This is a genomic window from Oricola sp. (genome assembly GCF_022763245.1).
GTDB lineage: Bacteria > Pseudomonadota > Alphaproteobacteria > Rhizobiales > Rhizobiaceae > Oricola.
Genome location: NZ_JALEGV010000043.1, coordinates 56,800 through 112,288, shown reverse-complemented (window position 1 = coordinate 112,288; position 55,489 = coordinate 56,800). Strand labels below are relative to the sequence as shown.

52 protein-coding genes and 1 tRNA gene (2 of these 53 running past the window's edge) are annotated in these 55,489 nt (G+C 66.0%); 26 read left to right on the top strand and 27 right to left on the bottom strand.

The genetic code is table 11. The features are described from left to right. Window positions 1–882: the 3' portion of a DUF937 domain-containing protein gene (locus MRY80_RS25805; protein ID WP_293294547.1), read on the top strand. It extends 18 nt beyond the left edge of the window; only the last 882 of its 900 coding nucleotides appear in the window; its start codon lies off the left edge, out of view; it ends in the stop codon at window positions 880–882. A 22-nt stretch (window positions 883–904) separates the two neighbouring features. On the opposite strand, the gene MRY80_RS25800 is transcribed toward MRY80_RS25805, so the two are convergent. Continuing rightward, complete coding sequence (locus MRY80_RS25800) at window positions 905–1,279, bottom strand: rhodanese-like domain-containing protein (protein WP_293294545.1); 375 nt, start codon at window positions 1,277–1,279, stop codon at window positions 905–907. A 172-nt stretch (window positions 1,280–1,451) separates the two neighbouring features. On the opposite strand from MRY80_RS25800, the gene xseA reads away from it, so the two are divergent. Continuing rightward, the gene (xseA, locus tag MRY80_RS25795; RefSeq protein WP_293294544.1) at window positions 1,452–3,020 is read left to right on the top strand and encodes an exodeoxyribonuclease VII large subunit; all 1,569 of its coding nucleotides are present in this window, start codon (window positions 1,452–1,454) and stop codon (window positions 3,018–3,020) included. Here the strand turns inward: xseA and MRY80_RS25790 are convergent. The 3 genes from MRY80_RS25790 to MRY80_RS25780 form a co-directional block, all read right to left on the bottom strand. Then, entirely contained in the window at window positions 3,017–3,706 is a 690-nt protein-coding gene (locus MRY80_RS25790) for a cyclic nucleotide-binding domain-containing protein (RefSeq protein WP_293294542.1), read from the bottom strand. The genes xseA and MRY80_RS25790 overlap by 4 nt on opposite strands. Before the next feature lie 189 nt (window positions 3,707–3,895). Next, window positions 3,896–3,972, bottom strand: a tRNA-His gene (locus tag MRY80_RS25785). Window positions 3,973–4,139: 167 nt separating this feature from the next. Then, a complete protein-coding gene (locus tag MRY80_RS25780) occupies window positions 4,140–4,604 on the bottom strand; it encodes a phasin family protein (protein WP_293294541.1) in 465 nt (154 codons plus the stop codon). 249 nt (window positions 4,605–4,853) lie between these two features. On the opposite strand from MRY80_RS25780, the gene MRY80_RS25775 reads away from it, so the two are divergent. Further along, a complete protein-coding gene (locus MRY80_RS25775) occupies window positions 4,854–8,279 on the top strand; it encodes a PAS domain S-box protein (protein WP_293294540.1) in 3,426 nt (1,141 codons plus the stop codon). Window positions 8,280–8,541: 262 nt separating this feature from the next. Here the strand turns inward: MRY80_RS25775 and MRY80_RS25770 are convergent, their stop codons facing one another. Next, entirely contained in the window at window positions 8,542–10,515 is a 1,974-nt protein-coding gene (locus MRY80_RS25770) for an acetoacetate--CoA ligase (protein WP_293294539.1), read from the bottom strand. 163 nt (window positions 10,516–10,678) lie between these two features. Between MRY80_RS25770 and MRY80_RS25765 the strand changes: the two genes are divergently transcribed. Continuing rightward, complete coding sequence (locus MRY80_RS25765; protein ID WP_293294538.1) at window positions 10,679–12,538, top strand: AsmA-like C-terminal region-containing protein; 1,860 nt, start codon at window positions 10,679–10,681, stop codon at window positions 12,536–12,538. An 89-nt stretch (window positions 12,539–12,627) separates the two neighbouring features. Further along, window positions 12,628–12,873, top strand: coding sequence for a DUF6460 domain-containing protein (locus MRY80_RS25760; RefSeq protein ID WP_293294537.1), 246 nt, complete (start codon window positions 12,628–12,630; stop codon window positions 12,871–12,873). 7 nt (window positions 12,874–12,880) lie between these two features. Here MRY80_RS25760 and MRY80_RS25755 read toward each other — a convergent pair whose 3' ends face one another. The 6 genes from MRY80_RS25755 to MRY80_RS25730 all read right to left on the bottom strand — a co-directional run bounded on the left by MRY80_RS25755 (window position 12,881) and on the right by MRY80_RS25730 (window position 18,724). Further along, on the bottom strand, window positions 12,881–13,678 hold the full coding sequence (locus MRY80_RS25755; protein WP_293294536.1) for an ABC transporter permease: 798 nt from the start codon (window positions 13,676–13,678) through the stop codon (window positions 12,881–12,883). Next, on the bottom strand, window positions 13,675–14,577 hold the full coding sequence (locus MRY80_RS25750; protein ID WP_293294534.1) for an ABC transporter permease subunit: 903 nt from the start codon (window positions 14,575–14,577) through the stop codon (window positions 13,675–13,677). Before MRY80_RS25750 ends, MRY80_RS25755 begins: the two co-directional genes overlap by 4 nt. 5 nt (window positions 14,578–14,582) lie before the next feature. Next, window positions 14,583–15,722, bottom strand: a complete 1,140-nt coding sequence (locus MRY80_RS25745; protein ID WP_293294532.1) for an ABC transporter ATP-binding protein — start codon at window positions 15,720–15,722, stop codon at window positions 14,583–14,585. 68 nt (window positions 15,723–15,790) lie between these two features. Beyond that, the gene (locus tag MRY80_RS25740; protein WP_293294530.1) at window positions 15,791–16,888 is read right to left on the bottom strand and encodes a polyamine ABC transporter substrate-binding protein; all 1,098 of its coding nucleotides are present in this window, start codon (window positions 16,886–16,888) and stop codon (window positions 15,791–15,793) included. A gap of 149 nt (window positions 16,889–17,037) precedes the next feature. After that, entirely contained in the window at window positions 17,038–18,351 is a 1,314-nt protein-coding gene (locus MRY80_RS25735) for a glutamine synthetase family protein (RefSeq protein WP_293294528.1), read from the bottom strand. Between the two features lie 169 nt (window positions 18,352–18,520). Further along, window positions 18,521–18,724, bottom strand: a complete 204-nt coding sequence (locus MRY80_RS25730; protein ID WP_293294526.1) for a hypothetical protein — start codon at window positions 18,722–18,724, stop codon at window positions 18,521–18,523. A gap of 94 nt (window positions 18,725–18,818) precedes the next feature. Between MRY80_RS25730 and MRY80_RS25725 the strand changes: the two genes are divergently transcribed. Further along, window positions 18,819–19,709, top strand: a complete 891-nt coding sequence (locus MRY80_RS25725; protein ID WP_293294524.1) for a LysR family transcriptional regulator — start codon at window positions 18,819–18,821, stop codon at window positions 19,707–19,709. On the opposite strand, the gene MRY80_RS25720 is transcribed toward MRY80_RS25725, so the two are convergent. Next, window positions 19,706–21,133, bottom strand: a complete 1,428-nt coding sequence (locus MRY80_RS25720) for a helix-turn-helix transcriptional regulator (protein ID WP_293294522.1) — start codon at window positions 21,131–21,133, stop codon at window positions 19,706–19,708. The genes MRY80_RS25725 and MRY80_RS25720 overlap by 4 nt on opposite strands. Before the next feature lie 299 nt (window positions 21,134–21,432). Here MRY80_RS25720 and MRY80_RS25715 point away from each other — a divergent pair, with 299 nt between their 5' ends. The 4 genes from MRY80_RS25715 to MRY80_RS25700 all read left to right on the top strand — a co-directional run bounded on the left by MRY80_RS25715 (window position 21,433) and on the right by MRY80_RS25700 (window position 24,302). Next, a complete protein-coding gene (locus tag MRY80_RS25715) occupies window positions 21,433–21,681 on the top strand; it encodes a hypothetical protein (protein ID WP_293294520.1) in 249 nt (82 codons plus the stop codon). Window positions 21,682–22,041: 360 nt separating this feature from the next. Continuing rightward, window positions 22,042–22,761 carry a LuxR family transcriptional regulator gene (locus tag MRY80_RS25710; RefSeq protein WP_293294518.1) on the top strand — a complete coding sequence of 240 codons (720 nt, stop codon included), beginning with the start codon at window positions 22,042–22,044 and terminating at the stop codon, window positions 22,759–22,761. A 141-nt stretch (window positions 22,762–22,902) separates the two neighbouring features. Further along, window positions 22,903–23,607 (top strand): acyl-homoserine-lactone synthase, encoded by a 705-nt coding sequence (locus MRY80_RS25705; RefSeq protein ID WP_293294516.1) that lies wholly within the window; start codon window positions 22,903–22,905, stop codon window positions 23,605–23,607. A 17-nt stretch (window positions 23,608–23,624) separates the two neighbouring features. Beyond that, window positions 23,625–24,302 (top strand): helix-turn-helix transcriptional regulator, encoded by a 678-nt coding sequence (locus tag MRY80_RS25700; protein WP_293294514.1) that lies wholly within the window; start codon window positions 23,625–23,627, stop codon window positions 24,300–24,302. A 123-nt stretch (window positions 24,303–24,425) separates the two neighbouring features. Here MRY80_RS25700 and MRY80_RS25695 read toward each other — a convergent pair whose 3' ends face one another. Beyond that, window positions 24,426–25,109, bottom strand: a complete 684-nt coding sequence (locus MRY80_RS25695; RefSeq protein ID WP_293294512.1) for a hypothetical protein — start codon at window positions 25,107–25,109, stop codon at window positions 24,426–24,428. 273 nt (window positions 25,110–25,382) lie between these two features. Between MRY80_RS25695 and MRY80_RS25690 the strand changes: the two genes are divergently transcribed. Beyond that, entirely contained in the window at window positions 25,383–26,828 is a 1,446-nt protein-coding gene (locus tag MRY80_RS25690) for a glycosyltransferase family 39 protein (protein WP_293294510.1), read from the top strand. 11 nt (window positions 26,829–26,839) lie between these two features. Here the strand turns inward: MRY80_RS25690 and MRY80_RS25685 are convergent, their stop codons facing one another. Both MRY80_RS25685 and gntA read right to left on the bottom strand, forming a co-directional pair. Next, entirely contained in the window at window positions 26,840–27,430 is a 591-nt protein-coding gene (locus MRY80_RS25685) for an urea carboxylase-associated family protein (RefSeq protein ID WP_293294508.1), read from the bottom strand. Between the two features lies 1 nt (window position 27,431). Next, a complete protein-coding gene (gntA, locus tag MRY80_RS25680) occupies window positions 27,432–28,097 on the bottom strand; it encodes a guanitoxin biosynthesis heme-dependent pre-guanitoxin N-hydroxylase GntA (protein ID WP_293294506.1) in 666 nt (221 codons plus the stop codon). A 142-nt stretch (window positions 28,098–28,239) separates the two neighbouring features. Between gntA and MRY80_RS25675 the strand changes: the two genes are divergently transcribed. The 8 genes from MRY80_RS25675 (at window position 28,240) to MRY80_RS25640 (ending at window position 37,175) form a co-directional block, all read left to right on the top strand. Continuing rightward, window positions 28,240–28,449: a hypothetical protein gene (locus tag MRY80_RS25675; protein WP_293294504.1), complete on the top strand. Its 210-nt coding sequence runs from the start codon at window positions 28,240–28,242 to the stop codon at window positions 28,447–28,449. Window positions 28,450–28,501: 52 nt separating this feature from the next. Continuing rightward, window positions 28,502–29,584, top strand: a complete 1,083-nt coding sequence (locus MRY80_RS25670) for an endonuclease/exonuclease/phosphatase family protein (protein ID WP_293294923.1) — start codon at window positions 28,502–28,504, stop codon at window positions 29,582–29,584. Between the two features lie 191 nt (window positions 29,585–29,775). Next, window positions 29,776–31,221 carry a glutamine synthetase family protein gene (locus MRY80_RS25665; protein ID WP_293294502.1) on the top strand — a complete coding sequence of 482 codons (1,446 nt, stop codon included), beginning with the start codon at window positions 29,776–29,778 and terminating at the stop codon, window positions 31,219–31,221. Window positions 31,222–31,315: 94 nt separating this feature from the next. Continuing rightward, window positions 31,316–32,611: an FAD-binding oxidoreductase gene (locus MRY80_RS25660; RefSeq protein ID WP_293294500.1), complete on the top strand. Its 1,296-nt coding sequence runs from the start codon at window positions 31,316–31,318 to the stop codon at window positions 32,609–32,611. A 108-nt stretch (window positions 32,612–32,719) separates the two neighbouring features. After that, on the top strand, window positions 32,720–32,944 hold the full coding sequence (locus tag MRY80_RS25655; RefSeq protein WP_293294498.1) for a hypothetical protein: 225 nt from the start codon (window positions 32,720–32,722) through the stop codon (window positions 32,942–32,944). Between the two features lie 118 nt (window positions 32,945–33,062). Continuing rightward, window positions 33,063–34,754, top strand: a complete 1,692-nt coding sequence (locus MRY80_RS25650) for a VWA domain-containing protein (protein ID WP_293294496.1) — start codon at window positions 33,063–33,065, stop codon at window positions 34,752–34,754. A gap of 38 nt (window positions 34,755–34,792) precedes the next feature. Beyond that, window positions 34,793–35,266 (top strand): hypothetical protein, encoded by a 474-nt coding sequence (locus MRY80_RS25645; protein ID WP_293294494.1) that lies wholly within the window; start codon window positions 34,793–34,795, stop codon window positions 35,264–35,266. 43 nt (window positions 35,267–35,309) lie between these two features. Then, the gene (locus tag MRY80_RS25640) at window positions 35,310–37,175 is read left to right on the top strand and encodes a hypothetical protein (protein WP_293294492.1); all 1,866 of its coding nucleotides are present in this window, start codon (window positions 35,310–35,312) and stop codon (window positions 37,173–37,175) included. A gap of 25 nt (window positions 37,176–37,200) precedes the next feature. Here the strand turns inward: MRY80_RS25640 and MRY80_RS25635 are convergent, their stop codons facing one another. After that, window positions 37,201–38,394 (bottom strand): D-alanyl-D-alanine carboxypeptidase, encoded by a 1,194-nt coding sequence (locus MRY80_RS25635; RefSeq protein WP_293294490.1) that lies wholly within the window; start codon window positions 38,392–38,394, stop codon window positions 37,201–37,203. Between the two features lie 227 nt (window positions 38,395–38,621). Here MRY80_RS25635 and MRY80_RS25630 point away from each other — a divergent pair, with 227 nt between their 5' ends. Further along, window positions 38,622–40,136 (top strand): OmpA family protein, encoded by a 1,515-nt coding sequence (locus MRY80_RS25630; RefSeq protein WP_293294488.1) that lies wholly within the window; start codon window positions 38,622–38,624, stop codon window positions 40,134–40,136. A 74-nt stretch (window positions 40,137–40,210) separates the two neighbouring features. Here the strand turns inward: MRY80_RS25630 and MRY80_RS25625 are convergent, their stop codons facing one another. Both MRY80_RS25625 and MRY80_RS25620 read right to left on the bottom strand, forming a co-directional pair. Next, complete coding sequence (locus tag MRY80_RS25625; protein ID WP_293294487.1) at window positions 40,211–40,471, bottom strand: hypothetical protein; 261 nt, start codon at window positions 40,469–40,471, stop codon at window positions 40,211–40,213. A 68-nt stretch (window positions 40,472–40,539) separates the two neighbouring features. Next, on the bottom strand, window positions 40,540–41,217 hold the full coding sequence (locus MRY80_RS25620) for a PspA/IM30 family protein (RefSeq protein WP_293294485.1): 678 nt from the start codon (window positions 41,215–41,217) through the stop codon (window positions 40,540–40,542). A gap of 203 nt (window positions 41,218–41,420) precedes the next feature. On the opposite strand from MRY80_RS25620, the gene MRY80_RS25615 reads away from it, so the two are divergent. Together MRY80_RS25615 and MRY80_RS25610 are read left to right on the top strand one after the other, a co-directional pair. Beyond that, the gene (locus tag MRY80_RS25615; protein WP_293294483.1) at window positions 41,421–42,032 is read left to right on the top strand and encodes a TetR/AcrR family transcriptional regulator; all 612 of its coding nucleotides are present in this window, start codon (window positions 41,421–41,423) and stop codon (window positions 42,030–42,032) included. 172 nt (window positions 42,033–42,204) lie between these two features. Beyond that, entirely contained in the window at window positions 42,205–42,954 is a 750-nt protein-coding gene (locus tag MRY80_RS25610) for a hypothetical protein (RefSeq protein WP_293294481.1), read from the top strand. A 21-nt stretch (window positions 42,955–42,975) separates the two neighbouring features. Here the strand turns inward: MRY80_RS25610 and MRY80_RS25605 are convergent, their stop codons facing one another. The 6 genes from MRY80_RS25605 to MRY80_RS25580 form a co-directional block, all read right to left on the bottom strand. Then, complete coding sequence (locus MRY80_RS25605; RefSeq protein ID WP_293294479.1) at window positions 42,976–44,100, bottom strand: beta-ketoacyl-ACP synthase III; 1,125 nt, start codon at window positions 44,098–44,100, stop codon at window positions 42,976–42,978. Window positions 44,101–44,180: 80 nt separating this feature from the next. Beyond that, a complete protein-coding gene (locus tag MRY80_RS25600) occupies window positions 44,181–44,717 on the bottom strand; it encodes a hypothetical protein (RefSeq protein WP_293294477.1) in 537 nt (178 codons plus the stop codon). Between the two features lie 127 nt (window positions 44,718–44,844). Next, window positions 44,845–45,312 (bottom strand): nucleoside deaminase, encoded by a 468-nt coding sequence (locus MRY80_RS25595; protein ID WP_293294475.1) that lies wholly within the window; start codon window positions 45,310–45,312, stop codon window positions 44,845–44,847. Between the two features lie 99 nt (window positions 45,313–45,411). Beyond that, window positions 45,412–47,187 (bottom strand): SLC13 family permease, encoded by a 1,776-nt coding sequence (locus MRY80_RS25590; protein ID WP_293294474.1) that lies wholly within the window; start codon window positions 47,185–47,187, stop codon window positions 45,412–45,414. Between the two features lie 54 nt (window positions 47,188–47,241). After that, window positions 47,242–47,730, bottom strand: a complete 489-nt coding sequence (locus tag MRY80_RS25585) for a cupin domain-containing protein (protein WP_293294472.1) — start codon at window positions 47,728–47,730, stop codon at window positions 47,242–47,244. A 38-nt stretch (window positions 47,731–47,768) separates the two neighbouring features. After that, the gene (locus tag MRY80_RS25580; RefSeq protein ID WP_293294470.1) at window positions 47,769–49,256 is read right to left on the bottom strand and encodes an aldehyde dehydrogenase family protein; all 1,488 of its coding nucleotides are present in this window, start codon (window positions 49,254–49,256) and stop codon (window positions 47,769–47,771) included. Between the two features lie 262 nt (window positions 49,257–49,518). On the opposite strand from MRY80_RS25580, the gene zwf reads away from it, so the two are divergent. From zwf to MRY80_RS25560, 4 genes are read left to right on the top strand one after another with little or no spacing between them, the layout of a single operon-like run. Beyond that, complete coding sequence (zwf, locus tag MRY80_RS25575; protein WP_293294468.1) at window positions 49,519–50,988, top strand: glucose-6-phosphate dehydrogenase; 1,470 nt, start codon at window positions 49,519–49,521, stop codon at window positions 50,986–50,988. Beyond that, window positions 50,978–51,691: a 6-phosphogluconolactonase gene (gene pgl / locus MRY80_RS25570; protein WP_293294466.1), complete on the top strand. Its 714-nt coding sequence runs from the start codon at window positions 50,978–50,980 to the stop codon at window positions 51,689–51,691. Before zwf ends, pgl begins: the two co-directional genes overlap by 11 nt. A 40-nt stretch (window positions 51,692–51,731) precedes the next feature. Then, entirely contained in the window at window positions 51,732–53,549 is a 1,818-nt protein-coding gene (edd, locus tag MRY80_RS25565) for a phosphogluconate dehydratase (RefSeq protein WP_293294464.1), read from the top strand. Continuing rightward, window positions 53,546–53,794, top strand: a complete 249-nt coding sequence (locus tag MRY80_RS25560; RefSeq protein WP_293294462.1) for a YdeI/OmpD-associated family protein — start codon at window positions 53,546–53,548, stop codon at window positions 53,792–53,794. The genes edd and MRY80_RS25560 overlap by 4 nt, the downstream gene beginning before the upstream one ends. Window positions 53,795–53,798: 4 nt before the next feature. Here MRY80_RS25560 and MRY80_RS25555 read toward each other — a convergent pair whose 3' ends face one another. The 3 genes from MRY80_RS25555 to MRY80_RS25545 form a co-directional block, all read right to left on the bottom strand. Further along, complete coding sequence (locus tag MRY80_RS25555) at window positions 53,799–54,479, bottom strand: GNAT family N-acetyltransferase (RefSeq protein ID WP_293294460.1); 681 nt, start codon at window positions 54,477–54,479, stop codon at window positions 53,799–53,801. Then, entirely contained in the window at window positions 54,472–54,975 is a 504-nt protein-coding gene (locus tag MRY80_RS25550; protein WP_293294458.1) for a MarR family transcriptional regulator, read from the bottom strand. Before MRY80_RS25550 ends, MRY80_RS25555 begins: the two co-directional genes overlap by 8 nt. Before the next feature lie 94 nt (window positions 54,976–55,069). Next, window positions 55,070–55,489 carry the end of a succinylglutamate desuccinylase/aspartoacylase family protein gene (locus tag MRY80_RS25545; RefSeq protein WP_293294457.1) on the bottom strand. Its footprint extends 627 nt past the window's final position, so the window shows 420 of its 1,047 coding nt (coding positions 628–1,047); its start codon lies off the right edge, out of view — the gene reads right to left on this strand; it ends in the stop codon at window positions 55,070–55,072.

The following is a 55,489-nucleotide window of genomic DNA, read 5'->3' as shown; positions in this document are numbered from 1 at the left end:
ATGTTCACCAACGCCCAGAATGGTGACGCGGTCGCCCAGATGGCGCGGCAGTTCGGAATGAACAACGCGCAGATGGAACAGGCGATCGCCGCGCTGATGCCGGCCTTTTCGACCGGGCTGAAACGCAACGCGTCGGACCCGATGGGCGTCGGGAACTTTCTCCAGGCGCTCGCGACTGGCAATCACGCGAAATATTTCGAGGACATGACGAAGGCCTTCACGCCGGCGGGCGTGAGTGAGGGCAACGGCATTCTCGGCCACCTGTTCGGCTCCAAGGAAGTGTCGCGGGCCGTCGCCGCCCAGGCCGCCGCGGCCACCGGCATCGGCCAGGAAATCCTCAAGCAGATGCTGCCGATCATGGCCTCGACCATGATGGGCGGGCTCTACAAGCAGTCGACCGGGCAGATGAACGCCATGCCGGGTTTCGGCGCGGCGCAGGGCAATGTCATCGGCCAAGTGATCGAGGAGATGATGCGCCAGCAGGCGGAAATGGCGCGGAAGATGCAGCCGCGCGCGCCGGAGCCGGAGCCCGAACCGGCGTTCAACCCGTTCGACAATCCGTTCGGCAAGGCGCTGGAGCAGATGTTCGGCGGCGGCGCGTCAACCCGCAAGTCCGCGCCGCAGCGCAGCCCGACGCCCAATCCGCTGAACCCGATGGACAATCCGTTCGGGCGCATCTTCGCCGACATGATGACCGGCGGTTTCGCGCAGCAGACACGGCAGCCTGAACCCGAACCGGAGCCCGAACCGAAAACGTCCAATCCCTATGGCGACCTGTTCGGCGAGATGTTCGAGACCGGGCGCAAGACGCAGGCGCAATATCAGCGCTCCATGGAGCAGATATTCGACACCTATCTGCAGGGCATGAAGCGGCAGCGCTGAGGCCGCCGCTCCCGTCGATCGATCAGCCGCGCGGTTCCGGCGCACCGGTCGCCATGTTGGTGCCGATGAAGGGCAGGCCCGCTGCCTTCCAGCCGCCGAAGCCGCCTTCCATGTGGGCGATGGTGGTGAAGCCGTTTTCCAGGCACATTCCGCTGACGCGCTTCGAGCGCACGCCCGAACCGCAATAGAAGACGACGGGACGCTTCTCGTTGTCGGGGATGTTCTGCGGCTTAAGGAACGACATCGGAGCCAGCATCGCGCCGTCGACATGCTCGAACATGTACTCGGCCGGCGTGCGCACATCGATCAGAATGATCTCGCCCTTGGCGTAGGCGTCGGCCACTTCCTGCGGCGTCCAGGTTTCAAGCGTGCCGTTGGCGATCGTTTCGGTCTGCATATGCGGGTCCTCGTGGTGGGTCTGGGTCGGGGGCGGCGTCAGGGATGCCGCGATTGTTATATTTGCAATCGCTTATATATAGAGACATCACCGCCGTTTCCAGTGCCGGCGGGCAAAATTCCGCAGCCGCGCCTGCCTTGACCCGGCGGGCAGGCTTGGCGTTACTGGCGCCATGACAGATGCCCGCCCAGTCGCCGATTCTCCGCGCTCCAACGTCGCGGAATATTCCGTTTCGGAAATCTCCTTCGCCCTGAAGCGCACCGTCGAGGACGCGTTCGAGCGGGTGCGCATTCGCGGCGAGATTTCCGGCTATCGCGGACCGCATTCCTCCGGCCACGCCTATTTCACGCTGAAGGACGACAAGGCACGCATCGACGCGGTGATCTGGCGCGGCGCCTTCTCCAAGCTCTCCTTCCTGCCGGAGGAAGGGCTGGAGGTCATCGCCACCGGCAAACTGACGACCTATCCCGGCTCGTCCAAATACCAGATCGTCATCGACAATATCGAACCCGCCGGCGCCGGCGCCCTGATGGCGCTGCTGGAGGAGCGGCGCAAGAAGCTCGCCGCCGAGGGTCTTTTCGATCCGGCGCGCAAGCAGCCCCTGCCCTTCCTGCCGCGCGTCATCGGCGTTGTCACCTCGCCCACCGGCGCCGTGATCCGCGACATCATGCACCGGATCAACGACCGCTATCCGCTACATGTGCTGGTCTGGCCGGTGAGGGTTCAGGGCGAGACCTCGGCCGCCGAAGTGGCGAATGCCGTGCGCGGTTTCAACGCGCTCGACGGGACAGGCGCCATCCCGCGCCCGGACGTGCTGATCGTGGCGCGCGGCGGCGGCAGCCTGGAAGATCTCTGGGGGTTCAACGAGGAGGTCGTGGTGCGCGCCGCAGCCGAATCGATGATCCCGCTGATCTCGGCGGTCGGCCACGAGACCGACTGGACCCTCATCGACCACGCGGCCGATGTCCGCGCACCGACGCCGACGGGCGCCGCCGAGATCGCGGTGCCGGTCAGAGCGGAACTTGAGGCGCAGCTCGCCCAGCTCGGCGCGCGGCTTCAGGCCGGCATCGGGCGGCTGGGCGAGCGCAAGCGCGAAAGCCTGCGCGCCGCTTCGCGCGGCCTGCCCGCACCCGACGGCCTGCTCGCCATGCCGCGGCAGAGTTTCGACGCGCTGGAACGCCGGCTGGGCCAGGGGCTCGGCACGAATGTCACCGCCAAGCGCAGCGCCTATGCGCTCGCGGCGGGCCGGCTCAGCCCCAACCGGCTGAGCGGCCTTCTCGACCGCGACCGCCGGACGCTCGACCGTTTCGACCGCGACCTGCCCCGCGCGCTCAGGGACGTCGCCGGCCGCAAGGGCGAAACCCTGAAGGCGATCGCGATGCGCTTGTCGGTTGCCGGCATCGAACGCCAGCATCGCCAGGGCGAGGAAAAGCTGAAGACGCTGTCCACGCGGCTTGCCCGGGCGATCGACCTGCAGGTCAGCGACGCCCAGAACCGGCTTGAGCAGAAGGCGCGGCTGTTGAAGAGCCTGTCCTATGAAGCGGTGCTGGAGCGGGGCTTCGCGCTGGTGCGCGACGAGAAGGGCCAGCCGGTCAAGCACGCCGCGCAGGTCAAGAAGGGCGAAGCGCTGTCGATCGAATTCGCCGGCCGCGAACGCGTCAACGTCGTCGCCACCGACGGCACGGCCAAAGCCAAACCCGCCAAGCCGGCAAAACCGCAGCGCCAGGGCGACCTTTTCTAGACGAGCGCCGGTTCCGAGAAACGCGGATCGGCCGATGCCGCCCCCGGCGCGCCGGCCTGGGCGACCTTCGCCGCCAGGTCCATCGAGATCAGGGCGTCCAGCGCCAGGTTGAAGCGCGGACGGCGGCGGGCCTTACTGCGCAGCGCCGCAACGTCCCATTCCAGCACCTCGCCTCCCGGCGCCAGTTTCGTGGTCGCGGACGCGCCCTTTCCGGACAGATAGGCGACCTCGCCGATGAAGATGCCGGCCGCGAGCGCGAAACTCTCCCCGCGCTTTTGCGCCATGACCTGCCCGCTCAGGACAAAATAGAGCGTGTCGACCGGCGCGTTCTCGCGCGTCATGACCAGTTCGTCCGAAACGACCGTGCGCTTCGACAGGGCCATCAAGGCGCGAAAATCGCCCGGCGGCAGGACCGAAAACATCGGGTAGATGTCGGCATGCTGCTTCGGGATCGCGAAGCGGGAATTGCGCAGCCACAGCATGAGGAGGCCGACGAGATTGGCGCTGCTGATGCCGAGATTGGTGACGATCGCCGCCCAGAGCGGTTCGCCAACCGCGACATAATAGTACCAGACGTAAAACGCTGAACCGAGCAACAGCATCAGGCGCAACGCGACCTGATTGATGATGAGAAGCGCCAGCATGTAGATCGCGCCGGCGGTCAGAACCAGATAATCAGGAGACATCGAAAGCGTCACGCATACCTCTTCGAACCGGACCACCCTGCGGCAAGCGAATCGCCATTCGCAACCATCCGCCGGACGGAGCAGAAGAAACCATTCGACGGCTCAGGGCAAATCGCGCCGACGGCGCCGCACCGCTCGCCTCAAACGATCACTGTCATTGGGGAAGACCAACCGGGAAAAGGTGGCGAATGGTACGAACGGGTGGATTTGAACCACCGACCTCTGGAGCCACAATCCAGCGCTCTAACCAACTGAGCTACGTCCGCACAGGCAAGCGAGTTACCGGCGCGTGAAATACGCGTTCATCGGCCAGAATGCAAGACCGGATCGGCAGCACAATGACCAAGAATGAGAAAAGGAAAAGGCCGGACGGATCCGGCCTTTCCTGTCTGCGTCATGCCGCGGGGAGGAGGACGCGACATCGCAAGGGGTGTCAGGCAGCCTTGACGGACGCCATCGCCTTTTCGGTCGCGGCCTTCACCGGCGCGGACAGGGCGTCGAAAGCAGCCTTGGAAGCGGTCTGCATTTCCTTGGCCTGGTCGACGGCCATCTCGGTCTGCTTGCGCACGAAAGCGCTCTGGATTTCGAAGGCTTCGGCGAGCGTCTTGACGCCGACGAGCTTTTCGAGATGCGCGAAATTGGCTTCGGCATTGGCGCGCATCGCGTTGATGGCGGTCAGCGATAGCTTGGAGCTCTCGGACTGGGCGGTTTCCATCGTGGTTTCGATGGTCTTCTGGGCTTCTTCCATCGAGGATTTCATGTTTTCATATGCTTCCTTCGAGGACGACAGGCCTTGCTCGGCAAAGGTGCGGAGCTGGTCTGCAAACGGTGCAGCATCCATGGAGGGGAATGCAAACACGTCGGCGGCTTCGGTTTTCGGTGCAGCGGCTTTGGCCATCACAAAAACTCCTTCAAGTTGGGGTGTTAGGGATCTGACGCGTATATAGCACAGTTTTTGTGCAATGCAACATTATATTGCGCTGCACAAAATGCAGGGGTGCCATGCGATAAGGCATTAACTAAACATGGAACTCGAAATGGTAGCCCGCGTTGGCCCGCTAGACGCGCCGACAGCGAAATGGCAATTAAACTTTCATTAACCGCCTTGAACAGGCTCGATCCCAAAGCTTTCGCCAAGAGCAATCCCATGGCTGACGCCAGCACACACTATTCCTTCATCGATATTGCCGCTTGGGACGGCGTGCGCGAGAACTTCCTGTCGGGTCGGCCGATCATGGTGTTCTCCGAAGACTTGCAGTCGCTGCTCTGGGCGAACGGTCCCGCGGCGCACTTGTTCGGCTTCGCTTCGATCGGCGAGTTCGAGGCCCACGGCCCGCAAGGCATGCGCACCGCCCTTCGCCAGCTTGGCACCGCGGCGGCGCGGGTTGCCGGGGGCGGCGAAGCGGCGACCCATCTGCGGGTGACCTCGGGCACGGGCAGCAAGCTCATGCCGACGAACATCTGCGGCATTGAAGGCCGTGGCGGCGCGCGGTGCATCCTGGTGGTCATCGACACCGGCGAAACGGAAATGGCGGAAGACATGGCCGCCCGCGCCGCGATCGCCGGCCTTGCGACGGAAGGTGCAGGGGCGGCCATCGTCGATGACAATGGGGGCCTTGTCGCGGCCGATTCCCTGTTCGCCGGGATCTCCTTTCCCGTCGATGCGATCGGCACGCTGGTGCGCGACGTGCGCGATGAAAAGGACCGGCTCGTCAAGCGGCTGGTGACGCCGCAGCCGGCCGTGCCCGTCGCGGTCGCGATCGCCCGCCTGACCGACACGCCGCCGCGGCATCTCGTCATGGCCGTCAAATCCGCAGAACCGGCAGGCCAAGAACCGGCAGGCCAGCCGGAACCTGAGACCGAAGCGGACGAGGTTGCCGACGTCGCAGTGGTCGAGCCCGCCGACGAACAGGTGGCTTCGCCTGCGGCGAGCGCACCGCCGGCCGCATTGGCCCCTGTCGAAGAGCCCGTGATGCCCGACGAACCGACCGCGCGGGAGGAAACGCAGCCCGAACAGTTGGAGCCGGCCGAAGAGACGTCGACGCCGGCGCAGCCCGCCGTGCCGATCACCGACGAACCGCAGGCCGAGACCGTCACCGAGCCGACGACGGAGGCCGAAGCGGCCTTTGTCGCCGATTTCGACAATGCGCAGGGGCCGGTTCGCTTCGTCTGGAAGACCGACGCCGAGGGACTGTTCACCGACATCTCGCCGGAATTCGCCGCCGCGGTCGGGCCGAATGCGGCCGACATCGTCGGCCGGACATTCGACGAGGTCGCGCGTGTGTTCGAACTCGATCCGACAGGCGAGATCAGCGCGTCGCTGAAGCGCCGTGACACCTGGTCCGGCAAGAGCGTCGTTTGGCCGGTCGAGGGAACCGCCTATCGCGTTCCCGTCGATCTTGCCGCCCTGCCCTCCTACAACCGGCAGCGCGATTTCGAGGGCTATCGCGGGTTCGGCATCGTTCGCATGGGCGAGCGCAGCCCCGATCCGGAAGAGATCGGCCTCGCTCTCGTGCGGCCTCCCGCGCAGCAAGTGGTCGAAGAGACCGAGACCCTGTCTGCGGAGCCCGAGCAACCGACCGTCGTTCAGGAGGTCAGCGAGCCGGTGCAGGACAACCAGCCTCCCGAGGAGGATCCGTTCGGCGGAGAAGTGCCGGCGCTTGCCTCCGCATCGCCCTCGCCGATGCGCCGGGAGAGCGACAAGATCATCGAGTTCAACGTCAAGCGCCGGCCGCGTCCGTCCGGCGAAGCCCTCAATCCCAGCGAACAGGCCGCTTTCCGCCAGATCGGCGACGTCCTGGGCTGGGCGCGGGTGAAGAGCGAAAGCGAAGAGCCGAAACAGACCGACCGGGAGATGCCGGCACAGGCCCATGACGAGGTCATTCGCGAGGAGATCCCGCACGAAGAGATTTCGGACGAGGCGCCCACGCCTGAAATGACGGTTTCCGCAGAGCCTGAGGAAGCGCTGGTCGTGGAGGAAGATCGCCCGACGTCGGAACCCGTGCAGCCCGTGATGGAAGACGCGCCGTCGGCCGAAATTCCCGGCACGGATGACGCCATCGCCGACGATGCGGATGAACCGGAAGTCTTCGATGAGGACGACACCGATCTGGACGAGGACGACGCGCGCACGGACGGCGGACTGAACGCGGCGTTTCTCGACGCGCTGCCGCTGCCGATCCTGATCCACCGCGACGACGAAGCGCTCTATGCCAACGAGGCCTTCGTGGAACTGAGCGGCTATTGCGACGCCGACGCGCTGAACGCCGTCGATGGCATCGAGGCGCTGTTCGACGGCGAGACGGCGGAAGACGGTGTTCTCGCGCTGCGCACCATCGACGGGTCGAGCGTTCCTGTGCGCGCCCGCCTGCAGACCGTGCAATGGCACAGCCGCACGGCGCTGATGTTCGCCTTTGAACCGCAGGCCGAGATGGAGGATGAAGCGGACGAGGAACACCCCTCGGAAGCCGCCGAATTGCGTGCCATTCTCGACACGGCGACCGACGGCGTGGTCGTCCTGTCGCGCGACGGGGTCATCCGCTCGCTCAACGCGTCGGCCTCGGCGCTGTTCGGCTACGCCGATGACGACGTGGAAGGCAAGAGCTTCGGCATCCTGTTCGCCCATGAAAGCCAGGCCGCCGCGCTCGACTATCTCGCCGGGCTCGCCAACAACGGCGTGGCGAGCGTGCTGAACGAGGGACTGGAAGTGCTCGGCCGGGAGAAGAATGGCGGGTTCCTGCCATTGTTCATGACCATCGGCCGGCTCGAGACATCGAACGGGTTCTGCGCGGTGGTGCGCGACATCACCTCCTGGAAGCAGACGGAGCAGGCGCTGCGGGACGCGCAACGCAATGCCGAGCGGGCCTCCTCGCACAAGACGGAGTTCCTTGCGAAGATCAGCCACGAGATCCGCACGCCGCTGAATGCGATCATCGGCTTCTCGGAACTGATGGCGGAGGAACGCTTCGGGCCGATCGGCAACGAGCGCTACAAGGACTATCTCGCCGACATCAACAAGAGCGGCAAATATGTGCTCGACCTCGTCAACGACCTGCTCGACATCTCCAAGATCGAGGCCGGCAAGCAGGAACTCGAATTCGAGAGCGTTTCCCTGAACAAGGCGGTCGAGGAAGCGGTCACCATGGTCCAGCCACAGGCCAATCGCAGCCGCATCATCATCCGGTCCTCGCTCGACGAGGACCTGCCGGAGATCGTCGCCGACGCCCGCAGCCTGAAGCAGATCGTGCTGAACCTTCTGTCCAACTCGGTGCGCTTCACCCATTCCGGCGGGCAGGTGATCGTCAGTTCGAGCTACAATGCGCGCGGCGAGGTCGTCCTGCGCATCAAGGACACCGGCATCGGCATGTCCGCCAAGGAAATCGAGACGGCGCTGCAGCCATTCCAGCAGGTCGCCTCGCTGGGGCGCGCCCGTGGCGACGGAACGGGTCTGGGATTGCCGCTGACCAAGGCGCTGGTGGAAGCGAACCGGGCCGAGTTCGCGATACAGTCCGAGCCGGGACGAGGCACGGCGGTCGAAATCGTCTTCCCGCCGTCGCGCGTGCTGGCCAGCTGACGCGCCTTCGCGTGGCGAGGGCGCAACCGCCCGCCACGCGAACCGGACACAATCCCTGCGGACAAAAGAAAAGGCGCCATGAGGCGCCTTGGAGATGTTTTGCTGGGACTTACGAGGGGCTCGAAACGTAAAATGTTGCCATTTAAAAACCTGTTACGAGTTGATTAACGGCCGCCCCTTAACAAGACCTTAACGCGGCCCCGCGCTGTCATGATCCGACACGCAAAAGTTACGATTGGTTAACACCCGCGCGGGGCGTCGCTCACCCCTGCAGCTCAGGCAAGTCGCGAAACAGCTCCAGCGCCTGCGGATTGGCCAGCGCCTCCTTGTTCTTCACCGGCCGTCCATGCACGACCTCGCGCACGGCCAGTTCGACAATCTTTCCCGATTTGGTGCGCGGAATGTCGGTGACCGCGACGATGCGCGCCGGCACGTGACGGGGCGAGGCGCCGGTCCGGACCTTGGTGCGGATGGCCTTTTGCAGATCGTCATCCAGCGACACGCCGTCGGCGAGGCGCACGAACAGGACGACGCGGACGTCGTTGTCCCATTCCTGGCCGATGCACAGCGCTTCCAGCACTTCCGGCATCTGCTCGACCTGATTGTAGATCTCCGCCGTGCCGATGCGCACGCCACCCGGATTGAGCGTCGCGTCGGAGCGGCCATGGATGATCATGCCGCCGCGCGGCGTCCATTCGGCGAAATCGCCATGGCACCAGACATTGTCGAAACGCTCGAAATAGGCCGCGCGGTACTTGGCGCCGTCCGGGTCGTTCCAGAAACCGATCGGCATGGAGGGAAACGCCTTCGCGCATACGAGCTCGCCCTTTTCGCCGGTGACCGGATGGCCTTCGTCGTTCCACACCTCGACCGCCATGCCGAGCCCTGCCCCCTGGATCTCTCCGGAAAAGACCGGAAGGATCGGGACGCCCAGCACGAAGCAGGACACGATGTCGGTGCCGCCAGAGATCGAGGCGAGATGGACGTCCTGCTTGATGGCGTCATAGACATAAGAGAAGCACTCCGGCGACAGGGGCGAGCCGGTCGACGAGATGACGCGGACCTTCGACAGGTCGTGCGTCTCCATCGGTTTCAGGCCCTCCTTGCGCACGGCGTCGATATATTTCGCCGAGGTGCCGAAATAAGTCATCCCCTCCGCCTGGGCGTAATCGAACAGCACCGTCGGACCCGGCGCGAAGGGCGATCCGTCGAAGAGCAGCAAGGTGGCTTCGCTGGCCAGCGCCGAGACCAGCCAGTTCCACATCATCCAGCCACAGGTCGTGAAGTAGAAGACCCGGTCGCCGGCCTCGATGCCGGCGTGATAGCGATGCTCCTTCACGTGTTGCAGCAAGGTGCCGCCGGCCGAATGGACGATGCATTTCGGGATGCCGGTCGTACCGGAAGAAAACAGGATGTAGAGCGGGTGCGAGAACGGCAGCCGGGTGAACGCGATCGCGCGCGGCTCGATGTGGCGGACCGCAGCGTCCAGGGTCACCGCGCGGTCGATGCCGGCGGCAACCGCGTCGGCCGTTCCCAGATAATCGACGACCAACGCCGCCTTGACCGAAGGCAGGCTTTCCAGCACGGCGTCGATCTTGTCGCCGACCTCGATGCGCTTTCCATTGTACCAGTAGCCGTCGACGGCAACGAAGATGGTCGGTTCGATCTGGCCGAAACGATCGAGCACGCCCTGGGCGCCGAAATCCGGCGAGCAGGAGGACCAGACCGCGCCGATCGACGTGGCCGCCAGCATCGCGGCGATGGTCTCGGGCATGTTCGGCATCATGGCCGCGACACGGTCGCCCGGCTTCAGGCCGACATCGACGAAATATTGCTGCAAGCGCGAAACCAGGGCGTGGAGTTCATCCCAGGAGAGCCGCCGTTCGACCTTGTCCTCGCCGCGAAAGACGATCGCGTCGCCCTCGCCGGTGCGCCGCAGCAGGTTCTCGGCGAAATTCAATCGCGCGTCGGGAAAGAAGGAGGCGCCCGGCATCCGGTCGCCATCGACGAGACCGCGCTCGCCCCTCGTCCCCACGATGCCGCAATCGTCCCAGACGAGCGACCAGAAATCCTCGCGGTTCTCCACGCTCCATCGATGGAAGGACGCATAGTCGGCCGCGGACGCGCCATATTGATCAGCCGCCTTGCGCATGAGTTGCGCGATGCCGGATTGCGTCGCCGCCGTCTCGGCAGGTGTCCACAAGGGTTTCGGCATTGTCGGTTCTGGCGTCGTCATTCTCGTCCCTTCTCGACGTGCTGCGGCGCTCAATTGGCGCGTCATTTTGGTAAAGCGCGGCTCGGCAGGCGGCAAGCCTTGAATTGACCGCACTTCCGTATAGGCTCGCGCCAAAAACCGGGGCAACCGGGCGTTGAAGCGTCTGGGGAAGAGTACGAACGACATGACGGCACGTGTGACACGTATCGGGGCATCGCTTGTTGTGCTCGCTGTCGTCGCGATCCTCGCGCTCTGGGCATTGATGCCCGCCTTCGTGTCGAGCGACCTGGTGCGCACGGCGATCGAGAAAGAATTCGAGGACATCGCCGGCCAGCAGGTCCGCATCGAAGGAAGGGTGGACATCGACCTCTTCCCGACGCCCGTCGCGCGCCTCTACGACCTGCGGTTGCCCGGCGCGACGCCCCTCGAAGGCGAGAAGCCGAACGACCTGCTCTTCGTCGAAAGCGCCGTGGTCTCCATTCCCTTCTCCAGCCTGCTCGCCCGCCAGCCGGAATTCTCGCAATTCCGTCTCATCCGGCCCGCGATGCGCGTGCTCGTCGACGACAAGGGCCGGATCGACATCGCCGCGATCGGCGGCCGTCTCGGGCGCGAGATCGCCCGCGAGAAGCAGACCGGCGAGGCCTCAAGCGCCGATCCGGCCGCGGAGGAAACGGCTGTCGAACCCGGCCGCGCGCGGTTCGGAACCGTCACGATCGAGAACGGGACGGTCGATTTCGTCGGCCCGGACGGACAGGCGCGCGAGCGCATCACGGCGCTCAACGGCGCGATTTCCTGGCCGCGGCTCGACGAGAAGCTGAGCGCCTCGCTCAAAGGGATCTGGCGCGGCACGGCGTTCGAACAGAAGACCGAGATCGACCGGGCACTGCAGTTCCTCACCGGCCAGACCGTCACGGTGCGGCAGGATTTTACGAGCGATGTCCTGACCTACGCCTTCAATGGCCAGCTCGGCGTGGGCGAGACGCAGTTCGCCGAGGGGCGCATTTCGCTGAGCACGCCGACCGTGCGCCAGGCGCTCGACTGGCTTGGGACCGGCATTCGGACCGGCGGCGCGGCCGGCAAGCTGAGCCTGAGCGCGAATGTGCGTGGCGACATGAAGAAACTGCGGTTCGACAACCTGAACGTCGCCTTGCAGGACAGCGCCGGAACCGGTGTCCTCGAACTCGCCTTCCGCGACGATTTCAAGCCGTCGGTGACCGCCACGCTGGATTTCCAGGCGATGGACATCTCGGCGTTCCTCTCCGCCTTCACCGGCATGCCTCGCACGCGGGAGGCCCTCGCCGAACCGGCTTCCGCCGACATTCTCAACCAGATGGATGTCGATCTGCGGCTTTCCGCCGCGACGGCGTCGTTCGGCGCCCTGCGCTTCACGGACATCGCCGCGGTCGCGCAGATACGCGGCGGCGACGCCCTGTTCGAGCTGGCCGACGCGACCGCTTACGGCGGACGCTGGCAGGCGCATCTGAAACTGACGCCGCAGGCCGGGACGATCTCCGGCGCGGCGCGTCTCGCGATCACCGACGTCAATGGCGGCGCGGTCGCCGACGCGCTGCAGGTGACCGGGCTCATGCCGCGGGGCACGACCACCGGCACGCTGGACGTCAGCGCGCCGATCGGGCGATGGCGCGACCTGTTCGAGCGCGGCGACGGCAGGATGCAGATGAGCGTCACCGCCGGCGCATTCGACGGCGTCGCCTTCAGCAGTTTCGGAAGCGACGCCGGAACCCAGTCGTTCTTCCGCCTGCGCGACGCCACGCGCACGAGCGAAGTCTTCGACCGTCTCGACGTCACCGCCATGATCCGCGACGGCGTGATCGTCATCGAGGACGGCTCGCTGCGCTATCCGACGGGCACCGTTCAGTTGAGCGGCATCATCCCCTACGGCACGGCCAGCCTTGCGTTGACGACGATGGCGGCGCCGACGCTGGAGACCGTCGGACCGGCGCCTGCCGTACAGCATTTCATCGGCGGTTCGTGGGACAATCCCTATGCCGTCCCCGTCTTGCCGGCGGGCGAAGACCGTTAATGGGCGGTTAACAACAAAGTGCGGGTTTTAAAGAGTTTTTAGGCGTTTCGACCCTAGATTGCCGGCATCGTTTGCTGGGTCCGGGTTTCGTGTTTCACTTTTTGTCGATGATCGTGAAGATTGCGCTGGCGTCGCTTCTGTGCGGCGCGCTGCTTTCGGCCTTCGACATGTCGGCGGCGGAAGTGCTGGCGAAAGTGGGGATGACGCCTGAGCACGTGCTGGAACTCATGCAAAAGGCGCTTGCCTGGGCGCTGCCCAACATGGTGCTCGGCGCGATGATCATCGTGCCGCTCTGGATCATCGCCTACATGCTGCGGCCGCCTCGGCGCAGCTAGGCCTGCCTCACACCCTGTCGTCTTGCATGGCGCGGCGCTTGTTCAGGAGCGCCGCAATGATGACCCCGGTCGTCACGATGCCGATCAGGATGGTGCAGACCGCGTTGATCTCCGGCGTGACGCCGAGCCGCACCTGGCTGTAGATCTTCATCGGCAGCGTCGTCGCGCCCGGCCCGGAGGTGAAGGAAGCGATGACGAGGTCGTCCAGCGACAGGGTGAAGGCGAGCATCCAGCCGGAGATCACGGCCGGGAAGATCACCGGCAGCGTCACCTTCATGAAGGCCTGGAAGGGCGGACAGCCGAGATCCTGCGCGGCTTCCTCCAGCGACTTGTCGAAGCTGACGAGCCGCGACTGGACGACGACCGCGACGAAGCACAGCGAGAAGGTGATGTGCGCGAGCGTCACGGTCCAGAATCCGCGCGCGAAGTCGATCGCCACGAAGAGCAGCAGCAGCGACAGGCCGGTGATCACCTCGGGCATGACCAGCGGCGCATAGACCATGCCGGTGAACAGGGTTCGGCCGCGAAACCGCGTGAAACGGACGAGCGAGACGGCGGCGAGCGTGCCCAGCACCGTCGCGACGCTGGCAGAGATGAAGGCGACACGCACCGTCACCCAGGCCGCGTCGAGAATGCTCTCGTTGCGGAACAGTTCGCCATACCACTTGGTCGAGAAGCCGGCCCAGACCGTGACCAGACGCGATTCGTTGAAGGAATAGATGACCAGAAGGACGATCGGCAGGTAGAGGAACGCGAAGCCGAAGACGACCGAGGTGATGTTGAACCAGGACCAGCGCCCACTCATCGGCCGGCCTCCGTCGCCCGCGCCTGGGCGTTCTGGAACCAGACGATGGGCACGACCAGCACGATCAGGAGGATCATCGCGATCGCCGAAGCGACGGTCCAGTCACTGTTGTTGAAGAACTCGATCCACAAGGTCTTGCCGATCATCAGCGTGCCCGAACCGCCGAGCAGGTCGGGAATGACGAACTCGCCGACGGCCGGAATGAAGACGAGCAGGCAGCCCGCGAGGACGCCCGGGACCGCAAGGCGCGCGGTGACCTTCCAGAAGGCGGCGATGCGCGTGCAGCCGAGGTCGCGCGCGGCCTCGACGAGGGATTCGTCCATCTTCTCCAGCGTCGAATAGATCGGCAGCACCATGAAGGGCAGGTAGGAATAGACGATGCCGATGAAGACCGCCTTGTTGGTCGACAGGATCTCCAGCGGCGCGTCGATCACGCCCAGCCAGAGCAGGAACTGGTTGAGCAGCCCCTCCCGCTTGAGGATGCCGATCCAGGCGTAGACGCGGATCAGGAACGACGTCCAGAAGGGCAGGATGACCATCATCAGCAGGATCGGACGCAGGTTTTCCGGCGCGCGCGCCATGCCATAGGCCAAGGGAAAGCCGATCAGGAGCGTCAGGATGGTCGAGACGAAGGCGATGTAGAGGCTGGAGAGGTAGGAATTGATGTAGAGCTTGTCGCCGGCCAGGAACGCGAAGTTCTCGAAATCGAGCCGGGACAGTTTCTCGCTGATCACCTCCCAGCCATCTGAAAAGCTGAATTGTGGCGCATAGGGCGGCTGGCCGTATTCGAGATCGGAGAGCGCGATGCGCAGGACGATCAGGAAGGGCAGCAGGAAGAAGAACAGCAGCCAGAAATAGGGGATCAGGATGACGAGGCGGTTGGTGACGGCGCGCAGCATGGTCCTCACCGATCCAGGACGACGCCGGCATCGGCGGAAAACGACAGCCAGATGCGTTCCTCGTAGCCGATCGGATCATCGACCAGGCGCGAGTGATTGATCATCGCCGCCTGGACGACGCTGCCGGAATCGAGGCGGACGTTGATGATGGTCATGTCGCCGAGATAGGCGACGTCCCAGACCTCGCCCTGCACGGCGTTTTCGGTGTCGGTCGGCTTCTCGCGGCTGACGCGCATCTTTTCCGGACGGATCGCGAACCAGACCGTCTTGCCCTGCGCCGGGCCCTGGCCGCGGACGGCTCCGGTGAAGCGGCCGTCGCGGCCCTCGATGGTGACATGGCCGTCGTCGGACGCCACGACCTGGCCTTCCAGCACGTTCACCGAACCGATGAAATCGGCGACATAGCGCGAATTGGGCGCCTCGTAGATTTCGGCCGGCGTGCCGGTCTGGGCGATGATACCCTTGTCCATCACGGCAATGCGATCCGACATCGTCATCGCCTCTTCCTGGTCGTGGGTCACGATCATGAAGGTGAGGCCGAGTTCCTGCTGCAGGTCCATCAGTTCGAACTGGGTTTCCTCGCGCAGCTTCTTGTCGAGCGCGCCGAGCGGTTCGTCGAGGATCAGGAGCTTCGGCCGCTTGGCGACGGCGCGGGCGAGCGCGACGCGCTGGCGCTGGCCGCCCGAAAGCTGGTGCGGCTTGCGCTTGGCGAATTCCTCCAGCTTCACGAGCTTGAGCATTTGGGCGACGCGTTCGTCGCGCGCGCTCTTTTCCATCCCGTCCTGCTTGAGGCCGAACGCGATGTTGTCGGCGACGCTCATATGCGGGAACAGCGCGTAGGACTGGAACATCATGTTGACCGGCCGCTTGTGCGGCGGCACGCCCTTCAGCGGCTGGCCATCGAGATAGAGTTCGCCCTCGGTCGGCTCCTCGAAGCCGGCAAGCATGCGCAGCAGCGTGGTCTTGCCGCAGCCGGACGGGCCGAGCAGAGAGAAGAATTCGCGCTCGTAGACATCGAGCGAGAGATTGTCGACGGCGGTGAAATCGCCGAAACGCTTGGTGACGTTCCTGAAGGAAATATAGGGCTTGGCGTCGGGGTCGCTCCACGGCGCGAAGGAACGTCGGATGCTTCCAAGCGATGGCATGAGTGTCCCCTACCCTTCCCCGAATGTGAAACGACCCCGGCGCTCGAAGCGTCGGGGTCGATCGTGTCCTACTGGCCCGATTTCACCGCCGTCCATGCGCGGTTGAGGATCCGCTTCTGACGGGCATCGTCGGGCGAGACCGTGTAGAGGCGCGAAACGGTGTCGTCATCCGGATAGATCGCCGGATCGCCGATCACGTCCTCCTCGAGGAATTCCTTCGAGGCGCCGTTTCCGTTGGCGTAATAGACGTAGTTCGACGCCTTCGCCATGACCTCGGGACGCATGATGTAATCGAGGAATTCATGCGCTTCCTCGACATGCTGGGCGTCAGACGGGATCGCCATATTGTCGAACCACATCAGCGCGCCTTCCTTGGGGATGATGTATTCGACCGTCACGCCGGCATCGGCTTCCGCCGCGCGATCGCGCGCCTGCAGGATGTCGCCCGACCAGCCGACGGCCAGACAGATGTCGCCATTGGCGAGCGCGTTGATGTATTCCGACGAGTGGTATTTGCGCACATTGGGCCGGACCGCCAGCAGCAGGTCCTTCGCCTTGTCGATCGATTCCTGATCCTTCAGGTCCGGATCCATGCCCAGGTAGTTGAGCGCGGCCGGGACCATCTCGGTCGGCGCGTCGAGCATGAAGATGCCGCAATCCTCGAGCTTCGACACGGTGTCGAGGTCGAAGACGAGATCCCAGGTGTTGAGTTCGGCGTCCTCGCCGAGGCGTTCCTTGACCATGTCGACATTGATGCCGATGCCGGTGGTGCCCCACATGTAGTTGATCGCGTATTCATTGCCCGGATCGTATTTTTCCAGGCGCTCGGAGATGGCCGGATCCATGTTTGCCAGGTTCGGCAGCTTGGACTTGTCCAGCTTCTGGAAGACGCCGGCCTTGATCTGGTTGGCGAGGAAGGTGCCGGTCGGGACGACGATGTCGTAGCCGGTGGAGCCAGCCAGAAGCTTGGTCTCCAGAACCTCGTTGGAATCGAACACGTCGTAGACGACCTTGATGCCGGTCTCCGCCGTGAACTCCTCGAGGATGGATTCGTCGATATAGTCGGACCAGTTGTAGATGTTGACGACGCGATCCTGCGCGGCGGCCGACACGGTCAGTGTGGCCAGGGCCGCGGCAGTCGCGAAGAGCCGTTTCGTGAACTTCATTTGGCATACTCCCTGAGGCTTGGTTATCGGGCGAAACACAGCGTTCCGTCCTGCAAGTCCGGCCCGAAGACTATTGACGATTTTGCGGACGCACAAGGATTTTCCAATCTCGCGACCTGCCGAAAATAGTGGCAATCCGTTGCCGCCGATCAAAGGTATGTGGTGCGTTCGAGCGGCGTGATTTCCGCCCAGAACGCTAGGATTTCCGCGCGTTTGAGATCCTTGTAGATCTTCGCCAGCTCGGGCCCGAGGGCACGGTCGCAGAACTGGCCGGACTGGGTGAGCTGCAGCGCCTCGTCCATGTCGTCGGGCAGCATCTTGGCTCCGCTGTCGTCATAGGCGTTGCCCGTCACCGGGGGCGGCGGCGTGTCCAGTTTCTCCAGCCCCTCCATCATCGCCTGCAATATGGCGCAGAGCACGATATAGGGGTTGGCGTCGGCGCCGGCGATGCGGTGTTCGATGCGGCGGTTGGCGTCCGTGGAAGCCGGAATGCGCAGCGCCACGGAGCGGTTGTTTTCCGCCCAGACCGCCCGGGTCGGGGCGTAGGAGCCGGGCTGGATGCGGCGAAAACCGTTCCAGCTGTTGATGAACAGCAGCAGCCCCTGCGGCATTGTGCGGATGAGTTCGGCGATGGCGCCGCCGAGATTGGTCTGGCCCGCCTCGCCCGCGAAGATGTTGGCGCCGCTCTCGTCGAGGATCGAGGCGTGCACATGCATGCCGTTGCCGGCATATTCGATGAAGGGCTTGGCCATGAAGGTGGCCTGCAGGCGGTGCTTGCGGGCGCAGCCGAAAACGATGCGGCGCAGCATGATCACGTCGTCGGCGGCGCGCAGCGGATCGCAGCGATGCTTCAGATTGACCTCGAACTGGCCGGGGGCCGCTTCCTTGACGATCGTGTCGATCGGCAGGCCCTGGGCGTCGGCCGCGTTGCGGATGTCATCGAAGAGGCCGCCATATTCGGCGAGATCGTCGAGGCCGTACATGCGCTGGCGGTCGGGACCGGAGGAGGCGCCGACCGGCGCCGGCATGCCGTCGTCCCAGTCGGTGCCGGGTTCCAGCAGGTAGAATTCGAGTTCGAAGGCCGTCACCGGATAGAGGCCGCGCTTGGCCAGCGCCTTGGTGATGCGGGCCAGCGCGTTGCGGCAATCGAAGCGCAGCGGCTCGCCTTCCGGCGTGAAGCCGCGCAGCAGCACCTGCGCCGTCGGGCGGTTGGCCCAGGGCACGCGGCTGAGCGTGCCCGGCACGGCACGGAAATAACCGTCGCGATCGCCCGTCTCGATGTGCAATCCGGTCTCGGCGACCTCGCGCCCCCAGATGTCGAGGCCGTGGATCGACATCGGGAAATTGACGCCTTCCTGGAACGCCTTCTTCAGGCTGTCGGCCGGGGCCCATTTGCCGCGCATCACGCCGTTCGGATCGACCAGCAGGAACTCCACCGCCTGCAAATCGGGATTTGCGGCCATGAAGGCTTCATATTCTTCAATTGTCGGGAGAGCGTCGAAGGTCGCTTGTTCAGCGGGAGAGGCAGAGGACAAATTTGCACCAAAGTGCTGTTGGCGTTGCAGGCAGATTGGCGCGCGCCGTCTTCGATTGTCAACTCACGCGGCATCTTGCTTCTGCAAGCCGGCAGGCTCATTCGGCTGGGCATGGGTGGTGGTGCCGCCCGCTTCCGCTCCCTAGGCGGGGCAAGCGGATGCGGCCGACCAGCCTGAAGGGCGCCAGGATCCAGGACGGAACCGGACGGGCGTGCCGCTCGTAATAGGCGTCCTCCTCCTGGCGGCTCATGGATCGGACGGGGCGGGGCGGCACGATCATCACGGGAAGCGGATAGGTCATTTCACGGCTCTCGGGCTGTTTTCATTTCACGAATGAAATATACTGAGCGCCGATCGCCTTGTTTACGCCGAAGAATGCAGCACGACTTTCAGAAATGAAAAACGTCAACTGGGACGACCTTCACATCTTCGCCCATGTGGCGCGCAGCGGCGGGCTGTCCGGCGCGGCGTCCGCTCTTGCGATGAGCGCGCCGACGGTGGGGCGGCGGATGCTGGCGCTGGAACAGGCCGTGGGCAAAGCCCTGTTCAACCGGTCACGCAGCGGCTACGCGCTGACCGATGACGGGCGCACGCTGCTGCGCAAGGTTCAGGCGATGGAAGCCAGCGCCCGGCCGATCGAGGAATGGCTGTCCCTCGGCCAGGAGCGGCCCGGCATCAGGATTTCGGCGGGAACCTGGACGGCCAATTTCATGGCCGAGAACTTTTCGCGGCTGTGGACGCCGAACGACCCGTTCCGCATCTGCTTCAAGACCACCGAGGCGCGCCTCGACATCACCCACCGGGAGATCGAGATCGGCATCCGCAACCGGCCGGCCGAGAGCGGCAATCTCGCCTCGCGACCGACCGTCGAGGTGGCGTTCGCGCCCTATGTCGCCCGAAACCATCCGGATCCGCAGGGTTGCGAGTGGATTTCCATCGGGTCGGACGAGGCGATCACCCGGTCGGCGCGCTGGCTGATCGCGCAGCCCGACATCGAGATCTGCGCCTGGGCGAACACGCCCTCCACGCTGCGAGACCTGGTGCGCGCCGGCGCGGGCAAGGGCGTGATGCCGTGTTTCGCCGGCGACCGCGATCCGCGTCTGCAGCGCGCCGGACCGCCGATCGACGAACTGGCGGAAACGCAGCATTTGGTGATGCATAATGACGACCGGCACCGGCCGGAAGTCCGCACGGTCATCGAGCGCATTCATGCGCTCTTCCGCGACCATGCCCCGCTCTGCCGCGGAGACCGGCCGATCGGCGCGACGGAAGATCCGAACGGCTAACCGAAATCGAAGGCGCTGAGGCCGGCGACCATCTCGTCGAGACCGAGCGGCCTGGTGATCGGCGGTTCGGCGCGCGCAAGGCAGCCGGCACGTTCGCAGACACGGCAGGCCGGACCGACCGGCAGCGTGACCGGCTGCTCCTTCGGACCGGACAGGGCGGTTCCGTAGATCACCCGGTCGCGATAGGCGAGGTCGCAACCGAGCAACAGCGCGGTGCGCCGCGGCTGCTCGTGGAATGCGCCCTGCGGCCCCTCCAGCGTGCGCGCCATCACCAGGAACTGGGCGCCGTCCGGCATTTCCACGGCATCGACCGCGATGTAGCCAGGCTGCGAGAACACAGAATGGACGGCCAGCTTGGGGCAACCGCCGCCGAAACGCGCCTGCGGATAGCCGGTCGCGCCGGCGCGGCGGAAGCGGTTGCCCGCGTGATCCACCTCCAGCATGAAGAACGGAATGCCCGAGGCGCCCGGCCGCTGCAGCATGGTGAGGCGATTGGCCGCCTGCTCGAAGGAGACCCCGAAGCGGGAGCGAAGGACGTCGACGTCATATTGGGTGCGCTCGCAGGCCGTCAGGAAGGGCTGATAGGGCATCATCAGCGCATGTGCGGCGTAGCGCGCCAGCTCGAAACGGGCGATGCGCCGCGCCTCGTCGCCGGAGAGCTTCAGGGCCGCGATTTCCGCGTCGATCGCGACGCGCATGCGCAGAAGCACCGCCTCCATGGCGACCTCGCGCAGCTGGTCATGCGAGGACAGGCGCTCGGAAATGAAGAGCCGGTTGGAATGGCGGTCGTAGCGGCGGCGCCATTGCGGCATCGTGGCCACGGGCAGCACCTTCACGGCGATCCCGTGATCGGTGCGCAACCAGGTCTTCAGGGCGCCGAGCAGGTCGTCGCCCGGCGCCAGGAGCTTGATGAAGGCTTCCGCCTCTTCCTCGATGTTCGGATAGTGGTTGGCGCGCTTCTCGAACGCTTCCCTCGCCTCGTCGACGGGCAGCCGCGCGCCGGAAAGGCGGGTTTCGTGTCCTTCGCGGGCCAGAAGGTCGGACAGGTCGGTGAGGCGCTCCTGGCTCTCGCGATAGGCGCGGTGCAATTTCAGCATCGCGGCCGCGACGTTGGGCGCGGCGTCGGCGACCTCGACCAGTTCCTGGTCGCCCGGCAATTCGCCGACGAGCAGCGGGTCCGCGAACATCTCTTTCAATTGGGGCAGATGCGAATCGCCGCCGGCCTGCAGGTCCTCCAGATCGATCTTGTAGACCGATGCGAGCTTCAACAGCAGTTGCACGGTGAGCGGACGCTGGTTGCGCTCGATCAGGTTCAGATAGGACGGCGAGATGCCGAGCTCGGCCGCCATTGCGGTCTGGGTCAGGCCCGCCTGGTTGCGGATCCGGCGCACGCGTGGGCCCGCGAATATCTTCTGCTCGCTCATGATGTTTGTCGCAATCTTCACAAAACCGCGGAACGGCGGCGCGCGGCACTCTTTTACAGTTTTTACAAATTCACAAGCCGAAATTGTCGTTCCCATGACAAGGCAACGCGAATTTTCGGGCCTTCAGACGCGATTTCCGTGCGAATTGCGCGGCGCAATGTCAAGTTATTCACAAGCGCTTCGCTACTCATCCGACGAGCGGCGGCTGCGAGAGAAGAAAGAAAAGCCCAACCGGGCAAGAGTGACAGACATTTACAAAACCCCGGGTGCGCGTCACCCGAACGATCGAGGAGACCATGATGACCGCGCATGAACGCCCCAGGACCCACGTCAAGGAACGGGCCGAGGAACAGTCCTCCACCATGAACACCGACCAGCAGGCGGCGATCCGCATGCTGGCCAACGACCTGCACAGGCTGAACCAGTCCGTCATGCGCGCGGTCGAGGCGGGCGTGTCCGTCGAACTGATCCGTTCGGCGCGCCATCACGGCGGCGACGGCACCTGGGGCGACCTGCTGATCCCGGTGATCGTCACCAGGAGCGAGTAGCCGCTGCTCCAGCGCTGCCATGACGCATCCCCCGGCGACGCCAATCGCCGGGGGATTTTGCCATCTGCGACAATGCCGCGCGGCCCGTCTCAGCCAGCCCGGTTCGCATCCCTGCTGACGTAGGGGCGTTTCCTGATGCGTTACCGAAAACGCTAAGATTTTCAGGAAATTGCTAAATGGAAACAAACCGCCGGCGTACCATTTCTGCGTGTGGCGGCATTCCGATTCGCTTGGGGCTTCCAAATAGTCAGCCAAACGTTACAATCCCCTCATATGAGGGGGTCGGACGGTTATCGCTCGCTTGCGCATGACGTTCGACATCGCCACCGAAGACACAACACAACGACTATCCGAACCTCGATGGACGAAAAAGACGATCTGCTTAAGGACGCCTATGCGGCCGTAGAAGAAGCCGAGGATGTGCAAGAGGTCTTGAACAAGATCCGGGCCATCTTCGGTCTGCATCACATCGTCTTCCATCTCGGACAGACGCAGGTCGACACCCTCGACCGCCCGTTCGTGAGAACCACTTATCCCGATTCGTGGGTGTCGCGTTACCTGCTCAAAGGTTACGTAGATGTCGATCCGGTCGCGCGGGAAGGCTTCCTTCGCCTCCTGCCGTTCGACTGGCACGATCTGGAGATCGACGAATCCGCCATGGAGATGATGGCGGACGCGGCGAAGCACGACATCGGCGACAGCGGCTACTCCATTCCGGTCATCGACCGGCAGGCGCGCCGCTCGCTTTTTTCCGTCACCTCTAAACTCACCGGTCAGGATTGGAAGAACTTCATGGAAGAGCAGGGTCCGCGACTTCAGGAAGTGGCGCATCGCACTCACCGGCGCGCATTGCACGAGATCTTCGGGGAGGTCGATCCGATGCCGCCGCTCGGCCCGCGCGAGATCGAATGCCTGACATGGACCGCGCGCGGCAAGGACTACGCGGTCATCGCCGACATTCTCGGCCTCTCCGGCCACACCGTGCGCGGCTATCTGAAGAGCGCCCGCTTCAAGCTGGAATGCGCGACGCTGCCGCAGGCCGTCGCCAAGGCCGTGTCGCTCAAGATCATTACCCCATGATCTTGGGCACTCCGCTAACCATTTGATAACCTTGACGGTCCCGACCCCCTCAGATGGGCCGGCCCAGATGGCGGAATTGTTCGCGGAAGCCCCACGCTCATACTGGATCGTACCCAGAAACCACCCAGCGGGGGCGATCCAATGTTCTTCATCGTACAAGCGTCTGACTACGGTCAGCACCGAAAGCTTCTTGACCGCATGTTCCGGCTGCGCAAGCAGGTGTTCCATGACGAATTGCAGTGGGACGTCCCGGTCATCGGGGATATCGAGCGCGACGCCTACGACGATCTGAGCCCGGCCTATCTGCTGTGGACCGACGAGGCCAAGCGGACGCTCTACGGTTCGCTGCGGCTGATGCCGACGACCGGACCGACGCTCCTCAACGACGTCTTCCGCAAGACCTATCCGCGCAATCTCGACCTGTGCCACCCGACCATCTGGGAAGGGACGCGCATGTGCATCGACGCCGAGGAAATCGCGCTGTCCATGCCGGAGATCGAACCGCAGCAGGCGATGTGCATGCTGCTGCTCGCGCTCGGCGAATGCGCGCTGGATCACGGCATCCAGACGCTGATCTCCAATTACGAGCCGCACATGAAGCGGATCTACAATCGCGCCGGCGCGCCGCTGACGGAAGTCGGCAAGGCCGACGGCTTCGGCAAGCGGCCGGTCTGCTGCGGCCTGTTCGAGGTCAACACCAAGACGATCAACGGGATGCGCGAGAAGACCGGCATGTCCGGCCTGCATGTGAAGGATGGTGCCAAACGCCCTATCGGGATGGGCGACGCGGCCTGGATGTCTAGCGCCAGCGCCGCTCATCGGGCAACATGGGCCGGTGCGGCATGACTTTCGCGGTAAAACCCATGTCCAGTCCCATCACCATGCGGGAACTCGCCCCGCAATGGAACGTCGCCTCGGGCGATGACGGCGAACCGTCCGCGCTCCTGGGAGAACTGTGCCGGCGATTTGGTGGCGAAGGCGCGCTCCTGTTCCGGATCCGCGTCGGCGAAACGCCGCCGCGCACCACCGTCCTCGTCAATAGCGGGATCGAGGAAAGCTTCCGCGACTCGGTCGTCGAGCGGGCCACCGGCGCGATCGTCAACCGCGAACGCAACGAAGTCCTGCCGATGATGATCCCGGCCTGGCGGGTCGGCGGCGCCTCGGCCTTCATCTACGCCTTTCCGGGCTGCGCCCGCACCCACGGGCAGCTGGTGACCGCGATCCTGGCCGTCGAGCAGATGAGTTTCGCCGCCATCGCCGAAGCCTATCTGGCCGGGCGCTGCATGATGGAGGCCTTCGACGAAACGCCGATCGGCCGCGCCGCGGGCCCCGACCATCCGCGCATCACGGTGCGCGAGCAGTCCTGCCTGGCATGGACGGCGGAAGGCAAGACCTCGGAGGAGATCGGCATCATTCTCGATCTCTCGCCGCATACGGTGAACCACTATCTCGGCAGCGCCGCGCGCAAGCTCGGCGCAACCAACCGGATGCACGCCGTCGCCAAGGCGCTGCGCCTCGGGCTGATCGAACGGCCGGTGTGACAACCGGCCGGCGGTCCACTCCGCCGGTCCGGTCGCATCGTCAAAGACACGGATTTTCGGCCGGCGGGAGACATGTCCCTCGCCGGCATTCGGCCGTCGCCAAAGCCGCATTCTTGTTCGAAGTCACGACGTGTCGAACGTCGCTCGCGCATGCAGCGCGAGCGCATGGCATTCCCGCAGGATCTCGTCGATGGTGCGGGTCGGCCGCTTGCGATGGCCGGGCGGGCGGCCGGGCCGCATGGGCGAGAACCGGCCGCGACGGCGACCGGCGAGACGGCGCGCATGCCAGCGGGCGAGGCGACGGCCATGGGCCGGCAGGTCGTCCAGCGCGCGCTTGAGCGCTCGCAGGCGGCGGCAGAGGCCCGTCGCTTTGACGGGATCGCCGGGCCTCGGGATCCAGCCGTCCGGGATGGGGCGCGGTTCGGACAGGCCGAGAACGGTGATGCGCGGATAGCTGAGCGGGCGCAACCGCGGCGGCGCGGAATTGAAATTCGGCAGCGGGTCGATGATCGCAAAGGCGAGTAGCGTTGGGGCGGAACCGGGATTGCGCTTGGGCTTGCCTCTCGCTTGAACCTTCGCGGCGCGCGCGGGTCCGGGCAGAGGCACCGGCTCCAGCTCGGCCAGGACGACGATCAGACGCCGGACGGCGGCCTCGGTGGGCCGCGCCAGGCGGATGAGCGCGGCGCGCAAATGGCGCGGCAGGTGCGTGATGGTTTCGGCCTCGTCGAGCCCGGCCATGGCGAACAGCCGCGCGACGACGCGCAGAAGCGCCTCGCGGTTGCGGTCTATCGCCAGAGCCCAATCCATTGCCGTCCTCTCATCCTCGCCGGACACACACCGCAAAGACTAGGGACGCCGGGCGGGCGGTGGACAGAATTCGTGGCCGATGGGCGCTTTTGCGCTAGGCTTCACCCCGGAGGGATGACGGGCGATGCGCGAATTCAGCCGTGAAACCAGGGACAAGCGCCGGACGCCGACCGCCTGGGTCGTGGCGTTTCGCGATCTCGGACCGGCCCGGCTCGGAAATCCTGTCCAACGCATGCGGCCCGCCCTGCCCCGCGCGCCCAAGGAAAAGCGCGCATGCGCATGACGCGACAGGACGAGGCCAACCGCCTGGGTCGCGGGACAATCCTCACTCTCGCCGGCGTCCTCGTGCTCGCCGCCGCCCTGCGCGTGCCCGAGCTCGGCCGCGACAGCGTCTGGATGGACGAGGCGGTCTCGTGGTTCCAGGCCCGCGACGGCTTTTTCGAGATGCTGCGGCGGACGGCGCAGGACAATTACCCGCCGCTGCACAACGTCGTCCTGTGGCTGACGATCAAGCTGTTCGGCGATGGCGAGGCTGCGCTGCGGGCGCCGTCGGCGCTGTTCGGGCTGGCGACCATCCTCGCCGTCTTCGCGCTCGGCCGCGAACTGGGCGGCACGCGGGCGGGCCTGATCGCCGCATTCGCGCTGGCGCTGGCGCCAATCGAGATCGTCCAGTCGCGCAACGCGCGCATGTACACGCTGTTCTCGCTGACGGCGACGCTGTTCCTCTGGGCCGCCGCGCGGCATCTGCGCCGGCCGTCCTCGGCAAATGCTGTTGCGGGCGGGATCGCGGCGCTGGCGATGCTGCATGCGCATCTCTATGGCAGTTTCGTTTTCGCCAGCGCGATCGCGGCCGTGCTCGCGCTGCATCTGGCAACCGGCGCGCCCGACCGCCGTGCCGTGATCGGCTGGGTGTCGGCGCAGGGTGTCGCCCTCCTCCTGTTCCTGCCCTGGCTTGCGATCCTGTTCGGCCGCGCCCGGGCGCTGAGCGGCAGCGGCTTCTGGATCCGTGAACCGACGGCGGAGCGCATCGGCGTCATGGTCACGCAGGTGCTGCCCCTGCCCGCACTTCTCCTGTGTGGCGTCGTATTGGCGGCGGGCGTCGCGCTCATCTTCCGAGCACGCCAGGGCGGCCAGCGGGCGAAGAGCGTCGCTTTCGTCGCGATCACCGTCACCGGGGCGATCGCGCTCTCCTACGGGATTTCGCTGATGGTCATGCCGGTGATGTCGCCGCGCTATTTCATCTTCGCCGTGCCGGCGGTGCTCGCCGTCACGGGAGCGGTGCTGGCGATACCGTCCGTTCCGGCGGTCGCACGATGGGGCGCAACTGCGCTGCTGGCGATATCCCTCGCCGCCCCGGCATGGCGCGCGATTTCAGAACCCGGCTTTCATCGCGACTGGCGGGCGCTTGCGGCCAAGCACGCCGAGTTGGCATGGCCGGACGAACCGATCGTCATCTATCCGCGCCATGCTCAACTCGCCTTCCTCTATTACGGCGGCGGCGGCAATCCGCCGCCGAGGCTGCTGACCGGCTCAACCGGGGAGCTGGCATCCGAACCGGGCCACCGGGTCTGGTTCGCGCTGCGGGCGACCGGCCCGGAGGAATCCCGCTGGCTGACGGAAATCAATGCCCGCACGGGCCGCGTGGCCGAGCATCGCTTCGATTTCCATTGGCTGCAGCTTCATTCCTTCGTGTCGGAAGGCGACGCCCAGTCTCAATGACCGGGGGCCGTTCAGGCGCCGGCCTCGACCGAATAGTCGATCGGCTTGTAGCGGAAATTGTTGGACTGGCCGGCGGAACAGGCCGTCATCGCGACGATCAGGTCCATTTCCGCGCGGAAGACGGTCTTCTGGCCCGGCTTGCTCTTGGGCGGCAGCACGGCGATCTCGCCGGTCTCGCCATCGACCGAGACGTGCATGAACACGTTGAAGGCGATCGGGATGTTGTCGGGGCCGATGCCGTAGGGCGCCAGCGCGGCCTCCAGGTTTCCCTGGCAGCCGTGGTGCGAATCGCTGTCGCCATAGATGATGCGGAACGTGTCGCGCGAACAGGGCGTCAGCGTGAAATCGTGCCGGCCGACCTCGTCCTCGACGATGGTGAGCATCGGATTGGACCGGTTGGAATAGAGGATGTCGCCCGTCGTCAGGAACAGGCGGCTGGCATAGTCGATCGAGCGGCCCGACGAGATGTATTCCGCCCGGTCCGCGGCGTTGAAGGCGACGAGGTCGGAGACCTGCTCGCCTTCCGGATCGATGACGGTCAGCAGATCGCCTGTCTTCAGTTCGAACGCGGTGCCGCTGCGCGGCGCGATCCTTTTCGCCATGTCAGGCGATCTCCTTGTGTGCGAAGGGGCATTTCCACGCGTCTCCGACGACGCGGCCGCTATATTGGCGCGCTTCCGAGGCCTCGCCATAGTCGCTCAGCATCGGGTTGACGTCGCCGGCGAGTTCGGCGTCGCGCTTGCGGATGATGGCCTTCATCTTGTCGAACCGGCCGTCGGCGCGCAGCTTCTCGAACTGCCTGTGCGAATTGAACACCAGGGCCGGCTTGTCGAAGCGGCGGGCCGGGCGCGAGGCGCGCGGATGAAGGCCGATGACGAAGAAGGGCTCGCTGCCAACCGACAGCGAGAAATGCGGCGAGTCCGGATCGGCCGCGACGCCGTCGCTCCAGGGCGTGCCCGAGACGACGTCGAGATTGTGCAGGCATTGCAGCCGGTTCCACAGCGCCTTTTCGAACTCCTCCTCGTCCAGATCGCCGGGGCCTTCGAAGACCACGACGAAGGATTTCACGATGGGGCTTTCGTGATCGAGCTGGGCGCTGAATTCGCGCAGCGCGCGATGGATGTCGACGTCGTCGCAGGCGCGGTCGATGTCGCCCGCGACGAAGACGGTCAGCGCGTCGCGCGCCAGCGCGGACTTGGCGCCGACGCAGGGAAATTCGGCGCTTTGAATGAAATCCGTGAATGAGCGGCAAGCAACTGTGTTCGGCATGTCCTCAACCTCCTTGGCCTGACGCGGCTCGCCGGTTTCAACGTGGACGTGCGCAAGTGGTTCCCGCCTTAAATCCATGGGGTGTGCGGAACGATGCGGCCGCGCGCGCGTTTGACGAGGGAATCACGAAGGAGGCGAGGCAATGCATGATCCGCTTTTCGAGATCGAGACCTGGCGAGGCCGCTGGTTCTTCAAATATGGCAGCCACTACACCGGACCCTTCGGTTCCCGCGAGGCCGCCCTGTTGGCGGCACGGCGCGAGGCCGCCAAGCTGGCGCCGCGCTGGCGGCGGAGCGTGCCGACATCCAAGGCCGGGAACCGTTCCGGCACGACCGCGTCGCGCGCCAGTTGATCGCACCGCGGCGGCAGTCGCCGACAATGCCATGGAGGCGTGATTGACACGTGTGGTCCTCGATGCGGCCGCGGCGGTCTGCCTGGTGGTCACCCTGCTTCCGCTCGTGCCCGTGGCACACGGGGCGGTGCGGGTGTTCGATTTCGCCCGGCTGCAGGTCATCGCGCTGTCCACCGCTGTTCTGATCTGCGCCGGCATCGCGAGCCTCGTTTCGCCGGCGACCGCAACGTTTGCGGCCGTGGCGATGGCGGCCGGCGCGCTGGCCATCCAGGCGGGCTATGTCCTGCCGTTCACCCCGCTCTGGCGCAGGCAGACCGCCGATTGCGCGACCGAGCCGGAGGACGGCGCCTCGCTTTCGCTGCTCGTCTGCAACGTGAAGCAGGGCAATGACGACTACGCGCGCGTGACGACGCTGGTTGACGAGCGCCGGCCCGACATCGCGATCTTCATGGAGACGAACGCGGCATGGGCGGAGGCGCTGCGGCCCTGCCTCTCCGATTTCGAGGAGGTCGTCGCCTATCCGCAATCCAACAGCTACGGAATGATCCTGGCGAGCCGCCTGCCGCTGAAGGAACGCGACATCCAGTTCCTGCTGAACGAGGAGGTGCCGAGCATCTCCTGCGTCGTCGCCCTGCCCGGCGGCGAGGCGGTGCGGATCGTCGCGCTTCATCCCGAGCCGCCGCTGCCGAGCCGCGACACGATGGGCCGCGACGCCGAAATCCTGCTGGTCGGCGAGATGGCACGCGACGAAGAACTGCCGATGATCGTGACCGGCGACCTCAACGACGTCGCGTGGTCGCGCACGACCCGGCGCTTCATGCGGATTTCGCGCCTGCTCGACCCGCGCCAGGGGCGTGGCGTCTACAACACGTTCGACGCCCGCCGCTGGTATCTGCGCTGGCCGCTCGACCACATTTTCCACTCCAGCGATTTCGAACTGCTCGACATCGAGCGCATGCCTTTCGTCGGGTCGGACCATTTCCCGATGTATTGCCGCTTCGCGCTCAGCAAGGCGCCCGACAACGAGCCGCCCGAAGACGCGACCGAAGCGGATCTGGAGGAGGCCTCGGAGGTGGTGCGCGTCGAGAAGAACCGCGACCGGCCTCCTGCGGGGACGGATTGGGAGAGCGAGTGACGGCGAGGCAGGTCTGAGCGCATCGGCACCGGCGCGGTCCGCTGCGGCCCTCCGCCATGGCTTCGGGCGTTCGTCGCTCGAAAAGCCAAATCGTTGGCTTTTCGTCCGCTCGCGCGGACCGCTCCTCACCCCCCTTCCCCGGGTGTGTCCGGGGGCGTATAAGCCTCCTATCCGAAACCAACCGGTGACTGATGGCCAAGGAAGACAGCAAGACCAGCGGCGCAAAGCGTGCCGCGGCGAAGACGCCGCGCAAGAAGCCGCCGAAATTTCTCGACAACAAATACGGCGTCGCCGACTGGAAACAGGTCGAGGAATGGCTCGCCTGGCGCTCCATCGAGGACATCGAATGCATCACGCCCGACCTCGCCGGCGTGCCCCGCGGCAAGATGATGCCGTCGAGCAAGTTCACCTCGCAGACCTCGCTGGCGCTGCCCTCGGCGCTGTTCCGCCAGACGATCTCCGGCGAATATCCCGAAGAGACCGGGGACTTCCGCTACGACCCGCATGACGGCGACCTGAAGCTGATGCCGGACCTGTCGACGCTGTCCGCCGTGCCGTGGGAGAGCGACCCGACGGCGCAGGTGATCTGCGATCTCGTCGGCGCGGACGGCAAGGAAATCGCCTACACGCCGCGCAACGTGCTGAAGCGCGTCGTGGCGGCCTATGAGAAGAAGGGCTGGCGGCCGGTCGTCGCGCCGGAAATCGAGTTCTATCTCGTTGCGCGCAACACCGACCCGGACTACCAGCTGCAGCCGCCGGTGGGCCGCTCCGGCCGGCCGATCGCCGGCGGTCAGGCCTATTCGATCGCGGGCGTCAACGAGTTCGACGACCTGATCGACGACATCTACCATTTCTGCGAGGCCCAGGGCCTGGAAATCGACACGCTGATCCACGAGGAAGGCCCCTCGCAGCTGGAGATCAACCTGCGCCACGGCGACCCGGTGCAGCTTGCCGACCAGGTGTTCCTGATGAAGCGCACGATCCGCGAGGCGGCGCTGAAGCAGGACATGTTCGCCACCTTCATGGCCAAGCCGATGCAAGGCGAGGCCGGCAGCGCGATGCATATCCACCAGTCGGTGGTGGACAGCAAGACGGGGCAGAACATCTTCTCCGCCGAGGACGGCTCGGAGACGGAACTGTTCCGGGCCTTCATCGGCGGGATGCAGCTCTACATCCCCAAGGCGCTGGTGATGATGGCGCCCTATGTGAACTCCTATCGCCGGCTGACGCCGGAAATGGCCGCGCCGGTCAACACGGCCTGGGGCTACGACAACCGCACCACGGCCTTCCGCATCCCGACCTCGAACGCGGCCGGACGGCGCGTCGAAAACCGGCTGCCGTCGTCGGACGCCAACCCTTACCTCGCGATCGCGGCGTCGCTCGCCTGCGGCTATCTCGGCATGGTCAACGGGCTCGTGCCGACCAGCCCGACGGCGGAGACGGCCAATGAAGGCTCCATCGACCTGCCGCGCGGCCTGCTCGAGGCCGTGTCGCTGATGGAAAGCGAACGCGGCTTCGACGACGTGCTGGGACGGGAATTCACGGCGACGCTCGCCGGCGTCAAGCGCGGCGAGTTCGAGACCTTCATGCGGGTGATCAGCCCGTGGGAGCGGGAATTCCTGTTGCTCAATGTCTGAGAGTCGGTCGTGTTGGTCGGCAGTCGGTCGCCATGCGCTTACCGGCTGCAGACGAATGACGACCGACTGACCACCAACGACGACCGACGCGGCCATGCCCTACCAATCTCCCATTTCTCCCGGCTATTCCTGGTACGAGGCGACGGCCGGCGAGCGGCCCGAATACCCCGTGCTCGACGGCGACCGCGTATGCGACGTCGTGGTGATCGGCGGGGGCTTCACCGGCCTGTCGGCCGCGGCGCACCTGGCGAAGGCCGGGGTGAATGTCGTGCTTATCGAGCAGGCCCGCTTCGGCGACGGCGCGTCGGGGCGCAATGGCGGCCAGATGGGCACCGGCCAGCGCGCCTGGCCCGAGGACCAGGAAGAGGAGATCGGGCGCGAACGGGCGCAGGCGCTGTTTTCCATCGCCGAGGACGCCAAGCGCCACATGCACGATTTCGCCGAGACGCACGGGATCGACATCGGCTACAGGCCGGGCCAGCTCTCGGTGGTGCACAAGAAGCGCTACCTGAAGGACTATCGCAAGCATGCCGAGGTGATGGCGGAGCGCTACGGCTATCCGCATATCAGCTTCATGGATCGCGCCGAGACCGCGCAAAGGGTCGGATCGAGCTTCTTTCACGGCGGCGTCCGCGACACCGGCACGGGGCACATCAACCCGCTGAAGCTGGTGATCGGAACGGCGCGGGTGGCCGCCGAAAACGGCGCGCAGATCTTCGAGAACACCAAGGCGACGCGCATCCACAAGGTCGGCGACCGGGTCGTGGTCGCCACCGAGAAGGGCGTGATCAACGCCGACCGGGCGCTTGTCGCGGTCAACGCCTATGGCGACGCGAAGCTGGAGCCCGTGTCGGCGGCGCATGTGATGCCGATCCGCTCCTTCATCGGCGCGACCGAGCCGCTGACCGGCGCCATGAAAGACAAACTCATCCCCGGCGGCGAGTCGATCGACGATTCGCGCTTCGTGGTGCGCTATTTCCGCAAATATGGGGACGACCGGCTGCTGTTCGGCGGGCGCGAGGCCTATACGGCGGACAATCCGCGCGACATCGCCAGGCATATCCGCAAGCAGATCGCGGAGATCTATCCGGAATTGTCCGACGTCGAGATTTCACACGCCTGGGGCGGCTCGGTCGGCATCACCATGCCGCGCGAGCCCTTCGCGCGAGAGGTCATGCCCGGCGTCACCTCGCTGGGCGGCTTTTCCGGCCATGGCGTGATGCTGTCGCATTTCACCGGCCGGCTCTATGCCGAGGCGGTGACAGGCGACAACGCGCGGCTGCAGCATCTGCGCGATCTCAAGGTGCCGGCCTTTCCCGGCGGACGCAGCTTCCGCAAGCCGATGCTGACACTGGCGCTGACCTGGTACGCCATGCTCGACCGGCTCTGAGGCCGACTTCCGATCCGGCAGGCTCCGTCTCCGTGTGACGCTTCGCACATCGGGGGTCTTCTTCGCGTGCAAGCCTGCGCTGCGACGAAGAAACTTCGGAGACGCGACATGTATTCCCGTTCATCGACCGCGATCGTGCTGGCCGCAGCCCTGACGGCGCCGCTCCCCCCGCTTGCGCTGGCGCAGGAGCTTCACCCTGCCCCGCAGGTCGAAAAGCTCTGCCCGCCGAAATCGGAGGAAAGGAAGAGCAAGCCCTGTCCCAAACCCGCCTCGCCACGCTTCGACAAGGAAGAGGTGAAGCTGAAGCCGATCCGGCTTGAACTCAACGCCTGAACGCGGCACGCGAAACAAATCGGCCAATTCTTTCGTCAGTAACGGCAGGGATGACTTTAGGTAATCTCGCGGTTAACATCCGTTCGAGGGACGGAATTGGACAGACAGGGGGAATTTCATGCGCTGCTTGACGCGTCTTGCAACCACGATGCTGGTCCTTGTCGGATCGTGCCTTGCGGCACTGGCGCAGGCGGCCGATGAAACCCCGAAGGCGAGAGCGATGCTCGTTCTCGACGCGTCCGGCAGCATGTGGGGCCAGATCAACGGCACGCCGAAGATCGTCATCGCCCGGCAGACCATCGCTAACCTCGTCGGCACGCTCGACCCCGCCATCTCGCTCGGCCTGAGCGCCTACGGCCACCGCCGCGAGGGCGACTGCAACGACATCGAGACGCTCAGGCCCGTCGGAAGCGCCTCGCCCGAGGCCATTGTCTCGGCGGTCAACAGCCTGAATCCCAAAGGAAAAACGCCACTGTCGGAATCCGTGCGCCGGGCCGCGCAGGAATTGAACTTCAGCCGCGCGCCGGCGACGGTGATCCTTGTCAGCGACGGGCTGGAGAATTGCGCCGCCGACCCTTGCGCGGTCGCCGCGGAACTGGAGGCGCAAGGCATCGACTTCACCGCCCATGTGATCGGCTTCGACCTGAAGGACGAGGAACAGCAGGCGCTGCGCTGCGTCGCGGAAAACACCGGCGGGATGTTCCTGTCGGCATCCGACGCCGGATCTCTCGCCAGTGCGCTCGGCACGGTGGTGGCGGCGACCAGCCAGACGGCGACGGCCGTGGCCGCACCGCCGCCGCCGGCCGAAGAGGGCATCGAATTCGAGGCGTTCTATTCGGAAGGCGGAGAGAAGGTCGACATCGACCTGACATGGGAGATCTTCGAACCGGCGGAGAACGAAGACCTGAGCCCGCTTCGCATCGATTTCGCCTTTGACGACAACCCGAAATTCGACCTCGAGCCCGGCCAGTACCTGGTGCGCGCGACGGTCGGCGGGGTGACCGGCGAGGCGATCGTGCAGATCGAGCCGGACACAGAGGACGTCGACCTGGTCCTCGATGCCGGGATCGTGACATTCGGCGTGACCCGGACGGAAGGCGGGGAACTGATCGGAAACGGCGTCAACTGGATCATCTACGCGGTCGATCCCGACGACGAAACGAAGCGCAGCCGCGTCGCCAACGCCTATGAGGGCCAGCCGGTCTTCACGCTGAAGGCCGGCGCCTATGTGGCCACAGCCCGCATCGACGCGGCGGCCGCCGAGGCCCGCTTCACCGTCGCGCCCGGCGAAAGGAAGACCGTCACGCTGCGGCTCGCCTCGGGCGTCGTCGGCCTGCGCGCGGTGCTGGCGGAGGGCGGAGACCCGCTGGTCGGCGATCTGAGCTGGAGCGTCCGCGAGGCCGAACCGGACGCCGACGGCGTACGCAAGGAAATCGCCCGATCGTCGGACAGCCGCGCCGAGATCGAACTGCCGGTCGGCCAGTATCTCGTCACGGTGAGCCGCATCACGATGCAATCCGAACTGCCGGTGGTCGTGGAGGCGGACCAGCGCACCGATTACACCGCCGTGCTCAATGCCGGCATCCTGACGACGCGGATCGTCAGCGGGTTCCCGCTGTGGCGCGTCTATGCCACCGACGCCGACGGCAACCGGACGTTCTCGACGACGGGATCGGGCGTATCGCCCAATTTCACCGTGCCGGCCGGCACCTACACCGTCGAGGCCGTCGACGGCACGATCGTGGTGTCGACCGAAGTCACGATCCAGGCGGGCGAGATGAAGACGGTGGAGCTGGCGTTCGAGCAATAGGGGCGCCGGGCCGCCCTGCGAAAGAGGAGACTGGACGCATGACCGCACAACGCGCAATCCGGTTCCCGGCGGCTGCCGCCGCCTTGCTGATCGCGGTGTTCGTTTCACCGGCGGCCAGCGCGCAGGAGCCATTCGGCCTGCTTCACGATTCCGTCTGGAAGGTGATGCCGCGGCAGGGGCCGGACATCATCGTCAGCCTCTTCGATCGGCGCGTCCTGAAGAAGGCGAAGATCTCCTGCGAGCAGATCCTCTCGAAGAAGAGATACAAGCGGCTGTCCTATCCGGAGGCCCGGTCCATGGTGGTCGGGTCGATCTGGAGCCGGCCGACCGCTCCGAAATATCAGCCGGACTACATGAATTTCCAGCGCTCGGACGTGGAGGCGCGGGCGGGCCGCCGGTTCCTCGCCAACGGCGCCGCGACCGCGCAGAAGGGGTCGGGCGACCTCTGCATGAAGGGCAAGACAACCGCCGCCGTCTGCTACTGCGTCGGCTGGACCCCGCAAAAGAAGTGAAAGAGGCGCAGGGACGAGCGCTCGCATCAGGGAGAAGCCAACGATGAAATTCCGTCCTCTTGCCCTCGTCGCCGGTCTCGGCGCGCTCGTCGCGCTGGCGCCCGCCTCCGTCTCGGCGCAGGAACGATACGTCCTGCCGGGAAGCCTCGCCGACCGGATCATGCGGCTTGCCGACGTGTTCGATCCGCTTCTCGGGGCGGCGATGCGAGGCGGGGTCTTCATACCCGAGAACGCGCAAGCGCAGACCCTCGCCGACGTCCTGGTCGTGGCGAAGATGCTCGAAGCGGAAAACTACCGACGCAAGACGGCAGGACTGCCTCCGCTGACTACTCCGGCCGGGGCGGATGCCAGGCCGCCGGCCAACGTGCCGGGATACGATCCCTACAATGACGACGATCCCGACGGCGATCTGGGCGATTTCGGCGGCCATGAGGCGCTGGAGGCCGGCCCAGAGGGGCAGGACCAGTTGCAGAACGTCTCGGGGCCGAGCCTGGGCGAATTCTCCGACGAAACGCTGGAGGACGACGTGGACGGCGATCTCGGCGACCTTGGCCCCGCCGAGGTCTACAAGGAGCCGGGCGAAAGCCGGACCGGCTGGGAGGTCATCGAGGAGCTGGAGCGCGAGATGGAACTGGAACGGCTCGGCCTGTCCTTCGCCCAGCTGTCGGAGCTGCAATACCAGGCCCGCAAGGCCGAGGAAGCCTATGCGATGTCGCTCGCCGAGCGGCTGCTGGAGCAGCGCAGGTTCTATCTGGCCGGGGACCCGAACAACTATGCCGACCTGTTCGCCGAGATCCTGGCCGAACGCAACTCGAAGGATCTGGGCGCCGGGGAAGCCATCGTCGGCCGGTTGACCAGCGGTCTCCTGGGTCGCGATTTCGAGTTTGACGACGACGGCAAGCCTGTGCCGCACCCACGCCAGGAGCTGGACGCGAACCTGCCGCCCGAACTGCAATTGCTGGACCCGGAATATCGCGCCAAGCTGGAGGCGCTCGAGGGCTCCAACAGCGCCGGAACCGCCAATGTGAAACCGCCGCCTTCCATCGAGGAACTTGAACGGCGGGCGATCGTCGAGGGGGTTGTGGACGGCTACTGGGACGACGACCCGGACGGGACCGACGGCGAGATCACCGAGGTCCAGCCGTCGCGTTACGAACAAGCCGAACGCTGGCGCCGGGCGCAGGAGGCGCTGCAGGCGGCACGCGAGCGCGCGGCGGCCGAAGAAGCGGCCAGGGCCGACGCCGAGGAGATGGCGGAAAGCGAGCCCGAATACGACACGTCGGGCCAGTTGCCGGACGCCACGATCGACTATGAGGAGGTCGAACTCGACACGAGCGGCGTGGCGCTGCCCGACGCGGTGAACGCGGCGATCGCCAAGGCCAGCTGCGCGGCGGTGCCCACGGCGGGCCTCTGCCGCAACATCGCCGACCCGTACCAATCCTCCTGCTTGCAGGCGCAGGCGGAAGCGACGGCGCAGAGCTGCACGGTCTTGGCGGCGCAGGGCGAAAGCTGCATCGACAGCTGCCGGCGCAACGCGGCGGGCATGCGGCGCGACGAAAAGCTGATCGGGTTTGCGCGCGCCACGGTGGAGACCAACTACCGGAAGATGCGCGACCTCTACTCGGCCTATCCGAATTTCGGGCAGGCGCAGGGCACGCTCGACACGTGGCGCGACACCGCCTTGGCGCGCTGGCAGGTCGGCGCAGCCGACTTGCCGCCCGGACAATATTGCACGGGCGCCGCGATCGACGACTGGGAGGCACAGTGCCAGTCGGCCTGCTCGACCAATGGGCGGGACCCGCAGACGTCGCTTTGCCGCAACGGCACCGGCGCCGCGGCGCTCGCCATGCCGACGAGCGGCGTGCACCTGATCCCGCCGGGCTACCTGCAGGACGTCGCGCAGAAATAGGACGCGTGAGGGTGCGCCCCTCCCCTTACAATCCGGTCTCGATCGCCCGTAGAAGCTGGAAGCGCAGATTGCCGGTGCCGCCGGGCAGCGAGATCACGAAGCGCACGTCGCCATGGCTCGTGGTCTTGGCGTAGCCGGCCAGCGTGCTGACCGTGGAGAGCGTGCCCGTCTTGTAGCGCGAACCGCTCTTGGACTTGCGCAGCAGACCTTGATTCGGGGCGAACTGGTCGAGGAGACGGGCGAGCCCCCTCGCCGTGAAATGGTTGCCGCGGCTGATGCCCGAACCCTCCTCCAGATGGATGGCCTCGACGAGCTTGTGGCGGGCGAGGACGCCGTTGGCGACACGTACCGATTTCTCCAGGCTCACCGGCCCGCCGAGAAGGTCTGTGCCGATCTCCAGGAAGACCTGGTTGGCGATGTAATTGTTCGACGCATAGAGCATCCCCCGCAGGATCTCCGACAGCGGTCGCGACTGGCGGTGCACATAGACGGGCTTCAGGCCGTCTGGCACCCTGCCGATCGTCATCTCGCCCTCGATCTTTCCGCCGGCCTTCTCGATGAAGGCGGTGAGAAGTTCGCCGGCATAGCGCACGCAGACGCTCGGGTCCTGCTGGGCGAGGCTGATGCGGCTCTTGCCGTTGGGCGCACGCGCCAGGAACTGGCTGATCGCCAGCGGCGTGATCGGGGTCTGCTCTTCCGCCGTCTTGACGCTCTTGCCGTTGCGGATCGCGTTGATCGTGTTGAAGTTGACCGCGAGCGCCGAATTGAGCGCGTCATAGGGCTCGTCTGAATCCACGACGCCGGGAATGCGCAGGTCGGCGGGGAAATAGCTGGCGTCGAGCACGAGGCCCGTGAACGGCTCCTTGCCGGTCTTGGCCAGCAATTCGGGCGCGAGCAGCGCCAGTTCCTCCGAAATCAGGAACGGATCGCCGCCGCCGCGCACATAGAGCACGCGCTTGTCGTCCATGAAGAAACGGGTTTCGAACCGGTAGTCGGCGCCCAGGACTTCCAGCGCCAGCCACGCGGTGACGATCTTGGTGACGGAGGCGGGGATGAAGGGTTCGTCGGCGTTCTGCGCGACGAGCTCCTTGCCCTCGGCGTCGAGCACGAGAACAAGCCCCGAAGGTGCAAGGGCCGCGACCTTCTCCTTGACGCCGGCCGCCGCCGAAGCGGAAAGCAGGGCAAGGACGCAGGCTAGGGCGAGCAGGCGAGACCACATGGGCGGCTCCGGCAGGGACATGGCGATTGCGATCAAACTAGCGGGGCGCGCCGGTTAAGCAAGCCGGGTCGCGCGTTCGGCGCCTGCGGAGGCCCAGATTGCGGGCGCCGCGCGCGGTTTTTCGGGTTTCGGTGCAACAAAAGCCACGATCGGGCGTTCTATTGCCTCACACCCGGCGGTGCGCGCCTCCGGGAGCGGAAGGGACTTCGCACCAAAGGACACCATACATGACCCGTTTCAACCTCTTGAAAAGTTCGACCGCGCTGGCGGTTCTCTTGACGCTCGGCCTTTCCGCACCGGCGGCCCGCGCGCAGGACAACGACAACAGGCGCGTCAACTGCCTCTCCAATCCCGACGATCCGGCCTGCGTCGAGCGCCGCAAGCAGCGCCCGAACGGCGAGCGCGGTGAGCGCCGCCGCGACGAGCAGGGACGCGAGAACGGCGAACGCCGCCGGAAGCCGGACGAGGGCGCCGCCGAGCCCGCGCCGCAGGAGCAGCCCGCTCCCCAGCCGGAGGCGCAGCAGGAGCCCCAGCCCGAACCTCAACCGGAACCGCAGCCGAAGCCTGAGCCCGCGCCGCAGGCCGAGCAGGCGCCGCCGCAGCCGGCCCAGACCGAGGAGACCCAGCAGCAGCCCGCGCCGCAGGCCGAGGAAGGCCGGCCGCGCAAGCAAGAGGGCGACAGGCCGCGCCGCAAGCGCGACCAGAACGAGGACGGCGGCCAGGCCAGCGCTCCGCCCCCCGCGCCCGAGCCGACGGTCATTCCCGACGACGCCAGCCAGGCCGAACGCGAGCAGGCCCGCCAGGCCGAGCGCGACCGTCGCGAGGAAGCTCGCCGCAACCGTGCCGAGACCATCGGCGCCGCAGCCGTCGGCGCGATCATCGGCGCGATCGTTCCGGAACTGGGCGGCCGCGTCATCGAGGACGAGGGCGACCGCATCATCGTCGAGCGCGACGGCGAGTATTACGTCCGCAAGGACGAAAGCAGCCTGCTGCGCGACCGCGATTCCGAGGTGACGGTGAAGCGCCTGCGCGGCGGACGGACGCTCGAAACCATCACGCGGCGCAACGGCGTGCGCATCGAGACCATCCGCGACGAAGGCGGCTATGTCCTCAAGCGCACGCGCATCCAGCCGAACGGCCGCGAGATCGTGCTGATCGACAATCTGAACATGGACGACAAGCGCCGCGTCGATTACGACCGCCGCTTGCCGCCGGTGCGCGTCGACATCCCGCGCGACCGCTACATCGTGCCGGCGCGGCGTGCGAGCCGCCAGGAGATCTACGACACCATCGCCGCCCAGCCGGTCGAACAGGTCGAGGAGGTCTACACGCTGCGCGAGGTGCGCGAGAGCGAGCGGCTGCGCGCCAAGGTGCGTCGCGTCGATCTCGACACGATCACCTTCGAAAGCGGCTCGGCGATCGTTCGCGAAAGCCAGGTTCCGCTGCTCGAAGACATGGCGCGTGCCGTGCTGGCGCTGATCGACCAGGACCCGTCGACCGTGATCCTCGTCGAGGGCCACACCGACGCCGTCGGTTCGGACATCTACAACCTGGCGCTGTCGGACCGGCGCGCCGAGACGGTGGCCCGGATCTTCATCGACTATTACGGCGTGCCGGCCGAGAACCTGATCGTCCAGGGCTATGGCGAGCAGTTCCTCAAGGTGAACACCGAGGCGGCCGAGCCGGCCAACCGCCGCGCCACGATCCGCAACATCACCTCGCTGCTGGCATCCAACCAGTAGTCGGGCGATCGCCGGACACCAGACAAGCAAAGGCCCGCCTCGATCGAGGCGGGCCTTTTCGTTTGCGCCGGCGATCAGTCGCGCGCGACGTATTCGCTGAGAATCTTCTCGTTCTTCGCCTGTTCGATGCGCGACACCGTGTCGTCGGCGATGTGCTGGTCCATGCGGAACTTGACGAGGTTCACCAGGCTGGCGGTGAGGAGCAGGACGCCCATCGCCCAGTAGCCCTTGGTGGCGATGTTGATCGGCGCGAGCCACAGCGACAGGCCGAGCATGACGTAAGCGGCGGCGACGGCGGCGGCGTTGAAGGTGATGTAGATGGAGTTGTTGCGCATTTGGAAGTCTCCCTTTGGATTTTCGGATGTGACTTGATCGTCTGTGGTTCGGTGTCTGGCCGGGATCGTCAGGACCCGGCTCTCAGGCGCTGCAGAATGTCTTCGGCGTTGTGACGGGTTCGCGCGCCATGGCCGGCCTCGGCCAGTCGGTCGCGGACCGTGCGATGGGCCAGGTCGTCGTCGATCTCGTCGAGGACTCGGCCCTCCTCGAACGGGTCGTCGCGGTCGAGGATGCGGTCGAGGAGCGCCTGCGCCTCGCGGATGGAGCTGCTGTCGCCGAGCGAGCGGTTGAGCTTCTTCTGGGCGCGCTGTTCGGCGTCGATCGCGCGGGCCTGGATCATGCCCTGGCGCAGATCGGTGACGCGGCGATGGGTGCGCTCGACCGAGAGGCGCATGCGCGCCGCCTTCTGCGACAGGCGCTCGACCGTCTTCTCGCGGGTCTCGCGCTCGTTTTCCAGTTCGGCGAGCGCACGGGCCGCCTCGCCGGCCAGGTTCTCGTCGCCGGCGGCCAGAGCGCTGCGGGTGCGCGTCTCGAGATCGGCGATCGACGCGCGGACCTTCTCCAGGCCGCTGCGCTCGTTGCGCTCACGCAGGATCAGGGCCGCGAGCGTTTCCTTGGCGGCCGCCAGGGCGGCCTCGGATTCGCGGATCTTCTGTTCGAGCAGGTCGACCGCGTAGCGATCCCTGATGGTCTCCTCGGTGCGGGCGCCAGCGCCCTCGATAAGTGTCCTCAAAACAGCGAACATGATGCTCTCCCGTGTTTCGCCGGTGGTGTGAACCGGATTTGAACCGTGTTCAAAAGTGACCATACCGATTTTTGAACATGGTTCAAGAAGTTTTTTGAACATTGTTCATTCCGGGCGTCTTATGGTAAATGCCATTGCGCAAACGCGGCCGCGCGGGGATGTGGCGCAGCCACGGACGCAGGCAGGACGAGGAGGAACGGAATTTGGCCCTGGACAAGGACGCGGTGAAACGCCGGGCGATCGAGATCGCCGGCCGGCTGATCGACGAAGGCGGCGCCGAGGCGTTGCAGATGCGCGCCATCGCGCGCGAGCTCGGCGTGTCGGTGGGCTCGGTCTACAACATCGTCGGCGACATCGACGCGCTGCACCGGCTGGTCAATGTCGACCTTCTGGACGAACTGGGCATGGCCGGCTCGGAAACGACCGAGAGGCTGCGCCGCGACGGCGTGCGCGACGTGCGCACGCGGCTGATCGCGCTGGCGGAGACGTATCTCGATTTCGTCGAGCGCAACCATGTCAAATGGGCCGCGCTGCTGGCCTTCAACCGCAGCCGGCCGAGCGTGGCGATGCCGGAGTCCTACATGCTGCGCCAGGAAATGTTGTTCGACATCATCGCCGACGTGCTCGCCGACACCCCCCTCCGCAACGACGACACCCGCCGCCAGACGGCGGCACGGGCGCTGTGGTCGGCGGTGCACGGCATCGTCACCAACAATTTCGTCGGCCGCGGCGACGCCTCGCTTGCCGTGGAAAGCCGCGTCCAGATCGACCTCTTGGTGACGGTCTTCGTCAGGGGACTCCTGGTGGAAATCTGACGCAGTGGTAGGTAAGCGGTTACCACTATTTCTCCTGCAAGATGCGCCAAAATGCGACAGTTCGCAGTAATTTGCGCCTAAAGTAGTGGATTTTGACTGGAATCTCTCTCGCCAATCGCGATGCGATGTATATAAACACATCTGCATCTATGTGAGTGAAGCCTCGGAAATCATGCAGCTTTCGTCTCTCGTCGACGACTACCGTTCATGTGAAGCAGCGCTCGCCAGGGCCATCGAAAACGAATGCGATGACGTGGTGCGCGAACTCGACGTCAAGATGGCCTGGCTGCGCAAGGTCATTCGCGCCTTTCCCGCGACCCGCCCCGATGAAAAGCGGCTGCAGATCGATTTCTTCATGGATGTCGTGTCGCAGGCCACCGACGCCGACCGCGACGTCCCCGCGCTCGTCGATCTCGAATGGATCGTCCAGCGCAATCTCGGCCCGGACGTCGAGACGCATGTGGCCGCGCCGGAGGGCGAGGTCGCGCTGGACGGCGAGACCGGGCGTGCTCTGCTCGACAATCACCAGCCGCGCGCGGACGTTCTGGCGATGATCGAGCGCACCAATCTGCGCATGGCGCTGATCGGCCGCGACTGGCGGTATCGCTACACCTCCCCGGCCAATGGGCAATTTCACAGCATGCCGGTGGAGGCCTTCAGGGAGAAGCATCTCGCGGACCTTATCGGCGACAGGCGCTTCAACGGGCGTGCGCGGGCCTATCTGCAGCGCTGCTTCAAGGGCGAAGACGTCACCTATTGCTACTTCCTGGAAACGAAGTCCCGCGGGCGGTTGCTACTCGAATGCAGGATGCTGTCACAGCGCGCCAGCGACGAAAGCGAATCCGGCGCGATCATCGTCGTGCGGGATCTGACCAACGGCTATCGCGACCCCGTGCAGTCGGCCGTGGAAAACCACCTGTAGGCCGGGCCGAAAGCGGCGACCTCAGGCCTTGCGCAGGATGACGCTGCCGGCGGAATAGCCCGCGCCGAAGGAGCAGACGACGCCGAGATCGCCCGGCTTCAGGTCGTCGGAGAACTTCGAAAACGCGATGATCGAGCCCGCCGACGAGGTGTTGGCGTAGTCCTGCAGGATGTTGGGCTGCTCGCCCTCCTCAGGCGTGCGGCCAAGCACGCGGGCGCCGATGAGATCGTTCATGCCCTTGTTGGCCTGATGCAGCCAGAGCCGCGAAAGATCCTTCGGTTCAAGGCCGTTGTCGGCGAGGTGGCCGAGGATCAGTTCGGAGACGATCGGCACGACCTGCTTGAAGACCTTGCGGCCCTCCTGGCGAAACAACATGTCGCGCCGGTCGGCCATGTGACCTTCGCGGGTGCGGCGCAGGAAGCCGTTATTGTTGCGAATATTGTTGGAGAACTGCGTCAGGCAGCGCGTCGAGAGGATGTCGTAGCGGCCCGGCGCCTCGGCGCGGTCGGCGCGTTCCAGCACCACGGCGGTACAGACGTCGCCGAAGATGAAGTGGCAGTCGCGGTCGCGCCATTCCAGATGCGCCGAGCAGATCTCCGGATTGACCATCAGGATGGCGCGGGCGGAACCCGAGCGGATCATGTCGGCGGCAGCCTGGATGCCGAAGGTGGCGGACGAGCAGGCGACGTTCATGTCGAAGGCGAAGCCCTCGATGCCAAGCGCCTGCTGCACCTCGATAGCGATGGCCGGATAGGCGCGCTCGTGGTTCGACGCGGCGCAGATGACGGCGTCGATGTCGGCCGGCGTGCGGCCCGCCTGCTCAAGCGCGACCGTTGCCGCCTTCAGCGCCATCTCGGCCATGACGGAGAGTTCGTCGTCGGCGCGTTCCGGCAATACCGGATGCATGATGTCGGGATCGAGCACGCCGGTCTTGTCGAGGACGAAGCGGCTCTCGATCCCCGAGGCCTTGACGATGAAGCCCTCGTTGGACTGCGGCAGCGGCTCGCGCTCGCCGGCGGCGATCGCCTCGGCATGCAGCGCGTTCTGCCTGTCCGCATAGGCGTTGAAGGCAACGACGAGTTCGGCGTTGGAAATCTTTTCAGCCGGCGTGAAGACGCCGGTGCCGGAGATGGATACGGAATGCATGGGCACTCGCAACGAAATTCGTGGTGGAGGGCGGCATAGGCGCTCCACCACGGCAATTCAATTCAAAAGCGCCTTTGCGGTCAGAACGGGTTGACCGCGTCGGCGACGCGGCGGACCCCGACGATGACGGCGCCGCCGACCGTCGCCGCCCCGTCGGCGGCGAGATCGATCGGCTTGGTGAGCGTTTCGCGGTCGGGCGTAAGCGCGCCGATCGCCCGGCCGACACGGGCGAGCAGGCCCGGTGCCTTTTCCTCCTCGGCCGGCATTTCGGCGGGCGTCTCGGCGGGGATCTGCGCTTCGCCCTCGGGCGGAAGGGGCGCCTCCCCCTCGAAGGGCGATTCCGGCGGAAGCGCCGCGGCCGCGACCTCGGCGCCCGTGGCATCGGGCTGGTCGCCCTCGACGGCCGACGCCATCGGCAAGGCGCTTTCCGGCGAGCAGACCGCGACGACCGTCGGGTAGTCGGCCTCCAGCGTCGCCGCCAGCAGCGGCTCGGACGCCGCGCGACATGCCTCGACCGTCTCGTAACGCTCCGTTCCGACGCGCACGAAATCGCATTGCGCGCCGGAATCGTCGCAGCCGAGCAGGCTCAACACGATAAGGGCTTCAGCGGCAGCCATGGTGAATTCTCCTTTTTCGCGTCGGAATAGGCGGCGATTGTAACAGCCTCGCGGCGGCATTCCGACGACTTTGCGGCAATTTTCCCGTCAGGCGGGCGGGATCGCGGCGGATCGACAGAGGCCCGCTCTAAAGCCAGAAGTCGCGATGCGGGGCGACGAGCTTGTCCTCGATCTCCGGGAAGGGCCCGTGAACGTCTATCTTCTTCTGGCCCGTGGCGAGCACCTCGCGGCAGGACAGGCTCATGGTCGGGTTCTCTTCATGGTCGCCGGTCAGCGCGAGGAGCTTCGTCTCCTCCACGCCATAGACCAGCCGGCCGATATTCGCCCAATAGAGGGTGCCGGCGCACATCGCACACGGCTCGAAGGTGGAGACCAGCGTGCAGGTCCACAGGAACTCCGGCGAATAGGCCGCGCCGGCGCGCCGCGCGAGCTCGGTTTCGGCGTGATGCAACGTGTCGATGTTGCCCTGGCGCATGAGGATCTCGTCGTCGGGGCCGACAAGCACCGCGCCGAACGGATGGTGGCCGTGCTGTCCCGCGCCGCGCGCGACCGCGTCTGCGGCTAGAAGGTGCGAGATCATCTGGTCACGGGTCATGTCGTCAAGCCTGCCGTTTGCGGAATTGGCCGGCATCGAACGGATGCCGGCCGGAGGGGCCCATATTTCAGGAGCCCCGCATGATTGGCAAGCGCCGGCCTAGAGCGGCCAGACCAGGAGGATCGTCGGGATCGCGACGGCCAGCACGATGAGTTCCAGAAAGATGCCCATGCGCCAGTAGTCGCCGAAGGCGTAGCCGCCGGGGCCCATGATGATGGTGTTGTTCTTGTGGCCGATCGGCGTGAGGAAGGCGCAGGAGGCGGCGACCGCGACGCCGATCAGGAACGGATCGGGATTGACCTCGAAGGCGTTGGCGACGCCGACGCCGATCGGCGCGGCGATCAGGGTCGTGGCGACGTTGTTGAGGAAATCCGACAGCGTCATGGTGACGACCATCAGCACGGCGAGCACCACCCAGGCGGGCGCGCCCTGTGTCGCCGAGACGATCGCCTCCGCGATCAGTTGCGTGCCGCCCGAATCCTCCAATGCCAGACCGAGCGGGATCAGCGAACCGAGCAGGACGATGACGCGCCAATCGACCGCCTCGTAGACTTCCGATCCGCCGAGCAGACCGGCGAGCACATAGGCCACGACGACCATGCCGAGTGCGATGTCGAGCGAAACGAGGCCGAACACGGCCGCCGCGATCGCGGCGACGAAGGCGCCGATGGCGAAGCCCGCCTTGCTGCGCTGGAGCATCTGCGTGCGCCCCTCGGCGAGCGGCAGGACGTTCAGCCAGGCGGCGATCTCGACGATGCGGTCTTCCGCGCCCAGCAGCAGCAGCACGTCGCCCGGCATGATCTTCAGCTTGCGCACCCGCTCGCGAAAGCGGCGGCCGCCGCGCGACACGCCGAGCAGCGTGACGCCGTGGCGATATTGCAGGCGCAAATCGGTCGCCGAGCGGCCGACGACGCGCGCGCCGTCCGGCACGATGGCCTCGATCAGCGTCAGCGACGGGCCGGCCGCGCCGCCGTCATGTTTCTCGGAGCCGGAGAAATCCAGCTCGGCCGCGCCCATGAAGGTCTCGATCGATTTCGGGTCGCCTTCCAGCACGAGGAAATCGGCCTTGGCGAGAGTCTCGTTGCGCGAGAAGCCCGGCAGGCGCTTGCCGCGCCGGATGAGGCCGATGACGGCGATGTCGTGCACATTGGCGAGCGGATAGAGCTCGTGGAGCTGCTTGCCCTCCGATTTCGAGCCCTCCTGCACGCGCGCCTCGGCGACGTAGAGGCCGGCGTCGCCGCCGCTCTTGAGCGTCGCCGGACGGTCGCGCGACGGAATGAGACGCCAGCCGACCAGCGCGACAAAGGCGATGCCGGCGACCGACACGGCGAGCCCGACGGGCGCGAAATCGAACATGGAGAAGGGTTCGCCGAGCGCCCGGTCGCGATACTGGGCGATGACGATGTTGGGCGGCGTGCCGATCAGCGTGATCATGCCGCCGAGGATCGTGGCGAAGGAGAGCGGCATCAGCGTCAGCGCGGCGGCGCGCTTGGCCTTGGCGGCGGCCTCGAGATCAAGCGGCATCAGGAGAGCGAGCGCGGCGACGTTGTTGATGACGGCCGACAGCGCGGCGCCGACCACCGCCATGACGCCGATATGGCCGGGGACGGCACGATCCGGCGCGACAACGAGGCGCGCGATGCGCTCCACCGCACCGGAATTGACCAGTCCGCGCGAGACGATCAGCACCAGCGCAATGATGATGACGGCGGGATGACCGAAGCCCTCGAAGGCCGATTCCGGCTCGATATGGCCGGCGGCGACCGCGATCAGCAGCGCGGAGAAGGCGACGAGGTCGTAACGCACCCTGCCCCAGACGAAGAAGGCGAAGGTCGCCCCGAACAGGGCGAAGAGGAAGATCTGCTCACCGGTCATGGGGCCTCCCTAGCAGACGAATGAGGCCCGACAACAGCGCGGCCCGCGCCGCGCCTATTTCTTCGCGCCGGCGACCGGTTCGTCAATGTTCTCGTGATCGACAAGGTTCCACGCGAGACCGGCATTTCGGTAGATTCGTTTCTTGAGCTTCGGGTAGTCGCCGACATCGTGGGCAAGCCGCTCCCCGACCACGATGCAGCGCAACGTGGTCGTGCCGGTATTCGTGATCGAATGGGCCAGACCGCCCTTGCGATAGCCGATGAAGTCGCCCGCCCGGATGATCACGGTGTCGTCGCCGATATGGGCCGTCGCCTCTCCGGCGAGGACATAGACGCATTCATCCTCGTAATGGTGGACATGGTGCTCGGTCGTGTCGTGGCCCGGCTCGACCTCGATGATGTGAAAGCCGAGGCCGGTCAGCCCGGTCTCGTCGCCAAGCGACTTGTTGATCCGCACGGCATCGGGGTTGAGGAAATGGGTCTTCCTCAGACCCGGCATCGCCTCGATCTCGGCGGCGGTCAGCAGATATTTCTCGTCCGGCATCGAACACTCTCCGAAGGGGTTGCGCGACGGCCGAGGGATCAGCCGTGGTTGAAGACGATCGTCTTGGTCGCCGACATGTCCATCAGCGCCTCGAAGCCCTTTTCGCGGCCATGGCCGGACTTGCCGAAGCCGCCGAAGGGCAGTTCGACCCCGCCGCCCGCGCCATAGGCGTTGACATAGACCTGGCCGGCGCGAATGCGCTTGGCGACGCGGTGCTGGCGGCCGCCGTCGCGTGTCCAGACCCCAGCGACAAGGCCGTATTGGGTGCCGTTGGCGAGCCGGACGGCCTCCTCCTCGCTGTCGAAGGCAAAGGCGGCGAGGACCGGACCAAAGACCTCTTCCTGGGCTAGGACGGAGAGCGGATCGACACCGCCGAACAGGACGGGCGCCTGGTAATGGCCGCCGGCGGGCGCGTCGTCGGCGACGGCGCCGCGGGCCAGCAATTCAGTGCCGCCGGCCTCGGCCTCGGCGATCATCGCGGCGACGCGGTGGGCCTGCCTGGCATTGATCAGCGGCCCGAGATCGCCGTCGCGATCATGCGGCTCGGCGACGAGGGCGCAAAAGCGGCGCGCCAGTTCGGCCGTGACGGCGTCGTAGACCGGCCTTTCGATCAGGACCCGACTTCCCGCCGAACAGGTCTGGCCGCCATTCTGGATAATGGCGTTGACGACAACCGGCAGCGCCGCTTCCAGATCGGCGTCAGCGAAGATCACCTGCGGGGACTTGCCGCCGAGTTCCATCGTCACGCCGCGATTGTTGCATGCGGCGGCCTGCTGGATGGCGGTGCCCGTGGCCGGCGAGCCGGTGAAGGTGACGTAATCGACGCCGGGATGGCCCGACAATGCGACGCCGGCTTCGGCGCCGTAGCCGGTCAGGACGTTGAAGACGCCGGGCGGGCAACCGGCCTCGAGCGCCAGTTCGGCGATGCGCAGGCTGGTGAGCGAGGCATCCTCGGCCGGCTTGACGACGAGCGTGTTGCCCATCGCCAGCGCCGCGCCGGCGACGCGGGCGAGGATCTGCAGAGGATAGTTCCACGGAATGATGCCGGCGACGACGCCGTGCGGCTCGCGCGTGGTGAAGGCCGTATAGCCCTGCAGGAAGGGGATCTGGTCGCCGTGGGCCTTGTCGGCCGCACCGCCGTAGAATTCATAGTAGCGGATCGCCGCATTGACGTCGGCAACGCCCTGGCGCGCCGGCTTGCCGGTGTCGCGCGATTCCAGCGCCGCCAGCTCGTCGCGATTGGCGGCGACCAGGTCGCCCAGCCGCGTCAGGACGCGGCCGCGCTCGGTGGCCGTCATACGGCTCCACGCGCCGGTCTCGAAGGCCTGACGCGCGGCGCGCACGGCGGCATCGACATCGGCCGCGTCGCTTCGCGGGATCGAGGCGAAGACGTGACCGTCGGAGGGACAGGCGACCTCGATGCGCGCGCCGGATTGCGCGCCGACAGTCTTGCCGCCGATGACGTTGAGCGCGGCGCGCTCCTCGGCGACGGTTCGCAGCAATGCGGTGTCTGGCGTGTCGAGCATGTCCTCGCCTCCCTTCGGCGGCCGGCCCTCTGGCCGAAGCCGTATCCGGGCGCCATCATGCCTGCCGGGGATGCGGATTGCACGGCCTGAAACGCCAGCTCCTCGCGCCATGGCGACATGCGCCCTGTTCGCACGAATGTAACATGACGCGATGTAACATGGCGCCTGTGTGCAGTGCGAAAAAAATCGGAATCCGATCTGGCCTTTTTAAATCGATTAGATTATAGGTCGGGCGTCTCCTCTGGAAAGACAGGAAGCCTCCATGTCCGCTCAGATCATTCCCGTCGACCCCTTCGACTACATCGTGTTCGGAGGGACGGGCGACCTTGCCGAGCGCAAGCTTCTGCCCGCGCTCTATCACCGCCAGGTGGACGGCCAGATCATCGACACGTCCTGCATCATCGGCGCCTCGCGCACCGAGATGAGCGACGACGACTACCGCAATTTCGCGCATGAGGCGCTGAAGCGCTTCGTCAAGGAACCTCTGGACGACGAGGAGGTCGGCAAGTTCCTGGAGAAGCTGCGCTATGTCGCCGTCGATGCGAAGTCCGACAAGGGCTGGGACGAGTTGAAGTCCAGGCTGAGCGACGATCCGCTGCGCAAGCGCGCCTGCTACCTCGCCGTCGGCCCGTCGCTCTTCGGCGATTTCGCCACCAGGCTGCGCGACCACGGGCTTATCACGCCGGAAACGCGGATCGTCGTGGAAAAGCCGATCGGCCGCGACCTGGCGTCGGCGCGGACCCTCAACGACACGCTGGGCGAGGTGTTCACGGAAGACCAGATCTTCCGCATCGACCATTATCTCGGCAAGGAGACGGTGCAGAACCTGATGGCGCTGCGCTTCGCCAACACGCTCTACGAGCCGCTTTGGAACTCCGCCCATATCGACCACGTGCAGATCACGGTCGCCGAATCCGTCGGGCTGGAAGGCCGGGCAGGCTATTACGACAAGGCCGGCGCGCTGCGCGACATGGTGCAGAACCATCTCTTGCAGTTGCTCTGCCTGGTCGCGATGGAGCCGCCCTCCTCCATGGACGCCAACGCGGTGCGCGACGAGAAGCTGAAAGTGCTGCGTTCGCTGGCGCCGATCGACGGCTCCAATGTCGAACAGATGACCGTGCGCGGCCAGTATGCGTCCGGCGCGTCCAATGGCGGCCCGGTCAAGGGCTATCTGGAAGAGCTGGAAGGCGGCGCGAGCAACACGGAAACCTTCGTCGCCCTGAAGGCGGAGATCGGCAACTGGCGCTGGGCGGGCGTGCCCTTCTACATGCGCACCGGCAAGAGGCTGGCGAAACGCGTCTCGGAGATCGTCATCTCCTTCAAGCCGGTGCCGCACTCGATCTTCGGCAGCCCCGCCGGGCGGATGATCGCGAACCAGCTCGTCATCCGGCTGCAGCCCGACGAGGGCGTGAAGCAATGGATGATGATCAAGGACCCCGGTCCGGGCGGCATGCGGCTGCGCCACGTGCCGCTGGACATGAGCTTTGCGGAATCCTTCGGGGTGCGCAATCCGGACGCCTATGAGCGGCTGATCCTCGACGTGATCCGCGGCAACCAGACGCTGTTCCAGCGCCGCGACGAGGTGGAAGCCGCCTGGAAATGGGTCGATCCGATCCTGAAGGCGTGGGAAGAGGTCGACCAGCCGGTGCGTCAGTACACGTCCGGCACCTGGGGACCGTCGGCCTCCATCGCCCTGATCGAACGCGACGGACGGACCTGGTATGAAAGCTGACAACGGCACCCTTCACCGCCACGACTATCCCGACCGCGAGGCGCTGGCGACGGGGCTTGCGGCCGGCATCGCGGCCAAGCTGGCCGGCGCGATCAGCGAGCACGGCCAGGCCTCGATCGCCGTCTCCGGCGGATCGACGCCGAAGCGGCTTTTCGCCGTCCTGTCGCAGGCCGACATCGCGTGGGACCGGGTGACCGTGCTGCTGGTGGACGAGCGCATCTGTCCGCCGGATTCCGACCGCGCCAACCAGAGGCTGGTGCGCGAGACGCTGCTTAAGGGGCCTGCGACGGCGGCGCATTTCGCACCGTTCGAGACCGGTCTTGCGACGCCCGACGAGAATGCGGCGCGCAGCGCGGAGCTCTTCGCCGGCGTTCCCTTGCCGCTCGACGTCGCCGTCCTGGGCATGGGAACCGACGGCCACACGGCCTCGTTCTTTCCGCATGGCGACAAACTGTCAGAGGCTCTCGACATGGAAGGTCAGCGCAAGGTGGTGGCGATGAAGGCCGACGGGGCGGGCGAACCGCGCCTGACGCTGACGCTGCCCGTGTTGCTGGACGCCCGCTTCCTCGCGCTCCATATCGAGGGTGAAGAGAAGCGCGGCGTGTTCGACACGGCCTGCGCCGGCGCCGACACCCATGCCATGCCGGTACGCGCCGTGCTCAACCAGAGCGGCACGCCGGTGCATGTCTTCTGGGCGCCCTGACGCCCGCCGACCCGATCCACATCACAGGGAGTCCTGACCCATGAGTGACGTGCAGAAACAGATCGCCGAGGTCACCGACCGCATCCGCGAACGTTCCAAGCCGACGCGCGAAACCTATCTTGAGCGGCTGCGCGCCCGCGCCGAACAGGGGCCGAAACGGTCAAAGCTTTCCTGCGGCAACCTCGCCCACGGCTTCGCCGCCTGCGGACCGGCCGACAAGGCCGACCTGATGGGCGACACAGTGCCCAATCTCGGCATCATCACCGCCTATAACGACATGCTGTCGGCGCATCAGCCCTTCGAGACCTTCCCCGCCCTGATCAAGCAGGCGGCGCGCGAGGCCGGCGGCGTCGCGCAGGTGGCCGGCGGCGTTCCGGCGATGTGCGACGGCGTCACCCAGGGCCAGGCCGGCATGGAATTGTCGCTGTTCTCGCGTGACGTGATCGCCATGGCCGCCGGCATCGGCCTGTCGCACGACATGTTCGACGCCGCCGTCTATCTGGGCGTCTGCGACAAGATCGTGCCGGGCCTGCTGATCGCGGCGCTCACCTTCGGGCATCTTCCGGCGATCTTCGTTCCGGCCGGCCCGATGACCACCGGCATCTCGAATGACGAGAAGGCGAAGACCCGGCAGCTCTATGCGGAGGGCAAGGTCGGCCGCGCCGAATTGCTGGCGTCCGAAAGCGCCTCCTATCACGGACCGGGTACCTGCACCTTCTACGGCACGGCCAATTCCAACCAGATGCTGATGGAGATCATGGGCCTGCACATGCCGGGCGCGAGCTTCGTCAATCCGGGCACGCCGCTGCGCGACGCGCTCACCAAGGAGGCGGCGAAGCGCGCGCTCGCCATCACGGCGCTCGGCAATGAGTTCACGCCGGTCGGCGAGATGATCGACGAGCGCTCGGTCGTCAACGGCGTCGTCGGCCTGCATGCCACCGGCGGTTCGACCAACCACACGATCCACCTGATCGCGATGGCGGCAGCGGCCGGCATCAAGCTGACATGGCAGGACATTTCCGACCTGTCCGACGCGACACCGCTTCTCGCCCGCGTCTATCCGAACGGGCTTGCCGACGTGAACCACTTCCAGGCGGCCGGCGGGCTCGGCTTCATGATCCGAGAACTCGCCAAGGGCGGCCTTTTGCACCGCGACGTGCGCACCGTCTTCGGCGAGGGGCTGGAGCCCTACATGGTCGAGGCGAAGCTCGACGGCGAAACCGTGGTGCGCGAGCCCGCGCCGGAGATCTCCGGCGACGAGAACGTGCTGGCCCCGATCGAGACGCCGTTCCAGACCAATGGCGGGCTGAAGATGCTGACCGGCAATCTCGGCAAGGCGGTGATCAAGATCTCCGCGGTGAAGCCGGAGCGGCATGTGATCGAGGCGCCCGCGGTGGTGTTCCATTCGCAGGACGCGCTGCAGGAGGCCTTCCGCAAGGGCGAACTGGAGAAGGATTTCGTCGCCGTGATCCGCTTCCAGGGGCCGAAGGCCAATGGCATGCCGGAACTGCACAAGCTGACGCCGTCGCTCGGCGTGCTGCAGGATCGCGGATACAAGGTGGCGCTGGTGACCGACGGCCGCATGTCGGGCGCGTCGGGCAAGGTGCCGGCGGCAATCCATGTGACACCAGAAGCGCTCGACGGCGGGCCTATCGCCAAGGTGCGGGACGGCGACGTGGTGCGCGTCGATGCGACGGCCGGGACGCTGGAAGTGCTCGTCCCGTCGGCGGAGTTCGCGGCACGCACAGCGGCCACCGAGGATCTGGCCGACAACGGCTTCGGCACCGGTCGCGAGCTGTTCGAGACCTTCCGCCGCGTGGCGGGCCGGGCCGACGAGGGCGCGAGCGTGTTCGCATGAACGGACTGAAGCGCCCGATCCAGCCGATGCCGGATTTCGTCACGGACGCCCTCACCCGCAGCGGGCTGCGGCCGGCCTATGACGCGCGGCCGGATTACCAGCGCAACGACTATCTCGGCTGGATCAACAAGGCCAAGCGCGACGCGACCAAGCACAAGCGGCTCGCCCAGATGCTGGACGAATTGCGCGAGGGCGACGTCTATATGGACATGCCCTGGCGCGGCGCGTCGGCGGCGCGCTGCTGAGGCTTCAAGGGCGTCTGAGCGCCTGCAAGGTCAGGACGCGCCGGCGCGAGAAGCCGAGTTTCTCGTAAAGGCGGATCGCGGTTTCGTTGGCCGCGTAGGCGTGCAGGAACGGCGTTTCGCCGCGTTCGAGGATTCGCGTGGCGACGATCCGCGTCAGAAGTCCGGCATAGCCGTGACCGCGACAATCGGGATGCGTGCAGACGCCGCTCACCTCGCAATAGCCGGCCGGATGCATGCGCTCGCCTGCCATCGCGACCAGCCGGCCGCCCTTTCGCATGCCGATGAAATCGCCCAGCGTGTGGGTGCGGGCGAGGAACGGGCCGGGCTTCGTCATCGTCGCCAGTTCCAGCATCTCGGGCGCGTCGGCGTCGCCCAGCGGCAGGATGTCGTCGGTCGCCTCTGCGGTCACAAGGTGCGTGGCGATCATCTGGGTGAGGTCACCGCGACTATCCTCCACAAGACCGGGCGGGACCGGGCTCGGCCGGTCTCGCGCCAGGATGACGGTCTCGCCCGGGCCGACGAGTGCGGCCAGATCGCGGAGGCTGTCCTCGCTGTCGTCGCGAAGGGCCGACAAGGGCGAGATGTCGGCGGGAAAGCGCAGCGCGTTGGGGCCTCCGACCGCAAGGCCGGACTGGCCGGTGCTGAGCGCGGCCCAGATCGGCCGGTCGAGAACATGGTCAGCCATCGTCACGCTCGCTTTCACGCAGTTCGTCCGCGCGACGGTCGAGCGACATGCGGTCGAGCTCGTCCTCAATGCGATCGAGTTGGCTCAGGATCGGACCGTCGAGACCGGCGCACATCGCACGCACCGCTGCCTCGACATGCGGCCACAACTCGGTTTGCGCGCGGTGCAGAAGTGCGGCCCCCTTCGGCGTGATCGCCACCGGCTTGCGCCGCTGGTCGCCCTTGACGCGCACCGCCTCGACGATCCCCGCCGCTTCGAGCTGTCGAACGCTGCGGGTGACGCCGGGCTGCGAGACGCCGAGCGCGGAAGCGAGTTCGCCGATGGTCAGCGGTCCGTCATCGCTCAACGTCACCAGAAGCGGCCAGACGCCTGGCGGCATGTCGACGCCCGCCTGCTGCAGAAACCGCGCGGTCTCGCCCTGCAGGCGCTCGCCGACGCGCTTCAACCGGCTGCCGAGCGGCAGGTAGCCGAGTTCGCGGGTGACGTCCCGAACCATGTCGCACTCCATCATATACCACGTTATATAACGTGTTATATTTCTTGCGACGGGTCAAGCCCGTGGATCGTGATTTCGCCGATCGAAGGCGGGGTCAGATGATTTCGTCTTCGTCGAACAGCGGATCGGACTGCAGTTGCGCCTCGATCCGGCCGATGCGGGTTTCGGCCGGCAATCCGGCCTCATCGACGGAGGCGATGTGGAACAGGGCCTCGCCCTCGTTGACGACCGGCAGGTTGGTGCGCCCGATGACGAGCCCGGCGGTCGCGGCGCGCACCTCGGTCTCGTTGACGCCGAAGGGATCGCTGACGATGCCAAGCAGGTCGCCGCCGGTGACCCATTCGCCGGTTCCCTTGTAGGCGCGCAGGATGCCGCCGGCCGGCGCGCGCACCCATTTGCTGGAATGCGAGAACAGCGGCTGCGTGCGGGCGCTGCGAACGGCCTTCGGGCCCAGCATTCCGAGCGACTGCATGACGCGCAATATGCCGGTGACGCCGGCGCGAATGGCCAGTTC

Bases quoted from the DNA above. Each gene is read 5' to 3' on its own strand.
- MRY80_RS25800 (WP_293294545.1), bottom strand. From the start codon at position 1,279: ATGCAGACCGAAACGATCGCCAACGGCACGCTTGAAACCTGGACGCCG.
- xseA (WP_293294544.1), top strand. From the start codon at position 1,452: ATGACAGATGCCCGCCCAGTCGCCGATTCTCCGCGCTCCAACGTCGCG.
- MRY80_RS25790 (WP_293294542.1), bottom strand. From the start codon at position 3,706: ATGTCTCCTGATTATCTGGTTCTGACCGCCGGCGCGATCTACATGCTG.
- MRY80_RS25780 (WP_293294541.1), bottom strand. From the start codon at position 4,604: ATGGCCAAAGCCGCTGCACCGAAAACCGAAGCCGCCGACGTGTTTGCA.
- MRY80_RS25775 (WP_293294540.1), top strand. From the start codon at position 4,854: ATGGCTGACGCCAGCACACACTATTCCTTCATCGATATTGCCGCTTGG.
- MRY80_RS25770 (WP_293294539.1), bottom strand. From the start codon at position 10,515: ATGACGACGCCAGAACCGACAATGCCGAAACCCTTGTGGACACCTGCC.
- MRY80_RS25765 (WP_293294538.1), top strand. From the start codon at position 10,679: ATGACGGCACGTGTGACACGTATCGGGGCATCGCTTGTTGTGCTCGCT.
- MRY80_RS25755 (WP_293294536.1), bottom strand. From the start codon at position 13,678: ATGAGTGGGCGCTGGTCCTGGTTCAACATCACCTCGGTCGTCTTCGGC.
- MRY80_RS25750 (WP_293294534.1), bottom strand. From the start codon at position 14,577: ATGCTGCGCGCCGTCACCAACCGCCTCGTCATCCTGATCCCCTATTTC.
- MRY80_RS25745 (WP_293294532.1), bottom strand. From the start codon at position 15,722: ATGCCATCGCTTGGAAGCATCCGACGTTCCTTCGCGCCGTGGAGCGAC.
- MRY80_RS25740 (WP_293294530.1), bottom strand. From the start codon at position 16,888: ATGAAGTTCACGAAACGGCTCTTCGCGACTGCCGCGGCCCTGGCCACA.
- MRY80_RS25735 (WP_293294528.1), bottom strand. From the start codon at position 18,351: ATGGCCGCAAATCCCGATTTGCAGGCGGTGGAGTTCCTGCTGGTCGAT.
- MRY80_RS25730 (WP_293294526.1), bottom strand. From the start codon at position 18,724: ATGACCTATCCGCTTCCCGTGATGATCGTGCCGCCCCGCCCCGTCCGA.
- MRY80_RS25725 (WP_293294524.1), top strand. From the start codon at position 18,819: ATGAAAAACGTCAACTGGGACGACCTTCACATCTTCGCCCATGTGGCG.
- MRY80_RS25720 (WP_293294522.1), bottom strand. From the start codon at position 21,133: ATGAGCGAGCAGAAGATATTCGCGGGCCCACGCGTGCGCCGGATCCGC.
- MRY80_RS25715 (WP_293294520.1), top strand. From the start codon at position 21,433: ATGACCGCGCATGAACGCCCCAGGACCCACGTCAAGGAACGGGCCGAG.
- MRY80_RS25710 (WP_293294518.1), top strand. From the start codon at position 22,042: ATGGACGAAAAAGACGATCTGCTTAAGGACGCCTATGCGGCCGTAGAA.
- MRY80_RS25705 (WP_293294516.1), top strand. From the start codon at position 22,903: ATGTTCTTCATCGTACAAGCGTCTGACTACGGTCAGCACCGAAAGCTT.
- MRY80_RS25700 (WP_293294514.1), top strand. From the start codon at position 23,625: ATGTCCAGTCCCATCACCATGCGGGAACTCGCCCCGCAATGGAACGTC.
- MRY80_RS25695 (WP_293294512.1), bottom strand. From the start codon at position 25,109: ATGGATTGGGCTCTGGCGATAGACCGCAACCGCGAGGCGCTTCTGCGC.
- MRY80_RS25690 (WP_293294510.1), top strand. From the start codon at position 25,383: ATGCGCATGACGCGACAGGACGAGGCCAACCGCCTGGGTCGCGGGACA.
- MRY80_RS25685 (WP_293294508.1), bottom strand. From the start codon at position 27,430: ATGGCGAAAAGGATCGCGCCGCGCAGCGGCACCGCGTTCGAACTGAAG.
- gntA (WP_293294506.1), bottom strand. From the start codon at position 28,097: ATGCCGAACACAGTTGCTTGCCGCTCATTCACGGATTTCATTCAAAGC.
- MRY80_RS25675 (WP_293294504.1), top strand. From the start codon at position 28,240: ATGCATGATCCGCTTTTCGAGATCGAGACCTGGCGAGGCCGCTGGTTC.
- MRY80_RS25665 (WP_293294502.1), top strand. From the start codon at position 29,776: ATGGCCAAGGAAGACAGCAAGACCAGCGGCGCAAAGCGTGCCGCGGCG.
- MRY80_RS25660 (WP_293294500.1), top strand. From the start codon at position 31,316: ATGCCCTACCAATCTCCCATTTCTCCCGGCTATTCCTGGTACGAGGCG.
- MRY80_RS25655 (WP_293294498.1), top strand. From the start codon at position 32,720: ATGTATTCCCGTTCATCGACCGCGATCGTGCTGGCCGCAGCCCTGACG.
- MRY80_RS25650 (WP_293294496.1), top strand. From the start codon at position 33,063: ATGCGCTGCTTGACGCGTCTTGCAACCACGATGCTGGTCCTTGTCGGA.
- MRY80_RS25645 (WP_293294494.1), top strand. From the start codon at position 34,793: ATGACCGCACAACGCGCAATCCGGTTCCCGGCGGCTGCCGCCGCCTTG.
- MRY80_RS25640 (WP_293294492.1), top strand. From the start codon at position 35,310: ATGAAATTCCGTCCTCTTGCCCTCGTCGCCGGTCTCGGCGCGCTCGTC.
- MRY80_RS25635 (WP_293294490.1), bottom strand. From the start codon at position 38,394: ATGTGGTCTCGCCTGCTCGCCCTAGCCTGCGTCCTTGCCCTGCTTTCC.
- MRY80_RS25630 (WP_293294488.1), top strand. From the start codon at position 38,622: ATGACCCGTTTCAACCTCTTGAAAAGTTCGACCGCGCTGGCGGTTCTC.
- MRY80_RS25625 (WP_293294487.1), bottom strand. From the start codon at position 40,471: ATGCGCAACAACTCCATCTACATCACCTTCAACGCCGCCGCCGTCGCC.
- MRY80_RS25620 (WP_293294485.1), bottom strand. From the start codon at position 41,217: ATGTTCGCTGTTTTGAGGACACTTATCGAGGGCGCTGGCGCCCGCACC.
- MRY80_RS25610 (WP_293294481.1), top strand. From the start codon at position 42,205: ATGCAGCTTTCGTCTCTCGTCGACGACTACCGTTCATGTGAAGCAGCG.
- MRY80_RS25605 (WP_293294479.1), bottom strand. From the start codon at position 44,100: ATGCATTCCGTATCCATCTCCGGCACCGGCGTCTTCACGCCGGCTGAA.
- MRY80_RS25600 (WP_293294477.1), bottom strand. From the start codon at position 44,717: ATGGCTGCCGCTGAAGCCCTTATCGTGTTGAGCCTGCTCGGCTGCGAC.
- MRY80_RS25595 (WP_293294475.1), bottom strand. From the start codon at position 45,312: ATGACCCGTGACCAGATGATCTCGCACCTTCTAGCCGCAGACGCGGTC.
- MRY80_RS25590 (WP_293294474.1), bottom strand. From the start codon at position 47,187: ATGACCGGTGAGCAGATCTTCCTCTTCGCCCTGTTCGGGGCGACCTTC.
- MRY80_RS25585 (WP_293294472.1), bottom strand. From the start codon at position 47,730: ATGCCGGACGAGAAATATCTGCTGACCGCCGCCGAGATCGAGGCGATG.
- MRY80_RS25580 (WP_293294470.1), bottom strand. From the start codon at position 49,256: ATGCTCGACACGCCAGACACCGCATTGCTGCGAACCGTCGCCGAGGAG.
- zwf (WP_293294468.1), top strand. From the start codon at position 49,519: ATGTCCGCTCAGATCATTCCCGTCGACCCCTTCGACTACATCGTGTTC.
- pgl (WP_293294466.1), top strand. From the start codon at position 50,978: ATGAAAGCTGACAACGGCACCCTTCACCGCCACGACTATCCCGACCGC.
- edd (WP_293294464.1), top strand. From the start codon at position 51,732: ATGAGTGACGTGCAGAAACAGATCGCCGAGGTCACCGACCGCATCCGC.
- MRY80_RS25560 (WP_293294462.1), top strand. From the start codon at position 53,546: ATGAACGGACTGAAGCGCCCGATCCAGCCGATGCCGGATTTCGTCACG.
- MRY80_RS25555 (WP_293294460.1), bottom strand. From the start codon at position 54,479: ATGGCTGACCATGTTCTCGACCGGCCGATCTGGGCCGCGCTCAGCACC.
- MRY80_RS25550 (WP_293294458.1), bottom strand. From the start codon at position 54,975: ATGGTTCGGGACGTCACCCGCGAACTCGGCTACCTGCCGCTCGGCAGC.